Annotated in this window: 41 protein-coding genes and 1 tRNA gene; 22 read left to right on the forward strand and 20 right to left on the reverse strand. The window is 71.3% G+C overall.

Features of this window, described 5'->3' with window-relative positions; all coding sequences use genetic code 11:
* Window positions 1-125 precede the first annotated feature (125 nt).
* From AC08OQ_RS01385 to AC08OQ_RS01410, 6 genes are all read right to left on the reverse strand, one after another.
* Complete coding sequence (locus tag AC08OQ_RS01385) at window positions 126-332, reverse strand: VOC family protein (protein WP_476601311.1); 207 nt, start codon at window positions 330-332, stop codon at window positions 126-128.
* 130 nt (window positions 333-462) lie between these two features.
* A complete protein-coding gene (locus tag AC08OQ_RS01390; protein WP_476601310.1) occupies window positions 463-1608 on the reverse strand; it encodes a family 43 glycosylhydrolase in 1146 nt (381 codons plus the stop codon).
* A gap of 72 nt (window positions 1609-1680) precedes the next feature.
* Window positions 1681-3261, reverse strand: a complete 1581-nt coding sequence (locus tag AC08OQ_RS01395; RefSeq protein WP_476601309.1) for a SulP family inorganic anion transporter — start codon at window positions 3259-3261, stop codon at window positions 1681-1683.
* 110 nt (window positions 3262-3371) lie between these two features.
* Window positions 3372-4187, reverse strand: coding sequence for a DUF305 domain-containing protein (locus AC08OQ_RS01400; protein WP_476601308.1), 816 nt, complete (start codon window positions 4185-4187; stop codon window positions 3372-3374).
* 40 nt (window positions 4188-4227) lie between these two features.
* Complete coding sequence (locus tag AC08OQ_RS01405; RefSeq protein ID WP_476601307.1) at window positions 4228-5718, reverse strand: FHA domain-containing protein; 1491 nt, start codon at window positions 5716-5718, stop codon at window positions 4228-4230.
* A 193-nt stretch (window positions 5719-5911) separates the two neighbouring features.
* On the reverse strand, window positions 5912-7696 hold the full coding sequence (locus AC08OQ_RS01410; RefSeq protein ID WP_476601306.1) for a glycoside hydrolase family 15 protein: 1785 nt from the start codon (window positions 7694-7696) through the stop codon (window positions 5912-5914).
* Window positions 7697-8088: 392 nt separating this feature from the next.
* Between AC08OQ_RS01410 and AC08OQ_RS01415 the strand changes: the two genes are divergently transcribed.
* A complete protein-coding gene (locus AC08OQ_RS01415; protein ID WP_476601305.1) occupies window positions 8089-8637 on the forward strand; it encodes a hypothetical protein in 549 nt (182 codons plus the stop codon).
* Window positions 8638-8689: 52 nt separating this feature from the next.
* Here the strand turns inward: AC08OQ_RS01415 and AC08OQ_RS01420 are convergent, their stop codons facing one another.
* Both AC08OQ_RS01420 and AC08OQ_RS01425 read right to left on the reverse strand, forming a co-directional pair.
* Entirely contained in the window at window positions 8690-8887 is a 198-nt protein-coding gene (locus AC08OQ_RS01420; RefSeq protein WP_006541195.1) for a hypothetical protein, read from the reverse strand.
* Window positions 8888-9286: 399 nt separating this feature from the next.
* Complete coding sequence (locus tag AC08OQ_RS01425) at window positions 9287-10972, reverse strand: dolichyl-phosphate-mannose--protein mannosyltransferase (protein ID WP_476604268.1); 1686 nt, start codon at window positions 10970-10972, stop codon at window positions 9287-9289.
* A 40-nt stretch (window positions 10973-11012) separates the two neighbouring features.
* Between AC08OQ_RS01425 and rsmI the strand changes: the two genes are divergently transcribed.
* Window positions 11013-11897: a 16S rRNA (cytidine(1402)-2'-O)-methyltransferase gene (gene rsmI, locus AC08OQ_RS01430; protein ID WP_476599593.1), complete on the forward strand. Its 885-nt coding sequence runs from the start codon at window positions 11013-11015 to the stop codon at window positions 11895-11897.
* A 13-nt stretch (window positions 11898-11910) separates the two neighbouring features.
* Here rsmI and AC08OQ_RS01435 read toward each other — a convergent pair whose 3' ends face one another.
* Window positions 11911-12462, reverse strand: coding sequence for a YdcF family protein (locus AC08OQ_RS01435; protein ID WP_476599595.1), 552 nt, complete (start codon window positions 12460-12462; stop codon window positions 11911-11913).
* Window positions 12463-12629: 167 nt separating this feature from the next.
* On the reverse strand, window positions 12630-13871 hold the full coding sequence (locus AC08OQ_RS01440) for a type 1 periplasmic-binding domain-containing protein (RefSeq protein WP_476599596.1): 1242 nt from the start codon (window positions 13869-13871) through the stop codon (window positions 12630-12632).
* Window positions 13872-13995: 124 nt separating this feature from the next.
* On the opposite strand from AC08OQ_RS01440, the gene AC08OQ_RS01445 reads away from it, so the two are divergent.
* Together AC08OQ_RS01445 and rsmA are read left to right on the forward strand one after the other, a co-directional pair.
* The gene (locus AC08OQ_RS01445) at window positions 13996-14820 is read left to right on the forward strand and encodes a TatD family hydrolase (RefSeq protein ID WP_476599598.1); all 825 of its coding nucleotides are present in this window, start codon (window positions 13996-13998) and stop codon (window positions 14818-14820) included.
* A 56-nt stretch (window positions 14821-14876) separates the two neighbouring features.
* The gene (rsmA, locus tag AC08OQ_RS01450; protein ID WP_462202722.1) at window positions 14877-15692 is read left to right on the forward strand and encodes a 16S rRNA (adenine(1518)-N(6)/adenine(1519)-N(6))-dimethyltransferase RsmA; all 816 of its coding nucleotides are present in this window, start codon (window positions 14877-14879) and stop codon (window positions 15690-15692) included.
* A gap of 79 nt (window positions 15693-15771) precedes the next feature.
* Here the strand turns inward: rsmA and AC08OQ_RS01455 are convergent, their stop codons facing one another.
* The 4 genes from AC08OQ_RS01455 to AC08OQ_RS01470 all read right to left on the reverse strand — a co-directional run bounded on the left by AC08OQ_RS01455 (window position 15772) and on the right by AC08OQ_RS01470 (window position 20118).
* Window positions 15772-16797 (reverse strand): tryptophan--tRNA ligase, encoded by a 1026-nt coding sequence (locus tag AC08OQ_RS01455; RefSeq protein WP_476599600.1) that lies wholly within the window; start codon window positions 16795-16797, stop codon window positions 15772-15774.
* A gap of 113 nt (window positions 16798-16910) precedes the next feature.
* Window positions 16911-17885 (reverse strand): ribose-phosphate diphosphokinase, encoded by a 975-nt coding sequence (locus AC08OQ_RS01460; protein WP_462186364.1) that lies wholly within the window; start codon window positions 17883-17885, stop codon window positions 16911-16913.
* A gap of 321 nt (window positions 17886-18206) precedes the next feature.
* The gene (gene glmU / locus AC08OQ_RS01465) at window positions 18207-19817 is read right to left on the reverse strand and encodes a bifunctional UDP-N-acetylglucosamine diphosphorylase/glucosamine-1-phosphate N-acetyltransferase GlmU (RefSeq protein ID WP_476599602.1); all 1611 of its coding nucleotides are present in this window, start codon (window positions 19815-19817) and stop codon (window positions 18207-18209) included.
* A 229-nt stretch (window positions 19818-20046) separates the two neighbouring features.
* Window positions 20047-20118, reverse strand: a tRNA-Gln gene (locus tag AC08OQ_RS01470).
* A 385-nt stretch (window positions 20119-20503) separates the two neighbouring features.
* Here AC08OQ_RS01470 and AC08OQ_RS01475 point away from each other — a divergent pair.
* On the forward strand, window positions 20504-21523 hold the full coding sequence (locus tag AC08OQ_RS01475; RefSeq protein WP_476599604.1) for an acyl-CoA desaturase: 1020 nt from the start codon (window positions 20504-20506) through the stop codon (window positions 21521-21523).
* A gap of 25 nt (window positions 21524-21548) precedes the next feature.
* Here AC08OQ_RS01475 and AC08OQ_RS01480 read toward each other — a convergent pair whose 3' ends face one another.
* Window positions 21549-23402, reverse strand: coding sequence for an ABC-F family ATP-binding cassette domain-containing protein (locus tag AC08OQ_RS01480; RefSeq protein WP_476599605.1), 1854 nt, complete (start codon window positions 23400-23402; stop codon window positions 21549-21551).
* Complete coding sequence (locus AC08OQ_RS01485; RefSeq protein ID WP_462186368.1) at window positions 23399-24430, reverse strand: 4-(cytidine 5'-diphospho)-2-C-methyl-D-erythritol kinase; 1032 nt, start codon at window positions 24428-24430, stop codon at window positions 23399-23401. Before AC08OQ_RS01485 ends, AC08OQ_RS01480 begins: the two co-directional genes overlap by 4 nt.
* A gap of 424 nt (window positions 24431-24854) precedes the next feature.
* On the opposite strand from AC08OQ_RS01485, the gene AC08OQ_RS01490 reads away from it, so the two are divergent.
* The 10 genes from AC08OQ_RS01490 to AC08OQ_RS01535 all read left to right on the forward strand — a co-directional run bounded on the left by AC08OQ_RS01490 (window position 24855) and on the right by AC08OQ_RS01535 (window position 30518).
* Window positions 24855-25340 (forward strand): Asp23/Gls24 family envelope stress response protein, encoded by a 486-nt coding sequence (locus AC08OQ_RS01490; protein WP_476599608.1) that lies wholly within the window; start codon window positions 24855-24857, stop codon window positions 25338-25340.
* Window positions 25337-25804: a hypothetical protein gene (locus tag AC08OQ_RS01495; protein ID WP_476593135.1), complete on the forward strand. Its 468-nt coding sequence runs from the start codon at window positions 25337-25339 to the stop codon at window positions 25802-25804. Before AC08OQ_RS01490 ends, AC08OQ_RS01495 begins: the two co-directional genes overlap by 4 nt.
* The gene (locus tag AC08OQ_RS01500; RefSeq protein ID WP_476599609.1) at window positions 25801-26115 is read left to right on the forward strand and encodes a GTP-binding protein; all 315 of its coding nucleotides are present in this window, start codon (window positions 25801-25803) and stop codon (window positions 26113-26115) included. Before AC08OQ_RS01495 ends, AC08OQ_RS01500 begins: the two co-directional genes overlap by 4 nt.
* A gap of 235 nt (window positions 26116-26350) precedes the next feature.
* The gene (locus AC08OQ_RS01505; RefSeq protein ID WP_462186371.1) at window positions 26351-26539 is read left to right on the forward strand and encodes a DUF2273 domain-containing protein; all 189 of its coding nucleotides are present in this window, start codon (window positions 26351-26353) and stop codon (window positions 26537-26539) included.
* Window positions 26540-26604: 65 nt separating this feature from the next.
* Window positions 26605-26919, forward strand: coding sequence for an Asp23/Gls24 family envelope stress response protein (locus AC08OQ_RS01510; protein ID WP_476593133.1), 315 nt, complete (start codon window positions 26605-26607; stop codon window positions 26917-26919).
* 99 nt (window positions 26920-27018) lie between these two features.
* On the forward strand, window positions 27019-27588 hold the full coding sequence (locus AC08OQ_RS01515) for a DUF6286 domain-containing protein (RefSeq protein WP_462186373.1): 570 nt from the start codon (window positions 27019-27021) through the stop codon (window positions 27586-27588).
* Window positions 27585-28253 (forward strand): Asp23/Gls24 family envelope stress response protein, encoded by a 669-nt coding sequence (locus AC08OQ_RS01520; RefSeq protein WP_462186374.1) that lies wholly within the window; start codon window positions 27585-27587, stop codon window positions 28251-28253. The genes AC08OQ_RS01515 and AC08OQ_RS01520 overlap by 4 nt, the downstream gene beginning before the upstream one ends.
* A gap of 177 nt (window positions 28254-28430) precedes the next feature.
* Window positions 28431-29051, forward strand: coding sequence for a 50S ribosomal protein L25/general stress protein Ctc (locus AC08OQ_RS01525; protein ID WP_462186375.1), 621 nt, complete (start codon window positions 28431-28433; stop codon window positions 29049-29051).
* A 33-nt stretch (window positions 29052-29084) separates the two neighbouring features.
* Window positions 29085-29678 carry an aminoacyl-tRNA hydrolase gene (pth, locus tag AC08OQ_RS01530; RefSeq protein ID WP_462203374.1) on the forward strand — a complete coding sequence of 198 codons (594 nt, stop codon included), beginning with the start codon at window positions 29085-29087 and terminating at the stop codon, window positions 29676-29678.
* Between the two features lie 186 nt (window positions 29679-29864).
* Window positions 29865-30518 carry a PIG-L deacetylase family protein gene (locus AC08OQ_RS01535; RefSeq protein ID WP_476593129.1) on the forward strand — a complete coding sequence of 218 codons (654 nt, stop codon included), beginning with the start codon at window positions 29865-29867 and terminating at the stop codon, window positions 30516-30518.
* A gap of 86 nt (window positions 30519-30604) precedes the next feature.
* Here the strand turns inward: AC08OQ_RS01535 and AC08OQ_RS01540 are convergent, their stop codons facing one another.
* Window positions 30605-31846, reverse strand: a complete 1242-nt coding sequence (locus AC08OQ_RS01540; protein ID WP_476600779.1) for a glycosyltransferase — start codon at window positions 31844-31846, stop codon at window positions 30605-30607.
* A gap of 295 nt (window positions 31847-32141) precedes the next feature.
* Between AC08OQ_RS01540 and AC08OQ_RS01545 the strand changes: the two genes are divergently transcribed.
* Both AC08OQ_RS01545 and AC08OQ_RS01550 read left to right on the forward strand, forming a co-directional pair.
* Entirely contained in the window at window positions 32142-33374 is a 1233-nt protein-coding gene (locus AC08OQ_RS01545; protein ID WP_476600777.1) for a glycosyltransferase family 2 protein, read from the forward strand.
* A 212-nt stretch (window positions 33375-33586) separates the two neighbouring features.
* Entirely contained in the window at window positions 33587-34498 is a 912-nt protein-coding gene (locus AC08OQ_RS01550; RefSeq protein WP_462186381.1) for a glycosyltransferase family 2 protein, read from the forward strand.
* A gap of 114 nt (window positions 34499-34612) precedes the next feature.
* Here AC08OQ_RS01550 and tyrS read toward each other — a convergent pair whose 3' ends face one another.
* Together tyrS and AC08OQ_RS01560 are read right to left on the reverse strand one after the other, a co-directional pair.
* Window positions 34613-35899 carry a tyrosine--tRNA ligase gene (tyrS, locus tag AC08OQ_RS01555; RefSeq protein ID WP_476600775.1) on the reverse strand — a complete coding sequence of 429 codons (1287 nt, stop codon included), beginning with the start codon at window positions 35897-35899 and terminating at the stop codon, window positions 34613-34615.
* A gap of 47 nt (window positions 35900-35946) precedes the next feature.
* On the reverse strand, window positions 35947-37080 hold the full coding sequence (locus AC08OQ_RS01560; RefSeq protein WP_476600773.1) for a S8 family serine peptidase: 1134 nt from the start codon (window positions 37078-37080) through the stop codon (window positions 35947-35949).
* 599 nt (window positions 37081-37679) lie between these two features.
* On the opposite strand from AC08OQ_RS01560, the gene AC08OQ_RS01565 reads away from it, so the two are divergent.
* From AC08OQ_RS01565 to AC08OQ_RS01585, 5 genes are all read left to right on the forward strand, one after another.
* Window positions 37680-39803 carry an HAD-IIIC family phosphatase gene (locus AC08OQ_RS01565; protein ID WP_476600771.1) on the forward strand — a complete coding sequence of 708 codons (2124 nt, stop codon included), beginning with the start codon at window positions 37680-37682 and terminating at the stop codon, window positions 39801-39803.
* The gene (locus AC08OQ_RS01570) at window positions 39803-40393 is read left to right on the forward strand and encodes a serine acetyltransferase (RefSeq protein ID WP_476600769.1); all 591 of its coding nucleotides are present in this window, start codon (window positions 39803-39805) and stop codon (window positions 40391-40393) included. The genes AC08OQ_RS01565 and AC08OQ_RS01570 overlap by 1 nt, the downstream gene beginning before the upstream one ends.
* Before the next feature lie 164 nt (window positions 40394-40557).
* On the forward strand, window positions 40558-41586 hold the full coding sequence (locus tag AC08OQ_RS01575; protein ID WP_476604267.1) for an NAD-dependent epimerase/dehydratase family protein: 1029 nt from the start codon (window positions 40558-40560) through the stop codon (window positions 41584-41586).
* A complete protein-coding gene (locus AC08OQ_RS01580; protein WP_476602273.1) occupies window positions 41583-42179 on the forward strand; it encodes a dTDP-4-dehydrorhamnose 3,5-epimerase family protein in 597 nt (198 codons plus the stop codon). The genes AC08OQ_RS01575 and AC08OQ_RS01580 overlap by 4 nt, the downstream gene beginning before the upstream one ends.
* A gap of 652 nt (window positions 42180-42831) precedes the next feature.
* A complete protein-coding gene (locus AC08OQ_RS01585; protein ID WP_476602272.1) occupies window positions 42832-44151 on the forward strand; it encodes a methyltransferase domain-containing protein in 1320 nt (439 codons plus the stop codon).
* Between the two features lie 27 nt (window positions 44152-44178).
* On the opposite strand, the gene AC08OQ_RS01590 is transcribed toward AC08OQ_RS01585, so the two are convergent.
* Window positions 44179-44533 (reverse strand): hypothetical protein (locus AC08OQ_RS01590; protein WP_476611876.1); only part of this gene is annotated, 355 nt, incomplete at its 5' end.

The raw sequence follows: 44533 nt of genomic DNA on the forward strand, positions 1-44533 counted from the left end.
TCGAACGCCGCGTCGAACTCCTCCTCGGCGATCAGGAACGCATAGGAGTCGAAATGAAATAACTTGCGCGTTTCGAACCCTCCACAGGCCTGTGACCTGCGATGATGCTCTCGATCACGTATTTGTTACTTCATTACGTCCCCATAGTGCTGCGCAGTGATCGACTCAACCGGTGCGGTGGCGAAGTCCAAGGTGACACCGTTTGCGGTGACGACCGGGATGAACGGTCCCCGCGCGGCGCCGACCTTGAGACCGAGGATATCCGCTAGAAACTCGGCCGATTCCCGGTTGTTCCGGGCATGCACAATAGTATGATTCAGCTCGACTGGCATATGGACCTTCTCCGTAAGTCGCTTTGTCGGCACTTCCAGGGCCCGTGGTCCTCGGTGGAGATACCGGGAATGCTCGGATTCGGAATGTCGTAGTCCGCGAAGACGGCGGGGAGCCGGCCCCACCACCTGATTATCCCACCCGGTCCTCGCCGTCTACCCGGTCCTCGTGCTGCCGGCGGTGCTCGTGGGATGGGTGCTCGTGGGATGGGTCATGCTCGTCCGGATCAAGCACCCGTCCTCGGACGAGGGAGTCGACGTGCAGCGTCACCGCGTCCCGGGTGACGTCGAGCGGAGCGACGACGAACCGACCGATTGGCAGGTAGGCGCCGTCGGGCCGGGAGTCCCAGCTGTGCAGCCCCACCCACCAGCGGTCCCGCGCGTCGGTGAAGGCATGGGCCCCGCTCGGTCCGAAGCCGACCTTTCCCCCGGTCAGCATCGGTTCGTCCGCCGGCCGGCAGGGCCCGAGCGGCCCCTTGCACGACGCGGTCGCCACCACCTGCCGTCCACCGAGCGGCGACGCGGCCGAATAGAGCAGATGGTGACGCCCGCGGGTTGAGATCATCGATGGTGCCGAGATCCGCCCCTGCTGCCAGGACAGGCTCGGGCGGAGCATGACGGCGGGTTCGCTGGCGAGCACGAGTCCGTCGGGTCGCAGCCGCTGCGCCCACAGCGTGGGCGGCGCGCCGTGGTTCCGGTCCGAGCCGCCGCCCGCCCCGGGGCTTGCCCAGGCCAGGTAAGCGCGTCCGGCTTCGTCGACGAAGGGGCTCGGATCCGAACTGCCGCCGTCCGCGGTCTGGCAGATGAAGGGCGCGAGAGAGGTGTCGACGAACGGACCGTCGGCGGAGTCGGCGGTCGCCGCGGAGATACAGCGGACGTCGAGGCCACGCACGGCCGTCGCGTAGTACATGACGAACCCATGGCCGAAGGCGCCGACGGCCGCCGGGCCGAGGCCGCCCGTGGGGTCGGCCCAGGGCGGCAGGGTGTGCAGCGCGGCCGGCTCGATCGTCCAGCTCCGGCGGTCCCGGCTGGAGAGCACGTCGACGGTGCCGGGGGAGTCCGGGTCCACGCCGAAGGCATAGGTCGTCCGGTTGTGGGTGATCAGGGACGGGGTCGAGAACTCGATCCCGGGGACGAGGACGGCCCGGGAACCCGGGCCCGGACCGGACCTGGCAAGGTACAACCCGCCTAGGACGATGATGATGACGACCACCGCGGGCTGGCGCCGAGTGAAGTCGATCAGACCCTGAGTGAGCCCGGCGCCCCGCTCTCCGGCCATCCCGCCACCATCCTCAGCGTAAGTATCTGAGTGAGCATCTAATGGCGGAGTGTATTCACGATCAGCTCGACTTCACCGGACGCGGGTCGGTGCCGGCTCGGTCGGTGCCGGTTCCACCTGGGCCGGCTCGGCGGACAGCTTGTGCAGCAGGGTGGCACTACGGGCGTTCACCCCGACCAGGCTCACCTGCGTGCCGCGTTCGCGGTACTTCGCGCACACGTCGTCGAGGGTGGTGACCGCCGCCGAGTCGAGAAGGTGGGCTTCCGAGAGGTCGATGACCACCCGTCCGGGATCGCGCGCGTAGTCGAAGGCGTTCACCAGATCACTGGTCGAGGCGAAGAACAGCGTGCCCTGGACGGAGTAGATCCTCTCCCGGCCCTCCGGGTCGAGCACGCTGGTCACCAGCGCCAGATTCGCGGCCCGGCGGGTGAACAGCAGCGCGGCCAGCACGACGCCCACCCCAACGCCGTAGGCGAGGTTGTGGGTGGGCACCACGACGGCGACGGTCGCCACCATGACCGCGGTCTCGCTGCGGGGCATCCGGCGCAGCGTCGAGGGCTGGATGCTGCGCCACTCGAAGGTCATGACCGACATCATGATCATCACCGCGACCAGCGCCGACATCGGGATGACCCGCACGAGGTCGCGCAGCGGGACGACCAGCATGAGCAGGAAGCCGCCGGCGGCGAAGGTCGACAGCCGGCCCCGCCCGCCCGAGCTGACGTTCACCATCGTCTGGCCGATCATGGCGCAGCCGCCCATCCCGCCGAAGAAGCCGTTGACGATGTTGGCGATCCCCAGGCCCCGGGATTCGCGGTTCGGGTCATGCGTGGTGTCGGTCAACCGATCCACGATCTGCGCGGTCAGCAGCGTCTCCACCAGGCCGACGGCGGTAAGCGCCACCGCGTACGGGGCGATGATCCGCAGTGTCTCCCAGGTCAGCGGCACGTCGGGCACGCCGGGGACGGGCAGTGAGCTCGGCAGCCGGCCCTCGTCGCCGACGGTGGGGACGGAGATGTCGAAACCGGCGGTGACGAGGGTGAGGACCGCCACCGCCACGAGCGGCGGCGGGACCGCTCTGGTCAGGCGGGGGACGGCCAGCAGGATGGCGAGGCCCGCGGCGACGAGGGCGTAGACCTGCCACGACTTGCCGATCACGTGCGGTATCTGCGCGGTGAAGATGAGGATGGCCAGCGCGTTGACGAAGCCGATCATCGCGGCCCGCGGGACGAACCGCATCAGCCGTGCCACCCCGAGCCGGCCGAGCACGAACATCAGCAGGCCCACCCCGATGGTCGTCGCCAGCAGGTAGTTCAGGCCGTGGTCGCGGACCAGGGGGGCGGCGACGAGGGCCATGGAGCCTGCCGCCGCCGAGATCATCGCCGGGCGCCCGCCGGTGAACGCGATGACCACCGAGATGGTGAACGACGCGAACAGACCGACCTTCGGATCGACCCCCGCCACCACGGAGAAGGAGATCGTCTCCGGGATCAGCGCGAGCGAGGTCACCAGGCCGGCGAGCAGTTCCACCCGGACGTAACGAATCCCCGGCCAGTGGCCGGTGAGGCGGCGGGAGTACCAGGGGCCGCCGGGGGCCGTCCGGCGAACGAAGCCCCCGGCGTCGGCGGCCTCTCGGGCGGTTGCACCAGGCATGGCGGCGGCCTCCCCTGCCCTGCGACGAGGGGGCTACCTTCCCCGAGTCCGGTTAGTCCCACTTGACTATACAAAGGCGGTTTCGTCGTGACAGCGGGTGGGTTCGCCGGTCAGGCCCGAGGCGCGCCGAGGCGTACCAGATCGCGCTGCATCTGGTCGATCTCCATCGACTGGGCGAGCACCATCGCCCTGGCCATCGCCCGTACCCGGTCCTCACCGGCGTGCATCGCCGCGTACTGGGCGATGGCCAGCCCCCCACGATGGTGGCGCACCATCAGGGTGAGGAAGAGGACGTCGAGGTCATGGCCCCGGATCGAGGCCAGCCGTTGCAGCTCGGCGGGGGTCGCCATGCCCGGCATGCGCGCGGTGTCCCGCGGGTCGCTGGACGCGTCCTCCGCCGCATCCTCGGCCAGGCCCGGCATGGTCATGCCGGGCCTGGCGGCGCCGTGACCGTCATGACCATCCTGCCCGCCCGAGGCCCCGTTGACGGTGCGGGAGTCCCGCATCCACCGCATCGGTATCCCGGAGGTGGACTGGGGCCGTCCCCATCCGGACAGCCACGAGGACATGATGCCGATCTCGCGTTGCTGGGTCAGCGCGATGTCCTGGGCCACGCTGCGGGTGTCCTGGTCACCGCCGTGACTGAACTCGATCATGGCCATCTGCACCGCCTGGGCGTGATGCTCGGACATGTCCCGGGCGAAGCCGACGTCGACCGACCCCTCAGCCGGTGGCCGGCTGGCGAGGTTGCCCAGCGCCGCGCCGGCCGCCAGCAGGCCGGCTACCACGGCGAGCATCACCGGCGCCCACCACAGCCGGCTTCGGGCCCAGCGGCGTCGCGGCCGCGCGTCACTCCCGCGCGCCGCATCGCCGTCGCTGGCCGGCGGGTCGTCGCCGGCTGGCCGGTCGTCGTTCGCCGTCGTCATGATCACCTCGGTTGGGCGGGTGAGTTGCCCGGGCAGGTGGTCAAACGTGCAGGTGGGAGTTGAAGACGAACGTCCGCTTGCCCACCTGGACGCGGGTGCCGGGGATCAGGGGAGCCGGCTGGTGCGGGCTCAGCGGCGTCCACACGGTCGCCTCCGGCGGGGCGATGTAAGTGCCGTTCGCCGAACCCTGATCGGTGATGACCGCGTCCCAGCCGTTGAGGGTGATGATGGCGTGTACCCGGGAGACCGCGCTCTCGCCGTCCTCGACCGGCAGCGCCCGTGCCTTCCCGGCCCGGACCGCATCGTCGCGGTCCGGCTGGCGGCCGATCACCAGGTCCATGTCGACGTTCATGGTCTGGCCGTCGTCGAAGACGAGGACGCCGACGGGCGGCCGGGGGCCCCAGACCGTGCGGGTGTTCTGCTGGGCGAGCGACAGGCCGCACTCGGAGCAGTACGGCGCCTGCGGGTGGTTGAAGTGGCCGTTGGCGCACAGCACGCCCTCGACCTGAGGCTCGCCGCTGCTCGGCAGCATCGTCGGTGCCTCGTCGTCCTCGATGAGGTCGGAGATGGTGAAGCTCTGGCCCGGGAGCTGGGTCAGGGCGTCGTGCTCGTCGTCGGTGAGGTCGTCGCCCAGATCGTCGGAGAGGCCCTCGCGGTGGCCGACGGGCCCGGCGTGGCCGGCGTGGCCGTGCCTGCCACCCAGATCGCTCCCGGCACGCGGGATCGAGTCACGCTGGGCCAGCTCGGTGGGCGGATCCTCGTCGAGCTCGTCAAGGTCGGCCGCCTGCGTCGGTTCGGCGGCGGCGCGGCGCCGGTGGGCCTCCTCCTCCTTGCTGCGCAGGGGGGCGAGCGCCGGCGGGGTGGTCGACATCGGATCGGGGGCGCGAGTTCCCGGCGTGGGGATGGGCGCGGCGCCGGTCATCGGCTCCCGGACCGGATCGAACCCGACAAGCAGCTGCTCGGCGGAGGCCTTCGGCGCGGGCAGCGACGGCGTGTCGCTGAGCAGCAGACTCACCCCGATCCCGGGCACGGCCCCGATGCGCAGGTCGAGCGGGAAACCGAGATCGCCGAGCCCGCCGGGGAAACCCGTCGGCCCGACCATGCCGGTGGGGCCGACGTCGATCCGGCTGATCTCGGTGGGCAGCAGCCGGTCGACCCACGTGGCCGAGTCGACGCCGGAGAGCGTCACCCCGGAGCTGCCCGTCGCGACGACGTCCATCGCCCCGTGGACCAGCGCGGCGACCCGGTCATTGACCGTGGTCAGCAGGCTGAAGTCGGGCACCCGATCCGGATCGGCGTCGGCCAGCAGCCCTGCGACCCGGCGCACCAGCCGGCGACCCATGGTCGACGCGGTGGCGCCCACCTCGGCGGCGACCTCGGCGCACAGCGCCAGCAGCCTGGTGGTCGTCTCGGCCGTCTCCGACCGGCCGGCACGGGCGACGATGAGTGCGCCGGGCAGCCGGACGACCACTCCCGCCCGATCTCCGCGCCCGGATTCCACGACCACCCGGAAACGGTCCAGTCCCGCCATGACCTCGCCCCTCGTATCCCGCACCTCGAAGGATCCCGACCTTGAAGGATCCCGCACTCCGAACATCGGTGCCGATCTTCAGGCTATCGGCTCCGGTGCGTATCCTCGCCGCCTATCCTGCCGTGCCGCGCCGGCACCGGAAACCGCCCGTCACCGCACACCCGTGGTCACCGCACACCCGTCCTCGGGTCGGTCACCCCAGCGCGCGGTCGAGATGGATCGCGGCACTGATCAGGGCGAGGTGGGTGAACGCCTGCGGGAAGTTGCCGAGCGCCTCCCCGGAGGAACCGATCTCCTCGGCGTAGAGCCCCACGTGGTTGGCGTAGGTGAGCATCTTCTCGAAGACCATCCGGGCCTCGGCGACCCGACCGGCCCGGGTCAGTGCCTCCACGTACCAGAACGAGCACAGGTTGAAGGTGCCCTCGTCACCCGTGAGGCCGTCGCTGCCGTCCGCGGCGTACCGGCGCACCAGACTGTCGCTGACCAGGTCCCCGCTGAACCGTTCCAGGGTCGACAGGAACCGGGGGTCGGTGGGGCCGGAGAACTTCACCAGCGGCATGCACAGCAGGGATGCGTCCATCCGTGGTGAGCCGGGGAACTCCATGTAGGCGCCGCGGGTGGGGTTCCACGCCTCGTTCTGGACGAACCGGTAGGCCTGCCCGGCGTAGTCCTTCCATTCGTTCGTCGGCCCGGGCAGGCCACGCTGGCGCGAGATCCGGCAGGCCCGTTCGAAGGCGACCCAGGTCATCACGGCTGAGTAGGTGAAGCGATGGCGCCCACCCTGGGTCTCCCAGATGCCCTCGTCCGGTTCGTCCCAGTGCTTGGCCAGCCAGTCGAGCTGGCGGCCCAGCGCCTCCCAGAGCTGGAAGGAGATCGGGACCTGCTTGTTGTACAGGTACACCGAGTCCATCAGCTCGCCGTAGATGTCGAGCTGGAGCTGTGTGGCGGCGGCGTTGCCGACGCGCACCGGCTTCGAGCCGCGATAGCCGGACAGCTGGTCGAGGACCAGCTCGTCCAGGTCGGCGTTGCCGTCCACGCTGTAGAGCACGTAGAGCCCGGAGTCCTTGGGTGCCTCGTGACATCGCTGTTCGAGCCAGTCCATGAACGCCGCGGTCTCGTCGGTGAAGCCGAGCGCCATCAGCGCGTACACCGTGAAGGCCGCGTCGCGGATCCAGGTGTAGCGGTAGTCCCAGTTGCGCACGCCGCCGAGCTCCTCGGGTAGCGAGGTGGTCGGCGCGGCCACCAGCGCCCCGGTGGGCCGGTAGACGAGCAGTTTGAGGACGAGAGCGCTGCGTAGCACCATCTCCCGCCACCGGCCGTGATAGCGCCCGCGCCGGATCCAGGCCTGCCAGTAGTTCAGCGTCCGGGTGAACAACGTCTCCGCCTCACCGATGATCAATGGGCGGATGGTCGAGTTCCACTCGAGCACGATGTCGGCACACTCGCCCATCGCCAGCTCGAACTCGGCGACCACGGCCGTGGCCTCGACGCGCAGCGGCAGGGCCGTGCGCAGCACAAGGGTGCCGGCGGTCGACTCGAACACCGCGCCCGAACCGGGTACCAGGGTGACGGTGTGCGGGGCTCGGCCGTAGTCGAACCGGGGGTCGCAGCGCAGCCGGAACGTGGCGGTTCCACGCACCGCTCGCGCCTGGCGGACCACGACGTGCGGCGTCTCGGTGACGTCGCTGTCCACCGGGACCATGAAATCGATGACCTCACCGACCGCGCGGGGGGCGAGGAAACGGGTCATCAGGATGTTCGAGTCGGGTAGGTAGAGCTGCCTGGCCCGGGAGTCCGGACAGTGGATGCGGAACGATCCGCCACGGTCGGCGTCCAGCAGACTCGCGAAAACCGACGGCGCGTCGAAGCGCTGCGGGCAGTACCAGTCGATCGTGCCGTCCGTGGCGACCAGGGCCACGGTACGCAGGTCGCCGATGACCGCGTGCTCTTCGATGGGCGGATAGTCGGTGTCGGGCATTCGTGGGCTCCGCGAAACGTGACCGGCCGAGGTCGGCCGTGGGGGTTGCGGGACAGGGGGGAGGATGGACCACGTTGTCGCGGCCCGCCGGGAGCCGCCCGCGTCCTCCGACCGCCGCCGGTCGCCACGCGATTCGGTGGCAACCAGGCGAAGGTAACCCGTTGCGGAGCCCACGGGACCATGACCGGGCGTAAGCCACAGTGGCCGCGGGGAGCCGGTGAACGTGCGATGCCGGCGGTGGTTCGTGGCCACATCGGTGGCTACCAGGATCGTTGGGACCGGTTCACCGGTGGGGAACGGTAGTTTCCGGCGCGGGTGTGCGGGTGTTGCCGGATGCGCCCTGGTGGGGTCTCGGCGCTCGGGCCCCCACGGCGGCCACCTACGATCACGCTATGGCCGCCCACCCATCGATCGCCGAGGACGGTCGTGCCACGTTGGTGATGTTCGCCCGGGGTGACCGGGTCTTCCCCGTCGACGACCTCGGTGGCGGGGTCTGGTCGCGGCGCGGCACGGTACTCGCCGTCCACCCGGCCGGCCGTCGCGAACCGGCCGGGAACGCTGACCCCGTGCGGGTCGAGTCGGCCCGCGGTGTGACCCCCATCACGGCCCGAGCGACCGTGCTGTGGGACGACGGCACCGCGGAGGTGATGGCGGAGGACCAGCTGTGTCTTGTCTACGACCAGGAGGCACCTGTCGGTATCCGGGTCGTCACGCTGCCGATGGTCGAGCCGGTGGACGTGGTGCAGCACGGTGGCCACGTCGTGCTGGTCCTGCGCGACGGTCTACTGACACCCGCCGACGTGGAGATCCTGCGCGACAAGCTGCGCTCGGTGCGTGCGGCGCTGGCCTCCACACGGCCGGATCCGTCGTCCGTCGCCGAGCTGCGCCGCCGGGATCTCGACCTGCTGCGGGCCCTGATCGCCCAGTTGACCGGGGGATAGCCCGGCACCGCGGGGTACGCCGGGGGTACAGCCCGGCTCGGTGCCGGACGGCTCAGGACGTCGAGTAGGGGCCGGGGCGCACCCCGGGGCCGTAGGCGTTGCCGTTCATGCCGGCCCGCGGCTGCTCGGTCATCGCCTGGCTGACCTTCGACGCGATCGCCTCCGTGAGCCGGATCGCCTGGGTCAGCGACAGGTTCAGCACGATCTCGCTGTCATCGGTCATCGCGAAGCGTACCGACACATCCGCCATGGTGGTTCCTCCCAGTCTCGGCCCGCCCGACACCCGTCTCCGGTGGTTGGAGGTCGGAGGGAGGCCCGTTTGGGCGCTCACTGCCGCACGGCCTCGGGGCATGGTGACCGCCCCACCCTCTCGGATCGACTTCTCGAGCTGTACGCGACCCCCCCGTTCAAGGACCAGGGCGGTGCTGCTAGTGGCGTCCTTGTTCGGCTCTTCGTGACCGTCCAACTTCGATAACCCCTGTCGCTGCGGCTGTCGCCGTTCCGGCTTGCCGATTCGTAATGGTTGCATCGCCTACGGTGGTGATGCCACGAATGGGGCGCGAAGTCGTGAGTCGGATCACGTTGAGGCGACGCCGCGGGCCTCGTCGGGGTTCACGGGTCGGCACCGTGGGCCTGGTGTGGTGTCCTGTCAGATCCAGCCCGGGAACCACATCCGGGCGCGCCACGAGGAGTAGGGGATCACCTCGGCGGCCAGGATCGGGTAGAAGTACGCGAAGAGCAGCACGACGATGATCGTGTAGATTCCGACCGACAGCGCCCCGACCAGGCGGCGGGTCTCCGACGCCTCGCGCGGGCCGAGGACGAGCCCGGCCAGCGCCGTGATGGCGAGGACCAGGAACGGCAGCGACGGCAGCGCGTAGAAGAAGAACATCGTGCGGTTCGGGAGCAGCAGCCACGGCACGAAGGCCGAGCCGAACCCGACCAGCACCAGGGCCGCCCGCCAGTCCCGCCGGGAGACCCACCAGGCGAGCATCGCGACCAGCGCCGCCGTGCCGACCCACCAGATCGCCGGGTTGCCCAGAGCGAGGACCTCCCGGGAGCAGCCGGCCGGATCGTGGCAGCCCGAGGTCCCGTACGCCGGCGAGGAGTAGTAGTACGCGACCGGCCGCGCCATCACCAGCCAGCTCATCGGATGCGACGCGAAGGCGTGCCCCTCGTGGAGTCCCTCGTGGAACTTCAGCACCGCCATCTGGTACTTCCACCAGCCGTGCCACGCGGCGCCGAAGCCGTTGCCGTAGTAGTGGCGGTAGTAGCCGCCGTCGGTGGCGAACCAGCCGGTCCAGGTGGCGAGGAAGGTCACGATGGGGACGAGTAGGAACCCGGCGAACCAGGCCGGGCTGTCCCGGCGCAGTGCTCCCAACACGGGTCGGCGGGCTCCGCCGGTGCGCCGCGCTCCGATGTCCCACGCGAGGGCGAGCGCCGCGAAGCCGATGATCGTGTAGAGGGCGCTCCACTTCACCCCCATGGACAGTCCCAGGGCCACCCCGCAGGCCAGCCGCCAGGGGCGGAACCCCAGCCGCGGCCCGTACGTGTCGAGGAGGCGGTCGGCCCGGGTGGGCGGAGCCGCCGCGGTCGAGCCGCTGTCCGGGCCGGCGGCATTGTCCCCCAGAGGTGCTGATCCGGGACCGGAACCAGCCGGTTCCAGGCGGTCGGCGAGCCGGCGGCGGCCGTCGTCCCGGTCGAGCAGCAGACAGGCCAGCGCCACGACGACGCCAGTCATCAGGAAGATGTCGAGGATCCCGATGCGGCTCTGCACGAACTCCAGCCCGTCGAGGGCGAGGAGCAGACCGGCGAAGCAGCCCAGGAGCGTGGAGCGGAACATCCGTCGGGCGGCGCGGGCGAGGACCAAGACAGCGAGCGTCCCGAACAGCGCGGACGAGAACCGCCAGCCGAGCTCCGGACTGCCGTGCGAGACCCCGGCACAGTCGGTATAGCCGAACAGACCCTCGGAGGCGGCCATCAGCCACTTGCCGAACGGCGGATGGACGACGTAGGCCGGACCGGAACAGGTCGTCGAGTTGATCTCATACCCGGCCGTCAGCAGGCCCCAGGCGTCCTTGGTGTAGTAGACCTCGTCGAAGTAGATCCCGCGGGGCTCTGTGAGGTGCCAGAAACGCAGCAGCCCGGCGACGATCGCGACGGACAGGGTCGCCAGCCACCCTACGAGCGGCGACCGCGGCATCGGTGGGCACAGCCGCTCACGCACCGAGAGCGGCCGACCGCCGGCCGGGCCGGAGGAACCCGGGCCGGCCACCCGCGCCGCGTCCCCGCGACCGGTCGCCGTCCAGGGCAGGTGGGCCGTCGTCGCCGTCACACCGATCAGGGTAGGTCCTGGCTCCTGACAGACTGGTCGGGTGTCCGGGACCCTGGTGCTGTGCGGTGCCCCCATCGGCGACGTCCGGGACGCCAGCCCTCGGCTCGGCGAGATCCTTGCCACCGCGGATGTGATCGCCGCCGAGGACACCCGCCGGGTCCTACGGCTGGCGCACGCGCTCGACGTGACGGTGTCCGGGCGGATCGTGTCGTGCTACGACGCGGTGGAAGGCACCCGGGCCGCCCAGCTCACCGACTACCTGCGCCAGGGTGCCACCGTCGCGCTCGTCACCGACGCCGGGATGCCCGCCGTCTCCGACCCCGGGTTCCGGGTCGTGGCCGCAGCCGCCGCCGCGGGGATGGCCGTGACCGTCGTTCCCGGTCCGTCCGCCGTCACCGCGGCCCTGGCCGTCAGCGGGCTGCCGACGGACCGCTGGACCTTCGAGGGCTTCCTGCCGCGCAAGGGCGGCGACCGGCGTGGACGCCTTCGCGACCTGGCCGGCGAGCCGCGGACGATGGTGTTCCTGGAGTCCCCACACCGGCTCGTGGCCGGCCTGCGCGACCTCGTCACGGCCTTCGGCGCCGACCGTCCGGCGGTGCTCTGCCGCGAGCTGACGAAGACCTTCGAGGAGATCGTCCGCGGCGACCTCGCCGATCTGCTCGGCTGGGCCACCGACGGCCGGGTTATCCGGGGGGAGTTCACGCTGGTGGTCGCCGGCGGTACCCGGGGCCGGGCCGGGCCAAGCGTGGCTGGGCCGATCATCGACGGCAGGATCCTGGTCGCCGAGGTAGCCCGACGAACCTCGGCGGGGATGTCCCCGAAGGACGCGCGCAAGGCCGTGGCCGCCGAGTACGGCGTCTCCCGCAACGAGGTCTATGCCGCGGAGCTCGCCGCCCGGGCCGGGGACCGGGCCGACGGGCGCTGAGCACGGTCGGCGGTCAGCAGTGGCGTTGGAGAACGAGGGCCTTGCCCAGGGCCGCCCACTCGTAGGCGATCACGTACGGCCAGGCCCGGCGCGGGGGCGGGACCCCCTGCATCCGCGTCTCGCCGTCATAGCAACGGTCGAGGCGCAGCCGGGCGCGCGTGCTCTGTGAGGTCGAGGCGACGACCATGAGCGAATGCCACCCGCGGCGTGCCGCCGCCGCGGAGGTCCACCGCGACTCGCCCTGGGTCGTCCGCGGATCGGACGAGAAACAGATCACCTCGACCCCGGGAATGGGCCCGGGGCACGGGTCCTTCTCCGTCGGCGCCGAGACCGCGAGCACGGGTGCGTAGCCGGCTCGCGTGAGTGCGACGGCGCGTTCGAGCCGTCCCGGACTCCCGGCGAACATGACGATCGCGTCCACCGGGGCGGGAGCATCCTGGTGCGGAAAGACGAACAGCCGGGCTGTCGCCACCGCGAAGGCCACCGTCAGGCCACCGAGGATGCCCACTGCGGCCCGGCGGCGCCACGGCCCCGCGGGAGCACGACCGAGCGGACCCGCTGCCATGTTTCCCCCTCCGCGGGCCGCCAAGTGCCGCCGTGAGTTTCTCAGTACCACGGCGGCACCCGAACCAACCACCGTTCACCCGCTCCGGGTGGTCCACCCCCCCCGGATGGGCCACCGCTCCGGACGGTTCACCCGCCCCGGATGGCCCGTCGGCGGCGGAGGCCCACTCACGTGGTGGGGAGTGTGCGCGAGGCCGGAGGCGTCCGAGGCTGCGCGGTCCGAGGCTGCGCGGTCCGGGGCTGCGTGGTCGGGGGCGTCGTCTCCGATCCGGCCGTCGGCGTGGGAGGGCTGATCGAAAACGTGCCCGTCCCCGGCGAAGTCCGCGACGCCGTCCCCGGGCGGCTGGTGAACAGCCGGGGATGGGCGAATGGTGCCCGCGCCGACTCACGGGGCCAGACCGTCCGGGAGGCACCGGCCTGCCACTGCACGATCGGGATCTGGTGGCCGACCTGGAGCCCCGTCGCCTCGTCCAGCCGGAAGCGACCGAGCAACGTGGTCGTGTCGATGCCCCGGGCGGCGGCGAGCACGGAGGTGTCCTGCACGCCTCCGCAGTAGCGAATGGCCCGTCCCAGGATCAGCCCGGTGACGTAGGCCCAGGCCGCCGTTTCGGTCGGCGCGACGCCGTGCAGGGCGGTGAAGTCGGCGGTGAACTCCCGCGCGGTCGGACCGGTCGCGGTCGGCTGGGTGCTCTCGGGCATCCAGCTGCCCGGCGCCAGCAGCTGCTCGCGCAGGTCGCCCAGGCTCGCGGTGGCCTGCGCGCTGACGGCCGTGGAGAAGGCGGCCGCCCGCCACGGCCGGCGCAGCAGGATGTTCGCCGCCGCCAGCTCGTCGTCCGGGCCGGCGTGGACGATGAGGATGTCGCCCGGGGGCAGCCGGGTCGCGGTGAGGGCGGCCTTGCCCGGGGGGAAGACGTGCGAAGCCACCTCGAACGACTGCGCTACCGCGGCGGCCTTCGTTACCGATGTGATCTCGACGGCGGTGTCCCCGGAGGCGAGCAGGACGACCTTGCGGGCCCGTCGATCGGCCGCCCGCACGGCGGCGAGGACCCCGCGCGGCCAGGTCGAGGTGGCCGCGGCGATGTTCACGACGTTCGGGAAGGCCTGCCGGACGAAGCGCGTGGACGGGGCGCCGGTGTTGAAGACCACCCGGTCCGTCGCAGCACAGGCCGCGAGTGCCGCCCGGTGGCCGTAGGGTCCGAGCAGGGCGTCGGGTCCCGCGGCCACCGCGGCGCGCATGGCGGCGGCCGGATCGGGATACGCGTCGTAGGCGGTGAGACTCACCTCGTCCCAGGGCGGTGGGAGGCGTTCGTCACGCGCCCACAGGGTGACCCCTCGTAGCCCGGCGAGGCCCTGGGCGGCGTCGGGACCGGTCAGCGGGGTGACCAGGGCAACGGTCAACGGTGTCGTCATCGCGTGGGGTCCTTGCGCTTGCTCACCCGATTAGCGTCCCATGCCGGGTTGTCTGGCACACTCGGCGGCGGTCGTAGACTTCAGACTTCAGGAAACGAAGGGCGGGCACGGGAGGGCGGGCGAGGTGGCGCAAAACTCTGGCCGGTCGGGTGATCCGCCGCCACCGCCGGACCCTCTTCCTGTGGCCGTGGTCGACAGCCACTGTCATCTCGACCTGATGGGCACCGAAGTTCCGGCGGCGATCGCGGCGGCCCGGGCAGTCGGTGTCACGCGGGCCGTCACCGTCGGCATCGACCTGCCCACCAGCAGATGGCAGGCCGAGGTCGCCGCGGCGCATCCGGAGATCTACGCCGCCGTCGCGATCCATCCTAACGAGGCGGCCCACGGGGTCACCGAGGAGACGTTCGCCGCCATCGCCGAGCTGGCCCGCGCCGATCGCGTGCGCGCGATCGGCGAGACGGGCCTGGACTACTTCCGCACCCCACCCGAGGCGCATGCCGCGCAGCAGGAGAGCTTCCGGCGCCACATCGTGATCGCCAAGGAGACCGGCCGGGCGCTGATGATCCACGACCGGGATGCCCACGACGACACGCTGCGCATCCTCGGCGAGGAGGGCGCCCCGGAGAAGGTCGTCTTCCACGCCTTCTCCGGGGACACGGCGATGGCGAAGATCTGCGCGGACGCCGGGTACGTGATGTCGTTCGCCGGTAACGTCACCTTCTCCAATGCCGCCAATCTGCGGGAGGCGGCGGCCGTCGCCCCGGCGGATCTCATCCTGGTGGAGACCGACGCGCCGTTCCTCACCCCGACCCCTTGGCGGGGCCGGCCCGGCGGCCCGTACCTCATTCCGCTGACGCTGCGGGTGCTGGCCGAGACCCGCGGCGTCGGCGTCGCCGAGCTCGGCACGCACATCGCCGCAAACGCGGAGCGGGTGTTCGGGCCCTGGTAGACACCGACGCGCTGTTCTCGCCGGCTGAGCTTCGGGCCCTCGCGCACGAGCTGGACCTGCGGCCGACGAAACGGCGCGGGCAGAACTTCCTCGTCGACGCGAACACCGTCCGCCGGCTGGTGCGGCTCGCCGGCGTCGGCCCGGACGACACGGTGCTGGAGATCGGGCCAGGACTCGGGTCGATGACCCTGGGGCTCGTCGAGGCGGCGAAGGCCGTCGTCGCTGTCGAGGTGGATCGCCCCCTCGCCGCGGTCCTGCCGGTGACCGTGGCCGCCCGGCTGCCGGCCGACGTCGCCGAGCGGTTGCGCGTGGTGGCCGCCGACGGTCTGCGGGCCACCTCGGCCGACCTGCCCGCCGACGTGGCTGCGCCCGGGGTGCTCGCCGCGAACCTGCCCTACAACATCGCGGTGCCGCTGCTGCTCGGGCTGCTGGAACGGCTGCCCTCGCTGCGCCGCGGGCTGGTGATGGTCCAGGCGGAGGTCGCCGACCGGCTCACCGCGCCGCCGGGCAGCCGGGTGTACGGGGCGCCTAGCGTCAAGCTGGCCTGGTACGCGCACGCCCGGCCGGCCGGCGCGGTGCCCAGACCGGTCTTCTGGCCGCAGCCGAATGTCGATTCAGGGCTGGTGGCCTTCACCCGCAGGCCCCTGCCCGGTCCGGCGCGGCTGCGGGCGGACGTTTTCGCCGCGATCGATGCCGCGTTCGCGCAGCGCCGCAAGACCCTGCGTACGGCCCTGGCGCCCTGGGCCGGATCGCCCGCCGCCGCCGGGGAACTGGCGCGTGCCGCCGAGGTCGATCCCGGTGCCCGGGGCGAGACCCTCGATGTCGCGGCCTTCTGCCGGCTGGCCGCCGCCCGCGCCGCCCGTTCCGACTGACCCGCCCGTTCCGACTGACCCGTCCGGTGGAACGGGCGGGGGGAGGGCGGAACAGCGGGGGAGGCCAGAGCGGGGAAGGTCAGAGCGGGGAAATCCCGATCGCGCGCCGGACCCCGGCGAGCACTGGCCGGGCCCGGTCGCGGGCCCGCTCGGCACCCGCCGCGAGGATGTCGTCCAGCTCGCTGTCCGGGGTGATGAGCTCGGTGTAGCGATCCCGCAGCGGTGACAGCCAGTCGTTGAGCGTCTCGAACAGGGCGTTCTTCACCTCACCCCATCCAGTGCCACCCTGCTCCAGACGGCTGCGCATCTCCTTGATTGCCTCGGGAGCCGCGAAGTTCTCGAGCAGGACGAAGGCCGCGGAACTGTCCGGGTCCTTCGGGTCCGCCAGCGGGGTGCTGTCGCCCACGATCCCACGGACGAGTTTCCGTAGCTGCTTCTCCGGCGCGAAGAGGGGAATGGTGTTCCGGTATGACTTGCTCATCTTGCGGCCGTCGATGCCGGGCAGTACCTTCGCCGAGCTCCCGGCCGGGAGGACCACCTCCGGGATCTTCAGGCTGAACACGTCACCGAACAGATGGTTGAAGGAGCCGGCGATGTCGGCGGCGTATTCCACGTGCTGCGACTGGTCCTGACCGACGGGGACCACGTCGGCATTCATGATGAGAATGTCGACGGCCATCAGAATCGGATAGTTGAACAGGCCCATGTTGATGCCGGCATCCAGATCGGGGACGCCGGCCTCGGCGTTGCGGTCACGGGCTGCCTTGTAGGCGTGGGCCCGGTTCATCAGACCCTTGCCGGTGACGCAGGACAGCACCCAGGCCAGCTCGAAGATCTCGGGGACGTCGGACTGGCGGTAGAAGATCGTGCTCGTCGGGTCGAGTCCGAGCACGAGCCACGTGGCCGCCACCGAGCGGGTGTAGCTCGCCAACTCCTCGCGACTACGCACGGATGTCAGGGCGTGATAGTCGGCGACGAAATAGATCGACTCGTAGGTCGAGGTGAGCTCCAGCGACGGCCGGATCGCTCCGATGTAGTTGCCGAGGTGCGGCTCGCCCGTCGGCTTGATCCCGGTGAGAGACACCTTCGGCTGTTGCGCTGCCATGGCAGGGCAGTCTACGGACGCGGGGCAGCCGCCGGGACGCCCCAGGTCGTTCTTCGCGGCCGTTCGCCTGCCTGCGCCTGTCTCGGTGGCGGGGTGGGAGATCCGAGCCTCGGTCAGGCGTCTCCGCCGAACAGGCCGGTCACCGACCCGTCCTCGAACACGGCCTTGATGGCCGCGGCCAGCAGCGGGGCGATGGACAGTTCGGTGATCTTGTCGATGCGAGCCTCGCTGGGCAGGGGCAGCGTGTTCGTGAGGACGACCTCGCTGATCTCCGAGTTCTTCAGCCGGTCGGCGGCGGGGCCGGACAGCACACCGTGGGTTGCCGCCGCGATGACGCCCGCCGCGCCGTGCTCCTTGAGTGACTCCGCGGCCTTCGTGATCGTGCCGGCAGTGTCGATCATGTCGTCGACGATGACGCAGGTCCGTCCGTGCACCTCGCCGACCACGTCGAACATCTTCACCTGGTTGGGAACGTCCGGGTCACGCCGCTTGTGGATGATGGCCAGCGGGCAGCCGAGCCGGTCGGTCCACCGCTCAGCCACGCGGACCCGGCCCGAGTCGGGGGCGACGACGGTCACCTCGGACGTGTCCAGCTTGGACTCGATGTAGTTGGTGAGCAGCGGCAACGCGAAGAGATGGTCCACCGGCCCGTCGAAGAAGCCCTGAATCTGGGCAGTGTGCAGGTCGACCGACATGAGCCGGTGCGCGCCGGCGGTCTTGAACAAATCGGCGACGAGGCGGGCCGAGATCGGCTCCCGGCCACGGTGCTTCTTGTCCTGGCGCGCATAGGGGTAGAAGGGCGCGACGACGGTGATCCGTTTGGCGCTGGCCCGCTTCAGCGCGTCCACCATGATCAGCTGTTCCATCAGCCAGGTGTTCACCGGGGCCGAATGGCACTGGAGCACGAAGGCGTCGCAGCCTCGAACCGATTCGGAGAAGCGGACGAAGATCTCGCCGCTGGCAAACTCGTAAGCATTGGTGGGGACGGGCTCGACGTCGAGCGCGGCCGCGACCTCCGCCGCGAGGCCCGGGTGCGAACGTCCCGCGAAGAGCATCAGATTGCGCCGGTTCTCGGTCTGGTAGGCCACCGCGTACTCCTCGGGCGTGACGGCGTGGTCGGGCTGGCGTGGTCGGGCTGGCGTGGGCAGCCCCCGGGCGGGTGACCCGTTCGGGGGAACGGCCGTGAGGCCGCACGGTTCAACACTTGGGCCTACCCGGTCCCGCCCCTGTTGGCGCAGGCGGGACGGTACCCACGTGCCCGGATCGCCGCCCGCGACTCTGGCGATACCCGCCGGCTGCCGCCCGCGGACCCCGGGCCGCCGACCCGGGCGGGGCAGACCGGGCGGTGTGCATCCCCTCGCTGGCCAGAAGGTTCGGACGGACGTCTCTTTACATTCTGCTTCCCGGTTTTACGTTCTGCTCCCCGCGCCGGGAATACCGGCGATGCCGGCCTCGCCCTTGCCGGTAGGCGGCAACTCACTCCGGTGCGCCACGTCACCCTGATGAGCTGGGATCGGCACGGCGGCCTCGGCCGCGGACGGTTGTGGCATTTCATCGGGACGCTCGGGATCTCCGGCACCGCCGGGGGCCGGGACGCCGGCCGCGGCGGCCGCTCGTGCCGCCGGGCTGCCGGGACGGCGGCGGGAGACCCAGCCTTCGATGATCCGTTGCCGCCCCTCCCGGACCGCCAGCGCGCCCGGCGGAACGTCCTCCCGGATCACGGATCCGGCGCCGGTGTAGGCCCCGTCCCCGACCGTGACCGGAGCAACAAGCATGGTATCACTGCCGATCCGGACGTCCGAGCCGATCATCGTGCGGTGCTTGGCCACCCCGTCGTAGTTCACGAAGACCGTCGTGCATCCGATGTTGCTGCGCTCGCCGACCACCGCGTCGCCGACATACGCCAGGTGCGGGACCTTCGTCTGGTTCCCGAGATCGGCCGACTTCGTCTCGACGAAGGAGCCGATCTTGCCTTCGCAGCCTAGCCGGGTGCCCGACCGGAGATGGCTGTAAGGCCCGACCACGGCCCCGGCGCCGATCTCGGCCCGCTCGGCTGTGGTCCGCAGGACGGTCGCGCCCGCGCCCACTGCCGTGTCCGTCAGGGTGCACTCGGGGCCGATGACGGCGCCGCGAGCGACGTGCGTCCGGCCGTGCAGGAAGGTGTTGGGGGCGAGCGTCGTGTCCGGTTCGAGGATGACGTCGGCGTCGATCCAGGTGGTCTGCGGGTCGACGACGGTGGTGCCGGCGCGCATCGCCACCTCGACAATCCGGTCCCGCAGCACCCGTCCGGCGGCGGCGAGCTGGACGCGGTCGTTCACCCCACCGGCTTCGCCGGGATCGTCCACGACCCGCGCGGCCACCGGCCGCCCGGCGGCGACCAGCAGCCCGACGACGTCGGTGAGGTACTCCTCACCTTGAGCATTGTCCCTGGTCAGCCCTGCGAGTGCGGTCTGGAGTGGGCCCGCGGCGAACGCGTACACGCCGGTGTTGATCTCTCGGATCGTCGCGGTGGCGGCGTCGGCGTCGCGATGCTCGACGATGGCCCGGACCGCGCCGTCGCCGTCGCGCACCACCCGGCCGTAACCGATGGCGTCGTCGACAACGGCCGACAGGACCGTTGCCGCGGCCGCCCGGGCATGGTGCTGGGCCACCAGGGCAGTGAGCGTCGCGCCGGTCAACAGCGGGGTGTCGCCGGGCAGCACGACCACCGTGCCGCTGGGCGCCAGCTCGCCGAGCGCCGCCAAGGCCACCCGGACGGCATGGCCCGTGCCGTGCTGGCGGTCCTGGACGACCGGGACGACCTCGGGAGCCTGCTCCGCCAGCATCGCCGCGACCTGTTCGCGGCCGTGGCCCACGACGACCGCGGTACGCGCCGCCGCGAGGGCTCCGGCCGCGCTTAGCACGTGGTGGAGAAGGGAGCGCCCGGCGATGTGGTGCAGCACCTTCGGTGTCGTCGAGCGCATACGCTTGCCCTCGCCCGCTGCCAGGATGATGACGGCCGCCGGACGTGATGATGTCACGCGATCTCCCGAGTCTTCGGACCTGGACAGCGGTGGGGCGACGGCGCCCACACTACCCGTCGACCGGAAGGCGCCGGCAGATGCCACGGCCATCCCGGGAACACGCCGGCCCCGGATTGGGAAATGATGTGTGCCTGTCTGCCGCCGTGGTGATGGTGCGGCGGTGCTTCCGGAATATTCTTTTCGATGGTATTACTGATGGTGCCCGGTAGCTCCGGGCCCGGTAGTGCTCCGCCGCCACGACTCGAACGTGGACTAAGAGAACCAAAATCTCCTGTGCTGCCGATTACACTACGGCGGACCGCGAGAAAACATGCCAACTCTACCATCGTGGGGTGGCTCGGATGGTAAAAGCCGGGCCACCGCCGGCTACCCCGCCCGCCGGCCGGCGCGGGCGGGCGTCCCGGACCGGGTTTGGTTGGCTGCCGTTCATCTCTTCGTCGCCCGACTGCCACTGGCTGTCATCTAATAACATCAAATTTTATTAGATGTCGCTATTCGTCATCGGCTTGTCATCGACCTGCCGGTGACCGTGGTGCGCGGCGGTGCCGATCGATCCGGGTCGGCGACCGATGGTTTGTTTGCGTGGCGGACGTAGAGGCGGGGGGACGTTGTCATGTCGGCGGGCTACCGTGGCGGATGGAGCGCCGGCACAGTGGGCCAGCCGCGACGGACGGAACGAGGCGATGACCGCTACCGACACGGTGACACCGAGCGACAAGCGGGCACCGCGGGACGACCGCGAACCCACCACGGGCCCGGTTCCCCGCCGGGCTGATCCCGCGAACAGCCGCGGCAACGCCTCGCGGCTCCGTTCGATGACGAAGGCCCGCGTCGAGCAGGTCGTGATGGTGGTGACGATCGTGGTGCCGCTGGTCGCCCTGGCGGTCGCGATCCCGGCGATGTGGGGGCGGTGGATCTCCTGGCGGAACGTCGTCCTCGCCGTGGTGTTCTACGGCATCACCGGCCATGGCGTGACGATCGGCTTCCACCGTTACTTCACCCACCGCGGCTTCCGGACGTCCAGGCCGGTGCGGATCGCGCTGGCGGTCGCCGGCAACATGGCGATCGAGGGCCCGGTCATCCGGTGGGTGGCCGACCACCGGCGTCATCACGCCTTCAGCGACACCGAGGGCGATCCGCACTCGCCATGGCGTTACGGTCCGGGGACGTGGTCGCTGATCAAGGGTCTCTGGCACGCCCACGTGGGTTGGCTGTTCGACGTCGAGCAGACCGACCAGCGTCGGTTCGCCCCGGACCTGCTCGACGATCCCGACATCATGAAGGTCAGCCGCTCGTTCGCGCTGTGCGCGTTCGCCAGCCTCGCGCTGCCCGCCATGATCGGCGGCCTGTGGGGGGGTTCGTTCGCCGCGGCGCTGGAGGCGTTCTTCTGGGCCGGGCTGGTCCGTATCGCGCTGCTGCACCACGTCACGTGGTCGGTGAACAGCATCTGCCACGTCCTCGGCTCGCGTCCTTACCGGTCGCGGGACCGGTCGACCAACGTGTGGCCGCTGGCCCTGCTGTCGATGGGCGAGTCCTGGCATAACCTGCATCACGCCGAGCCGACCTCGGCCCGGCACGGGGTGCGGCCCTGGCAAATCGACACCAGCTTCTACCTGATCAAGCTGATGGAGACCGTCCACCTGGTGCGGGACGTCCGCTGGCCGGACCCGGCGCGTCTCGCGGCGAAACGCGCTACCGCCTGACCGGGCGGCGGGTGGCGGCGGCTTGTCAGCCACCCTCGATCTCGGCGGCGAGGGTGAGCCAGGCCTCCTCGGTGCTGTCCTTGTCCGCGACGACGGCGCGCAGCTCGGCGTCCAGCGTCAGCAGACGCCCATGATCCGTCGCGGCCTCGGCCAGCTCGTGATGCAGCTCCTGCTCGCGTCGGCTCAGCAGGTCCAGGGCGCGCTCGAGCCGGGTCAGCTCCTTGCGGGCGGCGCGCAGCTCGCTTCCGGACAGGGCGGGCGGCCCACCTGTCCGCCCAGCTTCGGCGATGGTGGTGCCCTGTCCGCCGGTGGCCTGCCCGCCCGCTCCGCCGCCGGAGGCCGACGAACCCCGGGATGACGGTGCCCGGGCCGCGGCCTCCTCCCGGGCGGCCGCGCGCCGGGCGAGGTACTCCTCGATGCCGCCGGGCAGCATGCGCAGGTGCCCGTCGCCGAGCAGCGCCAGCGTCACGTCGCAGGTGCGTTCGAGGAAATAGCGGTCGTGGCTGACCACGATCAGGCTGCCCGGCCACGAGTCGAGGAGGTCCTCGAGCGCGGTTAGGGTGTCGGTGTCGAGGTCGTTGGTCGGCTCGTCGAGGAGCAGCACGTTCGGTCTGGCCATCAGCAGGCGCAGCAGCTGCAGCCGGCGGCGTTCGCCGCCGGAGAGGTCCCCGACCCGCGTCCACTGCCGCGACGACGGGAGGCCGAACTGCTCGAGTAACTGGCCGGCGGTCCGTTCCCGGCCTTTCTCGACCTCCAGGACCCGCCCGACCTGTTCGACGGCCTCCAGTGCCCGCAGTGGCGCCGGTAGTTCGGCGATCTCCTGGGACAGCAGAGCCGGTCGCACGCTGGCCCCCACCCGGACCCGGCCGGCGTCCGGCGTCACCGCACCCAGCAGCACGCGCAGCAGGGTGGTCTTGCCGGCTCCGTTGATACCGACCAGCCCGATCCGGTCCCCCGGTCCGACCAGCCAGGTGACGTCGTCGAACAACGTCCGGTCCCCGATCCGGACCGTGACATGCTCGGCGTCGTAGACGTCTTTGCCCAGCCGGGATGCCGCGAAGCTGCGCAGCGCCATGGTGTCCCGGGGCGGTGGCTCGTCGGCGATTAGCGCATTGGCCGCGTCGATGCGGAAGCGCGGCTTACTGGTCCGGGCGGGCGGGCCGCGGCGTAGCCAGGCGAGTTCCTTACGCAGCAGGTTCTGGCGCCTGGCCTCGGTGGCGTCGGCCCGCCGGGTGCGTTCGGCCCGTGCGAGCACGTACGCGGAATAGCCGCCCTCGTACGCGTCGACGCGCCCGTCCACGACTTCCCAGACCCGTCCGCACACCTCGTCGAGGAACCAGCGGTCGTGGGCCGCGACGAGCAGTCCACCGCGGAAGCCGGCGAGATGCCGGGCGAGCCAGGCGACCCCCTCGACGTCCAGGTGGTTCGTCGGCTCGTCCAGGATCAGCAGGTCGGTGTCCTGGACGAGGAGCCGGGCCAGCGCCACCCGGCGGTGTTCCCCGCCCGACATCGGCCCGACCGGGTCGTCGAGCCGTTCGAGCAGCCCGAGCCCGGCGAGTATGCCCCGCTGCCGGGGATCCGCCGCCCACTCGTGCTCGGCGACGGTGCCCACGACAATCTCGCGCACGGTGCGCTCGGCGGGGAGCATGTCGGCCTGCGCCAGGGTGGCGACCCGGGTGGAACCGGCGGGCACGACCCGGCCGGCGTCCGGGGCCACCTCGCCGGCGATGATCCGCAGCAGGGTGGACTTCCCGGCCCCGTTGCGCCCGACGACCCCGATCCGTTCCCCGGCGCCGATCCCCAGGCTCACCCGGTCGAGCAGCGTCCGGGTGCCGAACGCGGCGTCGACGTTCTCGAGGCTGACCAGGACGGCGCTCACGGCGCTTCGCCTGCCCCCTCCACCATCCTGGCGCCGCTCGCCGGCCCGGAGGCCCGGCGTACCGCGCGGGCGACCCCCATCCCGGCGAGGCTTGCCGCGAGCGCGATGCTCTCCTGCGCTCCGGCCGCGAGGAAGGCGCAGGTCGGACCGGAGCCGCTCACGATCGCCCCGACGGCTCCCAGCTCCCGGCCCGCCTCCAGGACGCGGCGCAGGGACGGCCGAAGCCGCAGCGCCGCCGGCTGCAGGTCGTTGACCAGGGCGGCCCCGAGCTGACCGGGGTCGCCGGTGCGCAGCGCGGCGAGCACGTCGTCGGCGGGGGTCGGGCCGGTCCGCAGTTTGCCCTCGGTCAGCCGGTCGAACTCCTTGTAGACCGCGGGGGTGGACAGGCCGCCGTCGGCGAGCGCGAACACCCAGTAGTACTCGCCCGTCGCCAGGACGTCGGTGAGCTGCTCGCCGCGCCCGGTGCCGAGTGCGGTGCCGCCGGCCAGGGGGAACGGGACGTCGCTGCCGAGCTGGGCGGCGAGCCGGGTCAGGGTCGCCCGGTCCAGTCCGGTCTGCCACAGCGCGTCGCAGGCGACGAGCGCCGCCGCCGCGTCGGCGCTGCCCCCGGCCATCCCCGCGGCGACGGGGATGCCCTTCGCCAGGGTGAGATGAACACGTTCCGAGGTGATGCCCGCGGCCTCGGCAACCAGGTGAGCGGCCCGGACGGCGATGTTGTCCCGGCCAGTGGGGACGATGGAGACCTCCGGCGTGGGCGTCGCCGGACCCAGCGACGCCGGGTCGGCGCCCTCCCCGGACACCTCGACGGTCACGACTACGTCCCCGCCGGACCGGCCGTCCCCGCCGTCCCCGCCGCCGTCGCCGGTGGTCGATAGCCCCGAGCCGTGGAACTGCGGGGGATCGACCGACGTCGCCGAGACGTCGTCGAACAGCGAGACGGCCTGCAGCACTGTGATGACGTCGTGGTAGCCGTCCGGTCGGAGCGGCCCGACGCCGAGATGCAGGTTGACCTTGGCCGGGGCTCGCACGGTGACGGTAGCGGGGCCGGCTCCGGCGCTTCGGCGCGGACCCGGGTGGGATCGAGGCAGCGGATGCTCCTTCGCTCGGACGCACGCGCCCGCTGGGCGGCGTGGCGTTTCGGTGGCGGCCGGCACCCAAACCTATCCGCCCGCGCCGGGAGCGGATGAGCGTCCGCCCGCGAAGGATCGCGAGGGGCGCAGCGAATCGGCCCCCGGCGACGCGGCGGGGACGATGCGCGCTTCCGTTCAGTAATCGTAGCTGTGCCGACGGGAACGGGTTGTTGTCCGACCGGAGAATTCGGGTATCCCTGATCGTGAACGACCGCACCGGAGAGCGCCCGGACGGATCGTCCCTCGACGTCCCGCTCCTGGTCGGACCTGACCCCTTCCACCGCTTTGGGCGCTCCGACGATGCCGGCCAGGAAGGAGCACCATGACCACCACAACCAGCGCGGCCGGGCCCGAGGCGAAGACCTCGGACGCAGGTGGTGCGCGTCGCACCACCGTGCCGGAGCGCAAGACGTCCACCGAGCTGGTGACCGGCCGGGGCCGGACGTCGATCGCGGACGCCGTCGTCCGCAAGATCGCCGGTGTCGCGGCACGCGAGGTCTCCGGGGTACACAGCCTGGGCTCGGGTGGGGCCCGCGCGATGGGTTCGTTCCGGGCCCGCATCCCCGGCGCGTCGGCCAGCGTCTCCCAGGGAGTCGCGGTGGAGGTCGGGGAACGGCAGGCCGCGATCGACCTCGACGTCGTCTGCGACTACGGGGTCTCCATCGTGGATCTGTCCCACTCGATCCGGCACAACGTCGTCACCTCCGTGGAGGGAATGACGGGCTTGGAGGTCACCGAGGTGAATATCGCGATCGACGACGTCTACATCGGCGAGGAGGAATCGGAAGAGCCGCGGCGGGTCGAATGAGTACGAACCCGACGGCGGCCGGGCCGGTGAGCGGGTTCGCCTGGGATCCGGATGCCGTGGCCCGGACCGTGCTGTCCTGTCCCGGTGTCGTCCGGCTCATCGGCGCGCCGGTCCGGCACGAGGATCGTCACCGCGTTCCGGACGGCGGGGCGGGTGCCGCGGCCGAGGTCGCGACCTACCTTCCGGGCCGCCGGGTGGAGGGGGTACGGGTACGGCCGGACGGGATCCTGGTGCAGATCGTGTGCCGGTACGGGGAACGGCTCGGTGAGCTCGCCGCCCGGGTGCGCGCCGCGGTGCTGGCGGCCGAACCCGGCTGTCCCCGGGTCGACGTCGTCATCCGTGATCTGGCGATTCCGGATCCGGACCTGTCGTGCCCGGAGGGGCCGGACGCGGCGGTGGTCGGTCCGGAGACGCTCCGTTCGGGGGTGCCGGATGCGGGGGTGGCGGAGATGGGGGCGTCGTGACCTCCGATCGGCGGCAGGAGTCATCCCGACGCCAGCTCGACGCCGCCCGACGCAGGGCCGAGATCCGCGCGTTCATCCGCACGCACCACCCGGATCGGGGAGGTGATCCACAGGCGTTCGCCGCCGGCCTGCGGGCCCTGCGATCCGCGCCGGACGGGCCGGCTGGGCCGGACGCGCTGGGTGTTCCGGGCGCCCGCCTCACCACCCATCATCGGCCCACCGCCGCGGGCATCCTGTTCGCCTGGGTTCGCGGTCGCGGGCGCCGGTGTCCCGACTCCGCGCGCCGGTGTCCCGACTCCGCGCGCCGGTGATGGTCGTACCGCTGGGTGCGGTTCGGCCCCGGCCGTGGTCCTCGGGTGCGCTGAGGCGACACCGGGTCCGCGGGACCGCACCCCGGGCCCGGTTCCATGTGACGATCACGCGGGACGCCCCTCGATCTGCCGGTCCAGAGGGGCGGACCGGGTACCGCGGCCGCAGGATGGGCCGGGCTGGATGGGCCGGGCTGGATGGGCTGGGCTGGATGGGCTGGGAAAGGGGAAGAGCCACATGCGATCGAGCGCGCTTGGCCTGATCATCGGTCTGATCGCCGGACTCGCCCTCGCCTTCGGGGGCTTCGGCGAGTTTCTGATCGTGCTGGTCTTCGGTGCGATAGGGCTGGTTATCGGCAAGGTGGTGGATGGTGATCTCGATATCACCCGTTACGTGGGCGGTGACCGGCGTCGGGGGCGGCGGTGAACGAGAGGGAGCGTGTGCGACCGGGCCGTCCCGCGGGTAGGCGGTCAGGGGCCGGTTCCCTGCGGGTGGCGGACCGGGTTGTCGAGAAGATCGCGGCCATGGCGGCGGCGGACGTTGTCGGCGTTACCGGACCGCCACGCAGATTCCCGCGCCGTGGCGGCGCGCGGCGTCGTGGGCGTGCCGGGCGGCCACGGGTCTCGGCGAAGATGGAGGGAGCCACCGCCCGGCTGACGATGTCGTTCTCCGTGCGTTACCCGATCCCGGTCACGGAGACGGCCGAGCTGGTCCGTTGTGAGGTGCGGGACCGGGTCGCGGCGCTCACGGGTGTGCGCGTGGCACACCTGGACATCGAGATCCCGTCGCTGTCCTCCGATGGGTAGCGGCCATCTTCTGTCCCGCCGGTTCGCGTTCAGAGCACGGGTAACAAGAGCACGGGTAACAGGCAAGGCTGGGCTCGGTGAGGGGAGGGTGCCGTGCGGGTGGGGCGTAGGATCGTTGCCGGACTGCTCGCCGCGCTGACCGCGGCCGCCGGGGTCATCACCGTCATCGAGATCGTGGCTGCGGCCGGCGGTGGCAGGGGCTACGCCGTGGTCGACTGGCCGGCGTGGGCGGACGGCCTGGCGGGCACGGCCTGGTCCTCCGGGGCGGTCCGACTGGCCGCGGGGATCTGCGTTCTGGTCGGCCTGCTGCTGATCTGGCTCGGAGCGCGGCGCGGAACGCCGTCCCGACTCACCGTGCGGCGCAGCTGCGCGCAGACCATTGTCTTCGTCGAGCGGCGAGGGCTTGCGCGGGCGCTGAGCTCCGCCGCCCTGACCGTCGACGGGGTGCGGGCCGCCCGGGTTCGGGTCCGTGACCGGACCGCCGACGTCCGCCTGCGTCTTCGGCCGCGTGCCGCCGGTGGCGCGCGGGAGCGCGCGGGTGCCGTCCTGGCCTCCTTGCTTGCCTCCTTCGAACTGGCTGAGCCGCTCGAGCTGCGCATCCAGGCGACCCCACCGGCCGCGGACCGGACCGTCAACGGGGCGGGACGGACCGGTGGCGGTGCGGCATGACCGAGACACGGGCAGCGGGAGGGCAGACCGCCGAGGGCCGCTCGGCGGGTGGCGGGGTACCCACGGAGCCCGGCGGTGGGCCGGCCGGGCTGTCCGAGCCACCGCCCGACCGCCTCAACCGGGTCGCCCTGGTCGGAGTCGGGTTGCTCTGCCTCGCGGCCGGTGTTCTCGCGTTGCTGGTGGGGGCCGGTGCGTTCGGAGACGGCGTCGCCGACGAGGCGGTGCTCGATGCCGACACCCGTTCCTACCCGACCTCCCACACCTGGTTCTGGCTCGCCGTGGGGATCGGTTCCGGGCTGGTCGTCCTGCTCGCCCTCGGGTGGCTTCGGGCGCAGACGGCGCTGGCGGCGCGGCGCCGTGGACTCTACGTGACGGATGATGCGCTCGGCGGTGTCCATCTGTCCGCCGCGGCACTGACCGACGCCGTCGAGGACGACGTGTTCGGGATCGCGGGCGTCGAGGCGGTGCGGGCGGTGCTGCGTGGCCGGCGGGAACCCGTGCTGGAGATCGCGGTCACCGTTGTCCCGGGGCCGGGGGTCGCCGGTGTGCTCGACGACATCCGTGGCCCGGTGCTCCATCGAGCCCGGACCGCGGTCGGTCGTCCGCGGCTACCCGCCAAGGTGGAGGTCCGCCCCGCTGCCACCATCCGGCCGCAGGTGCGCTGAGGTGCGGCCCGGCGTGACCGGGCAGGGTGACCAAGGCCGCGACGCACCAAGGGTCTTGACAGAACGGGGTCGTTTCCCCCTTGCCGTGGCGCGTCCGGTACTGTGAAGGACCGCGCCGCGGTGGTTCCACCGCCCTCCGGCGCCGGATCCCCAGTTTAGGAAAGGATGAGCGCCGCCATGTCCGAGGTCCGCATCGCCGCGGAGCCGCGCACCGAGTTCGGTAAGGGCGGGGCTCGTCGCACCCGTCGGGCCGGCAAGGTCCCGGCCGTTCTCTATGGTCACGGTAAGCCGCCGCGTCACATTGCGCTGCCTGCACACGACCTACTCCACGCCTTCAAGACCGACGCCGGCACGAACGTCCTGTTGACGCTCGAGCTGGCCGAGGGGACCGAACTCGCGCTCGCGAAGGACGTCCAGCGCCACCCGATCAAGGGCAGCTTCGAGCACATCGACCTCGTGCTCGTAGCCCGGGGCGAGAAGGTCGTGGCCGATATCCCCGTGCAGGTGATCGGGGAACCACACCCGGACACCCTGGTCGACCAGCAGGTCACCACGATTGCGGTGAAGGCCGACGCCACCCGGCTGCCCGGCCCGATCGAGGTCGACATCACCGGGCTCGAGCCGGGTACGAGCATTTTCGCCCGCCAGCTGGTGCTGCCGGCCGGCTCCGAGCTCGACGCCGACACCGACCTGGTCGTCGTGCAGTGCCTGGCCAAGCGGACGAACGCTCAGCAGGAGGCCTCGCTCGGCGAGACTCCGGTGGCGGAGGAGGCCGGCGTCGCGAGCGCGTCCGTCTAAGCGGATCCGCTCCATCGCCGATGTTGTCTGCCGATGGTAACCATCCCGGCCGACGATGGGCCCTGGCTCGTCGTCGGCCTCGGCAATCCCGGACCGACCTATGCCGGCAATCGGCACAACGCCGGCTTCATGGTCGTGGACCTGCTCGCCGAGCGGACCGGGTCGCGGCTGAAGTCGCACCGTTCCCGGGCCGATGTCGCCGAGACCCGCCTGGCCGGGGCGCGGGCGGTCCTCGCCCGCCCGCTCTCCTTCATGAATCTCTCCGGCCATCCTGTCGCGGCGGCCCGGAGCTTCTACAAGGCCGAGGTCTCCCGGCTCATCGTGGTGCACGATGAGCTTGACATCCCCTTCGGGGCTGTGCGGCTCAAACGCGGCGGTGGGGACAACGGCCACAACGGTCTGCGGTCCATCTCCTCGGCGCTCGGGACACGGGACTACCTGCGGGTCCGGGTCGGCATCGGCCGTCCGCCCGGCCGGATGGATCCGGCCGACTTCGTGCTGCGGGACTTCACCCCGACCGAACGCCGTGAGCTGCCCCTCCTGCTCGAACACGCGGCCGACTCGGTCGAGATGCTCATCGCCGACGGTCTGGAGCCCGCGCAGAACCGCTATCACGCGTTGCTCTGAACCGCTCGACGGACACCGCGTGTTTCTGCCGGTCCGGTGGGCACTCCGGGTGCTTGGGTACTTCAAGTGTTGGTGTGGATGCGAAAGGTCAACGGCATGGCCGGTTGCCGGGAAACCGGGGGGCGGAGGCTTCGTGCACTGGCATGAGGGGGAGAGAAAGGGCGGGCGAGCGCGGAGGAGTGCCGGATGCTGGCGTTGACGGCGGGCCCGCCGGCCGATGGTCGGGCGTACAGCGTCGTGGCCCTCGGGGCACACGCGGACGACGTGGAGATCGGCGCCGCTGCCACGATCATGCAGTTGCTGGCCGCCCATCCGGAGGCCGCCGTGCACTGGGTGGTCTTCTCGAGCGAGGGCGAGCGCGGCTCGGAGGCGGAGGAGAGCGCGCGTGAACTGCTCGGCTCCTCGCTCGGTTCGCTGCACCTGCACGAGGTCCGGGACGGTTTCCTCCCTCGGGAGTGGAGCGGGGTCAAGGAGGTCCTGCTGCAGATCGCCCGCCAGGTCACCCCGGACATCGTGTTCGCCCCGGCGCTCGCGGATGCCCACCAGGATCACCGGGTGCTCGGCGAGCTGGCGTGGCAGGCCTTTCGCGGGGCGCTCATCCTCGGCTACGAGATCCCGAAATGGGAGGCCGACCGGCTGTCCCCCAGCCTGTACGTCCCGATCCCCGAGGAGACGGTCGGGGCAAAACTCGACCATCTCAAACGTCATTTCCGCAGCCAGCAGGACCGTGCCTGGTTCGACGACGAGACCTTCCGCGCAACCCTGCGGCTGCGCGGCGTCGAGTGCGGGACGCGCTACGCGGAGGCGTTCGACGCCCGCAAGGTGATGCTCACCTTCTGATATGTCTCCCGCCCACCGGTCTCCCGCCTACCACCCTCCTCCGTCGGCCCGGTGAGGCCCGGCGGGAGTGGCCCGGCGGGAAGGACTCAGGCTGGCGTCAGATGTTCCTGGATGCGACCGATGAGTGCCGCGTGGTCGAGTTCCTGTAGCACGTAGGCCCGGCCGGCTGTTCCGATCTCGGCCGCCTTCCAGGGCTGTTCCAGCAGGCCGCAGGCGGCGTCGGCGAAGGCCCCCGCGTCCTCGGCGACGAGGAGGTGGGTACCGGGCGTCCAGCCGAGGCCGCGGCTGCCGGTGGGTGTACTCACGACTGGCGTTCCCGTCGCCATTGCCTCGATCGCCTTGATGTTCACGCCGGATCCCGAACGCATCGGGTTCACCGACAGGGTGGCCGTGGCGAGGTAACCGGCAACGCTCGGCACGTCAGTGTGCAGCTCCACGCCCTCGAAGCCATCGAGCCATGCCGCCAGGCCCTCCTCCGGACACCGCCCCACCACCTGGAAGGTCGCGTCGGGATGGCGGACCCGGATCGTCGGCCAGCAGCCGCCGAGGAACCAGCGCAGGGCTTCGATGTTGGTCGGGGTGTCCAGCGAGCCAACAAAGATCAGCTTCTTGCCGGCGCCGTCCCGAGGTGCCGGCTTCCGGCCCGGCGGGGCCGACCCGGTCGGCTCGGTGCCGGTCGGCTCGGTGCCCGTCGATGCGGTGAGGGCACCGACAGGCAGGAACGGCGGCAGGTGGAACGTCGGGATGCTCGCCCGCGTACGCCGCCAGTTGTGGTCTTCCAGCGAGATGTCCGCGATGCAGGTGATGAGCGGAGAGTGGTGCATCGAAAGCTCCGCCAGTCGCAGTTTGTGATACTCCAGCTCGTAGGCGACGGTGCGCGGCCCCGAGCTGTTGCGGGCCAGCACCCGGAAGAACTCCGAGTCGACGTTGTGCGCGCGCACCAGATGTGGCAGCTTCCAGATCCGGGCGACCTCCTCGCCGAGATGCGACGTCCGGCAGCTGTAACTGATCACGGCGTCGGCTCGTGGCGGCGTCGACTCCAGCGCGCGGCGCAACGGGCCGACCGGCCGGGAGGCGTGCATGAATGGCCGGGCCGTCAGGTGTGCCCGTGGGCTGTCGTCACGAGGCAGCCGGATGACGGCCGAACCCGGCACGGCCTCCTCGTACGCGGCGATATCCAGGTTCTCCCGGGAAGGCACCAGGACCTGCATCCGAACGCCGGCCGCGGAGGCTGCGGTGAGGAAGCTGAAGGTCTCCACCCGTCCGCCCGCGTCCGCTGGGAGAAACGGTTCCTCGACAACGACGATCCAGCGCGTGGAGTCGCTCACCGGACAACTGTAACGACCGTGGGGTTGGGTAACGACTGCGGGCTCGGTACTCGTGCGGGGTGTCGCGGACAGTTGCAGGTAGATGACAAGAGTGTCGTGAGGTGAAGGTGGGGTCGAGGTGCGCGCATGTCCGCCGGGGGGTCCATCCGATTCCGCGGGACGACTTTGGCGCGGTGCGGGTGCCACGGCTGCGCGGCGTCATGGCGTCATGGCGTGTCATGGAGTCAATGGCGCCGTACCGCAAAGGACGGAGCCGTTGGTTGTGGCTGACCGGCGGAACGCTACGGTAACCGCTATGACAGGTGTCCGGACCATCGGTCGAGGTGCCGCCGTCGCGGCGCTGGGAGCCACAACCGTTTACGGTCACGTTTTGTATCCGATCTATATCGGATTGCGCAGCCGTGGCCTGGAGTCGACGGCACCGCCGGACCCTGAGATCTGGCCGGGATTGAGCGTGGTCGTCTCCGCCTATCGCGAGTCGGCGGTGATCGGGGCGAAACTGGATGAACTCACCGGCACGGACTATCCCGGGCCGATGGAGATCATCGTCGTGGCCGACGATCCGGAGACGGCCGAGGCCTCGCGCCGGCCCGGCGTGCGGGTGCTGTCGTCCGGGGAACGCCTCGGCAAGGCGCGGGCGGTCAACCGGGGAGTCGCCGCCGCCACCCACGAGCTCGTGGTGCTCACCGATGCGAACGCCGTGCTCGCGCCCGGTGCCCTGCGGGCAGCCGCCCGCCATTTCACCGACGAGACGGTCGGCGCGGTGGCAGGGGAGAAGCAGGTCGACGATCCCGACGGCGCCCAGGGCTTCTACTGGAAGTTCGAGTCCTGGCTGAAGCGCCGCGAGTCGGCGACCGGCGCGACCATCGGCGTGGTCGGCGAGATGCTGGCCTTCCGCCGCCAGGCGTTTCGGCCCCTGCCCGCGGACGTGGCCGTCGACGATGCCTGGCTGGCTCTCGACATCCTCGAAGGGGGGCTGCGGGTCGTCTACGAACCCGAGGCGTACTCGATCGAGTCGTCGAGCCCGGACTACTCGGCGGAGTGGGAGCGGCGGACCCGCATCGTTGCTGGCAACCTCGACATGCTCTGGCGGCGCCGGGCGGCGCTGGTGCCCGGCGCGCTGCCGGTCACCCCGCAACTGTGGGGCCACCGGCTGGTCCGCTCGTCGTTCGGCCCGTTGGCGCAGGTCGTCCTGGTGGGGCTCGCCCTCCCGGCCGCCCGCCGGAGCTGGATCGCCCGGCTGTTCCTGGCGGGCAACGCCGTCGGCGCTGTGAGCACCGCGGCGCTGCTGACCGGGCGCACGCCGCCCGGTCCGACCCGCCTGGTCGCGCAGGTCTTCTTCCTCCAGGCCGTCGCGCTCGGCGGGGTGCGGCGCTTCGTGGCCCGGGACCGGCCCGCCGTCTGGCCCAAGCCGGAGCGGCCGGCCGTGGCCTCCGCGACGTCACCGGCGCCCACGGGGCCGGTCCCGCCACCGGGGCAGACGACGCCGCCCGGCCCGCCGACCGAGCTGGCCCCGGCCGGCAACTGACCCAGTCCGGCAACTGACGCCGCTGACGCCGGCCGGAACCGGCTTTGGCTGGAGAACCCACCTTGGCCCGTCACCGGCTACGCCTATCGAAATACCATCCCGCTCTGGGGCGGGAATACCGTGTGGTACAGGACCGCAGGACCGCAACACCGCACGAGGCGTGGACATCCACCTGAGTGCGCGTCAGCACACGCAGTGAGGAGCGTGCCGCCATGTCCGTCGAGAAGCCCAACTGGTCCAGGTGGCAGTACGAGCTGGTACTGGTCAGTTTTCACAGCCGTGGCCAGCTCGAGCAGCTCTTCGCGACCCTTCCGTTGGACATGCCGGTTGTGATCATCGATAACGCCGAGGGCGTCGACCGCGTTGACGAGCTGATCGCGGGCCGGCCCAACAGCCGTTACCTTGACTCCGGCGGCGGCAAGGGATTCGCGAAGGCCGCCAACATGGGCATCCGTTCGTCGCGCTACGAGTACGTGGTGCTCGGCAACCCGGACAGCCGGCCCACCGTGGAGGTCATCGACACGCTGGTCGACGACCTCATCGCCGATCCCGAACTGGTGACCAGCGCGGCCACCATGAAGGGGCACGACGACAAGCCCGAGCTCGGTAACGGCGGCTGGGAGCCGACGCCCCGCCGGGTGCTGCTGCACGTGCTGGGAGCGCACAAGGTGGCGCCGAGCTCGGCGCTGTTCGCCCGGCCGACACCGGGCCGCCCGATGAACCCCGAGTGGCTGACCGGCGCCTGCATGGCGGTCCGCCGGTCCACCTTCCTCGAACTAGGTGCCTTCGATGAGACGTTCTACGTCTACAACGAGGACATGGCGCTCGGCCGGGCGATCCGTGAGGCGGGGCTGCGGCAGAAGCTGCGCACCGATCTGCTGGTACCCCACGGGGCGGGAGGTTCCGGGGCCGGTAAGACGTGGATGCTGCAGATGCGCGGTGCGTCCATGGTGCGTTATCTACGTAAGCACAATGCGCCGGCCCGGGTGAACGTGATGCGCTCGATGCTCGTCGCCGGCTACGCCGGGCGTACGGTGCTCTCTCGAGCCCGGGGCAGGAAGGCAGTGGCTGACGAGCACGCCGCATATATCAAGGGCCTGCTGGTCGGGCCGCCGGCCAAGTAGCCGCGCCCGTTCCCTCGTTCGTTCCCTGCCTGTTCAGCGGGCTGGCTGTCCGATTCGTCCCTCTGGACAGGCAGGGAAGTGAACTCGGTGGTCCCGGGCTCGGTGGTCCCGGGCTCAGGTGAAGCGGGCTACCCGCCATTCCCGGCGACCGCGGCGGACCAGGATGACCGAGCCGTGCAGCAGATCCTTGGTCCCGACGGTGGCTTCCACGCCGACCCGTTCCCCGTTCACCAGGACCGCATGGTTGCCCAGGTGCTCGCGCGCATCCCGCTTGCTGTTGGCGAGGCCGGCGGCGATCAGCAGATCGACGACCGGCCAGCCGTCCTCCTCGAGCCGGGCGGCCGGCTCCTCGACCGTGGGCACGTCGGCGAAGATGTCGGAGAGCAGATCCGCGCCGATCGCCTTCACGTCCCCGCTGAACAACGCTGTCGACGCCGCCTCGGCCGCGTCGACCGCGGCTTGGCCGTGCACCAGTGCGGTGATCTCCCGCGCCAGGTGACGCTGCAACGCTCGCCTGCCCGGAGCCTCGGCGTGCTCGGCGAACAGCCGCTCCAGCGGCTCACGGTCGATGAGCGAGAAGAACAGGGCGAACCGGCGTGCCTCGTCGTCAGACAGATTGATCACGAACTGGTACAGGGTGTAGGGCGAGGTGCGGTCGGCCGAGAGCCAGACCGCTCCCTTCTCCGACTTGCCGAACTTCGTGCCGTCCGAACGCAGCAGCAGCGGGCAGGTCAGCCCGTGTACCTGGGTGCGCAGCACCCGTCGCACGTAGTCGATCCCGGCGACGATGTTGCCCCACTGGTCGGAGGCGCCCATCTGGAGGGTGACCCCGTGGCCCTCGCACAGGCGGCGGAAGTCGTACGCCTGGAGCAGGGAGTAGCTGAACTCGGTGTAGGTCAGGCCGACATCGGGATCGTCCAGCCGCCGGCGCACCGAGTCACGGCGGACCATCTCGGTGACGGGGAAGTGCTTGCCGACGTCCCGCAAAAATTCGATCATCCCGAGTCCGCCGAGCCAGTCGGCGTTGTCGACGAACTGCGGGAGCTGGCCGGAGTCCAAGGCCCGGGCGAAGACGGATTCCATGATCTCCTGTTGTCCGAGCATGTTTGTCCGTACCTCCTGGGCGGTGAGCAGGCTGCGTTCCACCGACTTGCCCGACGGGTCGCCGATCAGACCCGTGCCACCGCCGAACAGGGTGACCGCGCCGATCCCCGCCCGTGCGGCCCGGATCAGCAGGGTCATCGGCAGCAGGTTGCCGATCGTCAGCGAGGGGGCCGTCGGGTCGAAGCCGATGTAGCAGCGCCGCCGTCCGCTGTCGAGGTGCTCCCGCAGTTCGGCGGGATCGGTGCTGTCGTGGAGGAGTCCACGCCAGGACAGCTCGTCCAGGAGCGCGTGTGTCATGGGCCCATGGTAAAAGTGGCGCGCCGGTCCACCGTGTCACGGCGAGATCACCCGGTAGGGGAGTGCGGGCGGACGCGGCTGCCCGTGCGGCCGGGCCCCGCCCGCGCCGCGCGCTGCCAGGCGTACAGCAGATGTGTCACGATCCCGAGCAGGACGCCCAGCGAGGCCGCGATGCCGAGCCCGGCGGCCCAGGCCAGTGGCGAGAGTTCCGACGAGCCCGGGCCGGCTGCGCCGATCTGACCGGTGCTCGTGAGCGTGGCGTCGTCCCCGTGGGTCGTCGCGTCGTCGGCGGATCCCCGGGCCTGCCCGCCGGGCATGATGCGGCCGGCGGCCGGCGCGGGCCCGCCCACCCCCCAGCGCGTCGGTTCCGACAGCAGCGGATTGGTCCTGACCACCGGCACGGCCCGGGTCAGCGCCGCGACGGGGTCGACGATGCCGAAGCCGAACTCATCGTCGCGGCCAGGAGGGCCCGCATCCCGCGCGGTGTAGACGAGCCGCTCGATGACGTTGGGTGCGTCCAGGTCCGGCTGGGCGGCCCGGATGAGGGCGACAACGCCCGCGACGATCGCCGCGGAGTTCGAGGTACCGCCCCCGGTGTCCAGGCCGTCCGGGGAGACCCTGGTCGGGACGGGGGCCCGGATACCGGGGGCCGGCGCGGCGATGACGGCCCGCGGCCCGCGGGCCGATTCCCGCCAGAAACCATCAGCGGCCGTCGATCCGGTCACCGCGACCACTCCCGGGATGCTGGCGGGGGAGTTGATCGCGGTGTCGCCGGACTCGACGTTCCCCGCCGAGGCGACCACCACCACGTCGTGCGCGAGGGCGTAGCCGACCGCCTTCTCCTCGTCCGGGGTCGCCGCCCCCGTCGAGCCCAGGGAAAGGTTGATGACGTCGGCGCCCAGGTCGACCGCCCGGCGGATGCCGATCGCGACCTTCTCCGAGTTCGCCTCGGCGCCGGTCGAGACGGGCAGGATCTTGGCGGCCGGGGCGATGCCGCGGACCTCGGGCCGGCCGTTGTCGTTGCGACCGGCGATGATGCCCGCCATGGCGGTGCCGTGCCCGTTCGGATCATTGTCGCGCCAACCGTCCCGCGCCGCCCCGGGACCGATACCGGTACCGGGAAGCAGCTGACCCCACAACTTGGGCTGGCTGGCGTCGACCCCGCCGTCGATGACGGCCACCACCGTGCCCGCGCCCTGGCTGATCCGGTGTGCCTGGGCGAGTCCCAGGACAGCGTGGTACCACTGCGAGCCTCGGGCGGGCGCGATCGGAGCCGGGTCGGGCCCGGCCGCGTGCCGGCGGGACGACGGCGCCGGCCGGAGCGGTCGTCATCACGAGGCCGACCAGCAGGCCGAGCATGGCGCGGTGGTGCATGAGGGGGTCCTGCCTCCGGGGCTACCGCTCGGCGGGCGTGGCTGATCGTGTCCGGTTACGCGCCCTGTTTGAGGAAGTTTTCCACATTGCATGGTCTAGGCAGACCACTGTTACCAAGCAGGTAGCTCGTCCGGATGGCCCGGCGTGGTTTTCCCGGCTTCAGCGCCTTCGACGGCGCAGGAGACGGCCGATGCCCGGTGGGGCGTGCCGCTGCCGGGTGACCGCCTCCCCGGTCCCGGTCCCGATCGACGCGCAACCTCCACGGACCGCGGCACGCTCCTCGCGTCCCCGGCTGCCGCCTTGGCCTGATGGCCGCTCCGTCGCGTATCAACACTTACGTGACGGTAGAGTGACGAGAAAGTGCGTATGGGCGCCGCGAAGAGTCGCACCGGGAGGGGCCGCAGCAATGACCGACAGAAGGGACGTCGGCACAGGCGTCGGCGAGGGCGTCGCGTCACCGCCGGGACACCCGCGGATCGCCGAGCTGACCGCGCGCGCCGCCACGAGCGAGATCCCGGCCGCGGCGCTGTGCCGTGATCTCGCCGTCGCGCACGAGCGGGTCGGCGACGACGCCGGAGCCGTGCGGTGGGCCCTGGCGCTCACTGACGCCGGCAGCGATCTCGGTGCCTGGTCGGCCGTTGCCGGCGTGCTGCGCCGCGTCCTGCCGCGGGTCGCGCCGCTGCCGAGGTCCGCGCGGGTGGCCGTGCTCGGCAGTTACACGACATCGCAGTTCGCCGCGCTGTTGCCGCTGGCCGCGGCGCGGGCCGGGGTCGCCGTCGAGGTCTACGAATGCGGCTACGGGCAGTACCGCCAGGAGATCCTGGACCCCGCGAGTGAGCTCTACCGGTTCCGGCCCGACGTCGTCGTGCTCGCGGTGCACGCTGGGGAGACCGCCCTGCCGGCGGTCGCCGACGACCCAGCCGCCGCGGTGGCCACCGAGGTCGAGCGTTGGACGTCGCTGTGGGACATGATCATAAATCGGTGCGGGGCCCGGATCGTCCAGCACACCTTCGCCATCCCCGGCGAGGTCGCGCTCGGCCATCTGGCGCTGCGGGTTCCCGGCTCCCGGCCGACGATGCTCGCGCGGGTCAACGCCGAACTCGGCCGGGTGTCCGGCCAGCGGGGCGACGGGGTCGCCTTCGTCGACTGCGAGCGGCTCGCCGCCGACGTGGGCAAGCGTGCCTGGTTTGACGCGCGGTACTGGCACCGGTCCAAGCAGGCGGTGTCGCTCGCGCAGGTGCCGCTGTTGGCCCGGCACACCGCCGCGGTGATCGGGGCCCAGCTGGGAACGAGCCGGAAGTGCCTGGTCCTCGACCTCGACAACACCCTGTGGGGCGGCGTGCTCGGGGAGGACGGCCTGGCCGGCATCGCGCTCGGCGACGGCGCCGTCGGGGAGGCGTTCGCCGCGTTCCAGACGTACGTCGCCGAGTTGAAGGCCCGCGGGGTCGTGCTCGCCGTCTGTTCCAAGAACAACGACGCCGACGCCCGGGAGGCGTTCGAGCGTCATCCGGGGATGCGGCTCGGCCTTGATGACATCGCGGTGTTCAGTGCCTGCTGGGACGACAAGCCGACGCAGATCCGCCGGATCGCCGCCGCGCTCGGCCTCGGCCTCGACGCGCTGGTCTTCGTCGACGACAACCCGGCCGAACGCGAGGTCGTCCGCCAGCTCGTTCCCGAGGTGGACGTCGTGGCGCTGCCCGCCGATCCGCACGGCTACGTCCGGGCGCTGGCGGACTACCCCTTCTTCGAGGCCACCGCCCTCACGGCCGAGGACGCCGCGCGCACCGCCGCGTACCGGGCCCGGGCCGAGACGGCCGCCGCCGCGGCGGCGGCGACCTCGCTGGAGGACTTCCACCGCGGGCTGGACATGACCGCCACCGTAGTCTCGCTCGACGACATGACCCTGCCGCGGGTCGCCCAGTTGGTCGGCAAGACCAACCAGTTCAACCTGACCGGTCGCCGCCGGGGCGCCGCTGAGATCGAGCGGCTGGCCGCCGACCCCGGCACGGCGGTGTTCTGTGTCCGGCTCGCCGACCGGTTCGCCGACCACGGTCTGGTCGCCGTGGTCATCGCGGTGGAGTCGGCGGGCGCGCTGGACATCGACACCTGGCTGATGAGCTGCCGGGTGATCGGCCGGACCCTCGAGGACGAGGTTGCCGCGCTTGTTCTCGCCGAGGCCCGCCGCCGCGGCCTCGCCCGCGTGACCGGGCACTACCGGCCGTCGGCGAAGAACGTTCTGGTGGCCGGCCTCTACGAACGGCTCGGTTTCGAGCGGGTCGGGCGGGTCGACCCGGCGCCGGCGACGCTGCCGGCCGGGAGATCAGCCGGGGTGGTGCCCGCACCTCCGGACGGGATCACCTCGGCTGCGGAGACGACGTACTGGAGCCGTGATGCGCGGTCACCGTACCTGCCGCCTGGGCTCATCCGGGTCGTCGTGGCCGAGCCGTCCGGCGCCGTGGCCGGGCTGTCCCCCCAGGTGCTCCCCCAGCCGTGGCTGCGGGACCGCAAGACGGAAGAGGTGCCCCGCTGATGGTGCAGGAGCGACTGCGGCAGATCTTCGATGGCACGGCCGGCGATCAGGACACCCGGGATGCCTCCGACCTCGGGCTGTGGGAGATTCTGCAGGAGGACTGGCGCCGGCACTACAAATCGTTCGCCCACCCGGGCCTGCACGTGCTCGCCGTCTATCGCATCGGGCAGTGGCGGCGCACCCGGAGCCGGCCCGTCCGCGGGATCGTGACCGTCTTCTACAAGGTGGTCAACAAACTGATCATCCGTAACCTGTACGGGGCCGAGCTCGACGAGCAGGCGCGGCTCGGCCGCCGGGTCCACATCGGCCATCACCAGGCGATCCTCATCCCGCCGCATTGCGTGATCGGGGACGACTGCACCCTGCGGCACAACCTGACCATCGGCTACGCGAGCGGTACGGTGGACCCGCGGGACGTGCCGAAGGTCGGCAAGCGGGTCGAACTCGCCCCCGGGATCCATCTCATCGGGGCGATCAGCATCGGCGACGACGCCAAGATCGGCCCGGGCTCGATCGTGATGACGGACGTGCCGGCGGGCTCGACCGTCTTCGCCGCTCCCGCGCGGGTGATGCGCCCGCCGGTGCGTTGAGACCGTCCGGGTGACGCGTCCGCCGGCACGCTGAGACCGCCGACGCGCCACTGCGGGATGTCGGCGACCGGCTCGTGGGATCGACTCGGTACGGTTTGAGGCCGGAACGCCGGTGTCCGATTGGACCCGACCTGTGCCGTTGCCGAGATGGGGAGGACTCGCGGATGAAGGTGCTCGTGACGGGCACGGAGGGGTACCTGGGGTGCCTGCTCGCGCCCGAGCTGCTGCGCGATGGCCACGAGGTCATCGGGGTGGACACCGGCTACTACAAGTACGGCTGGCTGTACCGCGGCGTCGACCGGACCCCGTTGACCCTTGACAAGGACCTCCGCCATCTCACGGTCGAGGACTTCGCGGGGGTCGACGCCGTCGTGCACATGGCGGAGCTGTCCAACGACCCGCTCGGCGCGCTCGCCCCGGACGTGACGTACAAGGTGAACCACGTCGGCTCGGTCCGGCTGGCGAAGCTGGCCAAGCAGGCCGGCGTCGAACGGTTCGTCTACATGTCCTCCTGCAGCGTCTACGGCGTCGCGACCGGTGCGGACGTCACCGAGGCCTCGCCGGTGAACCCGCAGACCCCCTACGCCGAGTGCAAGGTCTACGTGGAGCGTGACGTCGCCCCGCTGGCGGACGACACCTTCTCGCCGACCTTCCTGCGCAACGCCACCGCCTACGGTGCCTCCCCGCGGCAGCGATTCGACATCGTGCTCAACAACCTGGCCGGGGTGGCCTGGACCACCGGCGAGATCGCGATGACCTCGGACGGCACCCCGTGGCGCCCGCTGGTCCACGGGCTCGACATCGCGAAGGCGATCCGCCTGGTGCTGACCGCACCGCGCGGCATCGTGCACAACCAGATCTTCAACGTCGGCGACAGCGAGCAGAACTACCAGGTGAAGGAGATCGCGGACGCGGTTGCCACGGTGTTCACCGGCTGCACGCTGAGTTTCGGTGACAACGGCAGCGACAACCGCAGCTACCGGGTGTCGTTCGACAAGATCGCCTCCACCCTGCCCGGCTTCTCCTGCGACTGGAACGCGCTCAGGGGCGCCCAGCAGCTGCACGACGTCTTCACCCGCATCCAGCTCGACAACGAGACGTTCACCGGCCGCGGGCACACCCGGCTCAAGCAGCTTCAGTACCTGATCCGTACCGGCCAGCTCGACGCCGACCTGTTCTGGGCCCACCCATGATCATTACGTCGACGCCGATCGCCGGGGTGATGATCGTCGATGTCGAGCCGTTCTCCGATGCCCGCGGCATGTTCGCGCGCACGTTCTGTGCCGGCGAGCTCGCCGCCGCGGGGCTCACGGTCGACGTCGCCCAGTGCAGCGTGGCCTACAACGCCTCCGCGGGCACCGTCCGCGGGATGCACTGGGCGGGGGAGCCGGTGCGGGAGACCAAGCTGGTGCGCTGCACCCGCGGCGCCCTGCTCGACGTCGTCGTCGATCCCCGCCCGGACTCGCCGACCTATCTGCGGCACGTGGCGGTGGAGCTCTCGGCCGACAACCATCGGGCGCTGTTCATCGACGCGGGCCTGGCGCACGGGTACCAGACGCTCGTCGACTCCACCGAGGCGACTTATCAGATGAACGTCCCGTTCACGCCGGGACACGACCGTGGGCTGCGCTTCGACGACCCGCGGCTGGGCATCGTCTGGCCGCTGCCCGTCTCGGTGATCTCCGACAAGGACCGTGCCTGGCCGCTGCTGGCCGGCGATGGTCCGGCCGGGGGCCAGGCCGGACCGTCCGGCGACGCCGTGCCACCCGGGTCTTCCGGCATTTAGCGTGATGTAGCTCACACATTTGGCGGGGTCGGCGCGACAGCCTGAATCCGTCGCCCCCGGTTCGGCCAACCGTCGGGCGAGGGCCCCGCTCCACCAGTGAAAATCAACGCTGGCAGGGAAAAGTGGGCGGGGCGTGGGGTGTTGCCCGCGAACGGGGGCGGGCGCGGGGAGGCATCCCGTGGTCGGAGGGTGGTGCCACGGCTTCCTCTCGGCGACTGTGGGTCATGTGGGGGGGGGTGTCCACCGGCTAGCATGACCCGGCGTGCGCAGCACCCGTGACCGCCGATCTTCGCCGGAAAATCATCGGGCTGCCGTCGGCGGTGCCGGCGGTGGCATCTCGCCGACGGAAACGAGCGCTCGTCCGGCGGTCGCCGCTGCGGCGGTGGGTGGCGGGTGTCCGGCCGATGACCGGTGCCCGCACGCCCGGGGTTCGCGCTCTCCTCCGTGCCTTCGCCGGCGATCGCCCGGCGGCGTGGCGGCCCGTCCCGGCTTCACGAAGATCATGTCGTTCGCGGGACCGTCGCGTCCTTCTGGTCGGATGGGCGGTCATCATGTCGTTCGGCCTCTCGTTCGGCCTCGCGGCCGGCTGGCACAGCCATTCCCGTCCACCAGATCGTGAAGATCGATGTCGACACCTCACCTAGGGGAACGCATGTCATCCGCAACCCCGGCCCAGCGCGGTAGTGGCACCGCCGAGGCCGACGCGACCCAGAAGCAGGATGTTCCCGGCGGCCTCGCCACGGCGGTAACCGCCTGCCGGTCCTGCGGCGGACCGGCCCCGCGCCTGTTCCTCTCCCTGGGGTCCACCCCCATCGCCAACCGCCTGGTGCGCGCCGACGCCCTCGACGCGACCGATCCGTCGTTCCCGCTTGAGGTCGGCTTCTGCGAGGCCTGCGCACTCGTGCAGCTCACCCACGAGCTGCCGGCGTCCGAGATCTTCGACGAGGACTATCCCTACTTCTCCTCGTTCTCCGACATGCTCGTCCGCCACGCGGAGAAGCACGTGATCGACCTGATCGCGAGCCGCAACCTCGGGCCGGACAGCCTGGTGGTCGAGGTCGCCAGCAACGACGGCTACCTGCTGAAGGCGTTCGTCGAGCGGGGCATCCCGGTCCTCGGGATCGAGCCGACCCCCGGCCCGGCCGCGGCCGCCCGGGAGGCGGGCGTGCCGACCCGCGAGGAGTTCTTCGGCGCGGAGCTCGCCCGCCAGCTCGTCGCGGAGGGCCGCAAGGCCGATGTGATCATCGCGAACAACGTGATGGCCCACGTCCCGGACCTCAACAGCTTCGTCGAGGGCTTCTCGATCCTGCTCGCCGACGGCGGCCTCGTCGACGTCGAGAACCCCGGGGTCGGCGCGTTGCTGGCCCACACCGAGTTCGACACGGTCTACCACGAGCACTTCTGCTACTTCTCCACGATCGCGGTCGACGTCCTGATGCGCCGGCACGGCCTCGCGCTCGTCGGCGTCCAGGAGTTCCCCGAGCTGCACGGCGGCACCCTGCGGTGGAGCATGCAGCACACCGCCGCCGCGGAGCCGGCCGAGTCGGTGGCGGCGGTGCTCGACGCCGAGCGGGCCGCCGGGCTCGACACGTTCGACCGGTACGCCAGCTTCGGCGACGACGTCCGCGCCGTGCAGGACGAGCTGGTGGCGTTGCTGCGCTCGCTGCGCGCCGACGGTAGGACCATCGCCGCCTACGGCGCGGCGGCCAAGGGAGCGACCCTGCTGAACTCCAGCGGCATCGGCACCGACCTGCTCGATTTCGTCGTCGATCGCAACATCCACAAGCAGGGCCGGTACCTGCCCGGCGCCCGGTTGCCGATCCTCGATCCCGCCGTCCTGCTGGAGCGGCAGCCTGACTACCTGCTGCTGCTCGCGTGGAACGTGAAGAAGGAGATCATCGCCCAGCAGGCCGAGTACGCCGCGCGCGGCGGCTCCTTCATCGTGCCCGTTCCCCGGCCCGTAGTGCTGTAGGCAACCCATCGTGGTCTCAGGCCGTCGTTATTTCCGTCCGCGGTTGTGCGGACCCTGCTCGCTGGGCTGGCCGAGCCGGTTGGGCTGGTCGGGAGAGCGGGTATGACGGACAGCGACGGGGACCTGAGAGCCCCGGGTGGGGAGGACGACTCCCCATCCGAGGGTTCCCCTGACGAGACCCGGTACGTGCCACGATCGCAGCGCCCCGCGCGGGCGACCGGGCAGCGTCCCGGCGAGCGGACCGAACGTCCCGGCGAAGGGTTCGAACGCCGTGGCGACCGCCGACCCGGCGAGGGTTTCGAGGTGGTCACGGGGCCGGTCCGCCCGCAGCCCGCTCCGGCGCCGCGGCCCGGGCCCGGGCCCGGGCCGTCCGGGCCCGCGC

Source organism: Frankia sp. CcCS3 (assembly GCF_977927575.1).

Coding starts and splice junctions, on each gene's coding strand:
- AC08OQ_RS01385 (WP_476601311.1), bottom strand. CDS start 332: ATGCCAGTCGAGCTGAATCATACTATTGTGCATGCCCGGAACAACCGG.
- AC08OQ_RS01390 (WP_476601310.1), bottom strand. CDS start 1,608: ATGGCCGGAGAGCGGGGCGCCGGGCTCACTCAGGGTCTGATCGACTTC.
- AC08OQ_RS01395 (WP_476601309.1), bottom strand. CDS start 3,261: ATGCCTGGTGCAACCGCCCGAGAGGCCGCCGACGCCGGGGGCTTCGTT.
- AC08OQ_RS01400 (WP_476601308.1), bottom strand. CDS start 4,187: ATGACGACGGCGAACGACGACCGGCCAGCCGGCGACGACCCGCCGGCC.
- AC08OQ_RS01405 (WP_476601307.1), bottom strand. CDS start 5,718: ATGGCGGGACTGGACCGTTTCCGGGTGGTCGTGGAATCCGGGCGCGGA.
- AC08OQ_RS01410 (WP_476601306.1), bottom strand. CDS start 7,696: ATGCCCGACACCGACTATCCGCCCATCGAAGAGCACGCGGTCATCGGC.
- AC08OQ_RS01415 (WP_476601305.1), top strand. CDS start 8,089: ATGGCCGCCCACCCATCGATCGCCGAGGACGGTCGTGCCACGTTGGTG.
- AC08OQ_RS01420 (WP_006541195.1), bottom strand. CDS start 8,887: ATGGCGGATGTGTCGGTACGCTTCGCGATGACCGATGACAGCGAGATC.
- AC08OQ_RS01435 (WP_476599595.1), bottom strand. CDS start 12,462: ATGGCAGCGGGTCCGCTCGGTCGTGCTCCCGCGGGGCCGTGGCGCCGC.
- AC08OQ_RS01440 (WP_476599596.1), bottom strand. CDS start 13,871: ATGACGACACCGTTGACCGTTGCCCTGGTCACCCCGCTGACCGGTCCC.
- AC08OQ_RS01455 (WP_476599600.1), bottom strand. CDS start 16,797: ATGGCAGCGCAACAGCCGAAGGTGTCTCTCACCGGGATCAAGCCGACG.
- AC08OQ_RS01475 (WP_476599604.1), top strand. CDS start 20,504: ATGACCGCTACCGACACGGTGACACCGAGCGACAAGCGGGCACCGCGG.
- AC08OQ_RS01490 (WP_476599608.1), top strand. CDS start 24,855: ATGACCACCACAACCAGCGCGGCCGGGCCCGAGGCGAAGACCTCGGAC.
- AC08OQ_RS01495 (WP_476593135.1), top strand. CDS start 25,337: ATGAGTACGAACCCGACGGCGGCCGGGCCGGTGAGCGGGTTCGCCTGG.
- AC08OQ_RS01505 (WP_462186371.1), top strand. CDS start 26,351: ATGCGATCGAGCGCGCTTGGCCTGATCATCGGTCTGATCGCCGGACTC.
- AC08OQ_RS01520 (WP_462186374.1), top strand. CDS start 27,585: ATGACCGAGACACGGGCAGCGGGAGGGCAGACCGCCGAGGGCCGCTCG.
- AC08OQ_RS01525 (WP_462186375.1), top strand. CDS start 28,431: ATGTCCGAGGTCCGCATCGCCGCGGAGCCGCGCACCGAGTTCGGTAAG.
- pth (WP_462203374.1), top strand. CDS start 29,085: ATGGTAACCATCCCGGCCGACGATGGGCCCTGGCTCGTCGTCGGCCTC.
- AC08OQ_RS01535 (WP_476593129.1), top strand. CDS start 29,865: ATGCTGGCGTTGACGGCGGGCCCGCCGGCCGATGGTCGGGCGTACAGC.
- AC08OQ_RS01545 (WP_476600777.1), top strand. CDS start 32,142: ATGACAGGTGTCCGGACCATCGGTCGAGGTGCCGCCGTCGCGGCGCTG.
- AC08OQ_RS01550 (WP_462186381.1), top strand. CDS start 33,587: ATGTCCGTCGAGAAGCCCAACTGGTCCAGGTGGCAGTACGAGCTGGTA.
- tyrS (WP_476600775.1), bottom strand. CDS start 35,899: ATGACACACGCGCTCCTGGACGAGCTGTCCTGGCGTGGACTCCTCCAC.
- AC08OQ_RS01565 (WP_476600771.1), top strand. CDS start 37,680: ATGACCGACAGAAGGGACGTCGGCACAGGCGTCGGCGAGGGCGTCGCG.
- AC08OQ_RS01570 (WP_476600769.1), top strand. CDS start 39,803: ATGGTGCAGGAGCGACTGCGGCAGATCTTCGATGGCACGGCCGGCGAT.
- AC08OQ_RS01575 (WP_476604267.1), top strand. CDS start 40,558: ATGAAGGTGCTCGTGACGGGCACGGAGGGGTACCTGGGGTGCCTGCTC.
- AC08OQ_RS01580 (WP_476602273.1), top strand. CDS start 41,583: ATGATCATTACGTCGACGCCGATCGCCGGGGTGATGATCGTCGATGTC.
- AC08OQ_RS01585 (WP_476602272.1), top strand. CDS start 42,832: ATGTCATCCGCAACCCCGGCCCAGCGCGGTAGTGGCACCGCCGAGGCC.